A 56269-nucleotide genomic window follows, 5' to 3' on the forward strand; every position below is an offset into this window, starting at 1 on the left:
TCGCCACGCTGCGCCCGGCCGCCGCGCCCAGGCCCGCCGCGCGCCGCGACCAGGCCGCCGAGAACCGCTCGGCGCTGGAAGCCCGCACGCTGCTGGCCATGCCCTGGGAGCCGCTGCTGACGCGCGTCGAGACCGCCGGCGCCGACGCCAAGGCCATTGCCTGGCTGGGCCTGGACGCCAGCGCCGGCCGCGGCGAGCTGCGCCTGGAAGGCTTGACGCCCGACAAGCTGCTGGCGCTGCAACTCGCCGAGCAGCTTGGCACGACGCCGGGCTGGGGCCAGGTCGTGCTGTCGCGCTTCTCGGCGGCCGAGACGGGCCTCACGGGCCAGCGCTTCGAGATCAATGCCCGCGTGGCGAGCGGAGGCGGCTCGTGAATCTGCCCGCACTCTTCAGGAAGCTCGGCGGCCCGGGCCTCGCCGGCCTCGCAGCGCTGCTGCTGGCGGCCGTCGCCCTGGTGCTGGGCCAGCGTTGGGACACCCAATCCGCCGCCTTGCAGGCCGAGGCCCGTGCGCTGCGCGCCAAGGCCAGGCCGGTGGCTATGGCACCGGCTGTGCCGGTCAGCGTGCAGCAATGGCAGGCGAACCTGCCCGCGGCGGCGCAGCGCCAGCAGCGGCTGGCCGACCTGCTGGAACTCAGCATTCGCCTGGACCTGAACGGCGCCCGCACCGAACACCGCCTGGCCACCAGCGAAGGCCTGGAGCGCCTGCGCGTGACCATGCCCGTCACCGGCAGCTACGCGCAGGTGCGCCGCTTCATCGGCGCCGCGCTGGAACATGACCCGGCGCTGAGCCTGGACTCGATCAAGTTGCGGCGCCTCAGCCCGATGAGCGCCGAGGTCGACGCCGAGCTGCAGTGGTCGTTGCACGGGAGGGCGCCATGAGCCGTGCACGGCCGTCCGAAACGGCTCAGCTCCCGCTTGGCGGGACAGCGCGAAGCGCGAAGGGTGCCTCATTGAACTCGCGGCACCTCGCCCTGGGCGGCGCGTTGGCCGCGACGCTGGCCGCCACGGCCTGGGTTGCGACGCGGCCCGACGCAGACGGGTCTGCGCCCGTCGTGGCCGCGCTGCCTGCTCGAAAGGCTGCGGCGGCATCGCCCGGAGCGCCCGAGGCCCCCAAGCCATCCGAAGCACGCCAGCCCTGGGTCGAGGCCAGCCCGGCTCAGCTCGCGGCCTGGCAACCGCCGCCGCCACCGCCTCTTCCCCCCGCGCCGCCGCCCGCCGCTGCACCGCCACCCCCGCCGCCGATGGCGCCACCCGTGCCCTATCAAATGATCGGCCGCGTCGTCGAAGGCGCAGGCAGCCAGGCCATCGAGGTCGCGCTGCTGGCCGGGCCGAACAAGGCGCTCAGCGTCAGGCGCGGCGACGTCATCGACGGCCAGTGGCGCGTCGAGCAGGTGTCGACCAGCGGCGTCAGCCTGACCTGGTTGCCGGCCAAGCTCCCACAGAACATCGCTTTCAAGGTCGTGCCATGAAGCAGCTCCTTCTCCTCCTAAGCGCCCTGCTGCTGACGGCCTGCGCCAATCCCGCGTTGCGCCAGGCCGAAGACCTTGGCCGCACCAACCAGTGGCCGGCCGCGTTGCGCGTGCTGGACGACGCCCTCACCAAGGACCCGAACGACCCGCAGCTGCGCGCCGCCCAGGTGCGCGCCCGCGAGCAGGCCACGGCCCGTCTCATCCTGCAGATCGAAGCCCTGCGCGGCGCCGGTCGCTGGGATGAGGCGCAGGCCCTGCTGAGCCAGCTCGGCCTGGCCGACGCCAAGCACCCGCGCCTGACCGCGCTGAGCGTGGACATCGAGCGCGGCCGCCGCCACGAGGCCCAGCTCGCCGCCGGCCGCGCCGCGCTGAAGGAGGGCCGCGTCGAGCGCGCCGATGCGGTGGCGCGCGAGATCCTGGCCGAGGCGCCCCAGCACCCCGGCGCACGCCTGCTGGCCAGCCAGGTGGCCCAGTCGCGGCCGCTGGAGACGGCTGTGGGCGAGCTGGGCCCCAACTTCCAGAAGCCGGTGACGCTGGAGTTCCGCGACGCGCCGCTGCGCCAGGTCTTCGAGGCGCTGGCGCGTTCCAGCGGCGTCAACTTTGTCTTCGACAAGGACGTGCGCGCCGACGCCCGCGTGACCGTCTTCCTGCGCGGGGTGACGCTGGACGAAGCGATGCGCGTCATCCTCGGCACCCAGCAGCTGGACCGCAAGCTGCTCAACGACAGCTCGGTGCTCGTCTTCCCCAACACCGCCGCCAAGCAGCGCGAGCACCAGGAGCTGATCACCCGCACGCTGTACCTCACCAACGCCGACGTGAAGCAGGTGCAGGCCATGGTGCGCACCATCGCCAAGGTGCGCGACATCCACATCGACGAGCGCCTGAACCTGCTCATCGTGCGCGACACGCCCGAGGTGGTGCGGCTGGTGGAAAAGCTCATCGCCTCGGTCGACCTGCCTGAGCCTGAGGTCATGCTGGAGGTGGAGGTGATGGAGCTGGCCACCGACCAAGTCGAAGCGCTCGGCCTGGACTGGCCCGACACGGTGCAGTTCGGCATTCCCAATGCCACTGGCCAGGTGCTGCTCAGCGCGCGCAACCAGTTCCGCGCGAGCGTGGCCAACCCGGCCATCGTGGCCAATCTGCGTGGCACGTCCGGCAACAACAACATCCTGGCCAATCCCAAGATCCGCGTGCGCAACCGCGACAAGGCCAAGGTCCACATCGGCCAGAAGCTGCCCGTCTTCACGACGACGACCAACTTCACCGGCTCCACGTCGGTGGCCGCCTCGGTCAGCTACCTGGACATCGGCCTCAAGCTGGACGTCGAGCCCACCGTGCAGCTCGACAACGACGTCGTCATCAAGATCGCGCTGGAGGTCAGCAACCTGATCCGGCAGGTCACCGGCCCCGGCGGCACGACGGCCTACGAGATTGGCACGCGCAACACCGCCACCACGCTGCGCCTGGCCGACGGCGAGACGCAAGTGCTTGCAGGCCTCATCAATGACGAAGACCGCAAGGCCTCGGCCGGCTTGCCCGGCCTGTCGCGCATTCCGGTGCTGGGCCGCCTGTTCGGCACCCAGACCGACACGCGCAACAAGACCGAGGTGGTGTTGCTCATCACGCCGCGCGTGGTGCGCAACCTGGCCGTGCCGGATGCGTCCCTCACGCGCCTGGCCAGCGGCACCGACGCCAGCCCCGGCGCCTTCTCCAGCCTGCTGCGCCGCGAGGCCCGGGCGGGCGTGGGTCTGGCCAGTGGCACGGTCTCTACCGCAGCGCCGTCAGCCGCCGCTCCCGTCGCGCCGACGGAGGCCACGCTCAAGCTGGACGTGACGCCACAGGTCGCGGTCGGCGGCGCGGTCTCGGTCGCGCTGAAGAACGACAGCGGCCTGCAGGTCAAGGGCGAACTGGAGTACGACGCCAGCCGCCTGGTGCCGGCGCAGCCGTTGCAAGGTGCCTCGCCGGGGCGCTATCCCATCGAGATCCCGCCTCGCGGTGACCGTGTCGTCGTGCTCCGCGCGCTGCCGGCGGCGGCAGGTCAGGTGCTCAACATCGGCTTGAGCGGGCTGTCGGCCAGCGGGCTCAATGGCGAGTCGGCGTCGGTACGCGTCGATGGCACCGGGCTGCTGACCGTCGAGGCGGCGAGGTAGTCGGCGATGCGGGTCAGGGGTTTCACCTTGATCGAGATGCTGGTCGTGCTGGCCATGCTGGGCGTGCTTGCGTCAGCCGCGCGGCCGCTGCTGGAGCTGTCGGTGCAGCGCACGCGCGAGCATGAGCTGCGCCAGGCCCTGCGCACGCTGCGCGAGGCGCTGGATGCCTACAAGCGCGCCGTCGAGGCCGGCAGCATCATGCAAGGCCCCGAGGACAGTGGCTACCCGGCGAAGCTGCAGTTGCTTGTTGACGGCGTGACGGATGTCAAGTCACCCAATGGCCGCAAGGTCTACTTCCTGCGCCGCCTGCCGCGCGACCCCTTCGCGCCAGCCGACTTGGCCGCCGCCGAGACCTGGGGCCTGCGCGCCTACGACAGCCCGCCCGATGAGCCACGCGCCGGCAAGGACGTGTTCGACGTGTTCTCGCGGTCGGACCGAAAAGCGCTGGACGGCTCCAAGCTGAAGGACTGGTGATGAAGCCCGGGATGTCAGCCCCCCGCCTGCGGGTACGCAACCGGCCCCCCGAGGGGGCGCGAGCCGGCCTTGGGACGGCCCGGCGCTCGGCTCGTCACGGCTTCACCCTCATCGAGCTCATCGTCGTCATGGCCATCGTCGCTCTGCTGGCTTCCATCGCCGCGCCGCGCTACTTCAACTCCCTGCAGAAGAGCAAGGAGACCGCGCTGCTGCAGTCGCTGACAACGATGCGTGACGCCATCGACCAGTACGCCGCCGACAAGGGCCGCTACCCCGAGTCGCTGCAGGAACTGGCCACGGCGCGCTACATCCGCGACGTGCCCGAGGACCCGCTCACCGCCAGCCGCGAGACCTGGGTGGAGCTGGCACCGCCCACCGACATGCAGGCCAGCGGCCACGTCTGGGACGTGCGCAGCGGCGCCTCCGGGCGCAGCGCCGATGGGCGCTTGTATGCAGACTGGTAGGGGCGTTCGCCGCCAAGGTGGCTACAGCTACCTCGCCGTCCTCTTCCTCGTCGCGCTGACCGCCGCCGCCCTGGCGTCGCTGGGCCAGGCCTGGAGCACCGCCGCCCAGCGAGAGAAGGAACGCGAGCTGGAATTCCGCGGTGGCGAGATCGCCCGCGCCATCGCGGCCTATGCCCGCGCCACGCCCAACCCGCCCCAGCAATACCCCAGGCGCCTGGAAGACCTGCTCGTCGACGGGCGCAGCTTCAAGCCCCGGCATCACCTGCGCCGCCTCTATGTCGACCCGTTCACCGGCGCGGCGGACTGGGAGCTGATGCCCGAGCCCGGCCAGCCCGATGCCTTCAGCGCGGTGCGCAGCCGGTCGGAACAGACGCTGCTGCGCGAGTTCGCGGCCGACGGCACGGCTGTGCGCATGGCCCATGACCTGGTTTTCTCGGCGCACGCCCAGGGCACGACTGCGGCTCAGGCGGGCGCCTCGGCACCGATGACTTTGCCGCCCGCATCCGCGGCGTCGCGTTAGCACGTTTTCCCTAGTTCAGGTTGCGCAGTGGCAAGGCGTCACAGAACCTGTCCCGCGTATAGAGGGTGGGCAAGTGTGTATTTAGTCACGCGGACCCCTCCAACAGAATCGGGTTCCCCGCAGGCCTCGCCTGCACAGGGGCTCGCCATTTTTCAACCCTTTGGCGGGCCACGTGRCCGCCCACCAGGCGCCGCGCTCCTGCGTTGCAAGATCAATTTGGCAAAGAAAGAGGGTATTTCGATGAAGAAGTTTGTGACCTCCCTGGCGCTCGCCGTATCGGCGCTGGCCCTGTCGGCAGGCGCCCACGCGGGCGTGCTGCGCACCACGATCACATTCGATCCGGTGGACACGTCGACGCTCTTTTTCCCGCCTCTCCTCGTGAACGGCGACGAGTTCTATCAAGATGGTCTGGCGGGCCACACGATGTGGTTCGACCCGTTCTCGAACTCTGCTGGTGCGATAGTCGGTGACCTCGTCGGTTCCATCCTGGACGGCGCCTGCTCCGACCTGCTGTGCCCGTCCAACAACCCAACCAACTACGTTGCGCTGCTCGACGATGCCGCCCTCGTATTCGGCGCGCTCGACGGCTTCACTTTCTCGGTGAAGAGCCTCAACGCCAGCTTCATCGGCAGCGGCGACCCGCTGCAGATCACTCCCGGCTTTGTGCGCCTGCAAGGTGTGCGAAAAGGCCTGTCGACGATTGCCACGTTCGCGCTCACCGGCCTGGATGGCGCCGGCCATCTGAACTTCGGCGCCATCAACACCGGCGCCTTCGGCAACTTGGAGTTTGACTACGTCTACGCCTATGGCTACGCGTGCCCTGCGCCGGGTGCCGGCAACACCTGCTCGGCCTTCTCGACCAACCGCGCCCAGTTCGCGCTGGACGACATCGTCATCGAGCATGTGCCCGAGCCGGCCAGCCTGACCCTGGTCGGCGTCGCCGGCCTCGCCCTGCTGGGTGCCCGCCGCCGCCGCGCCGCCTGACCCGACATCATCGAAAGGAATCACTCCATGAAGATGAAACTCACGCCCGCCGCTCTGGCGACGCTGATCCTCGCCTCGGGCCTGGCCACAGGCGCCTTTGCACAGGATCGCAAGACCTACATCGTCCAGCTGAAGGATGAACCTGCGGCCTCCTACCAGGGCGGCGTTGCCGGCTTGGCCGCCACGCAGCCTGCTGCGGGCGAGACCTTCAAGTACGGCGCTGCCGCCGTGCAGGCCTACGTCAACTACCTGGGCCAGCAGCAGAGCAATGTGATCTCGCTGGTGGGCAATGCGCCCGTGCTGGTGACCTACAAGGTCGTGTTCAACGGCTTTGCCGCGCGCCTCACCGAAGACGAAGCCCGCTCGCTGTCCGCCAACGGCCAGGTCGCGGGCCTGTGGCTTGACGAAGCCCGTCAGCTCGACACCATCTCCACCTCCAAATTCCTGAAGCTCAGCGAACCCGGCGGCCTGTGGTCCAAGACAGTGGGCGGCACTGCGGTGAAGGGCGAGAACCTGGTCATCGGCGTCGTCGACGGCGGCATCTGGCCCGAGAACCCGGCGTTCTTCGATCGCGTCGACGCCAATGGCGTGCCCACCAACAACCCGGGCGACACGCTGGCCTTCGGCCCGGTGCCTGCCAGCTTCACCGGCAGCTGCGAGACCAGCCCCGGCATCGACCCGGCCAAGCATTGCAACAACAAGCTCATCGGCATCAAGCACTTCGACGCCGGCTTCATCGCCAATGCACCGCCGCTGCACTGGACCGACTTCGCCGGCTCCGGCCGCGATTCGCTGTCCGGCGCCACGGGCCACGGCGGCCACGGTGACCACACTGCGTCCACGGCGGCCGGCAATGCCAATGTGCCCGTCACCATCAATCAGGCGCTGGTGGGCAGCGCTTCCGGCATGGCCCCGCGTGCCCGCGTGTCGGCGTACAAGGTCTGCTGGACCTACGTGAACGCCGCCGCCACCGACGGTACCGGCAGCCAGAACACCTGCTACACCTCGGACTCGGTGGCTGCCATCGACGCCGCCGTCGCCGACGGCGTCAACGTCATCAACTTCTCGATCAGCGGCTCGCAGACTACGGTCAACGACCCCGTCGAACAGGCCTTTTACCGCGCGTCGCTGGCCGGCGTGTTCGTTGCCGCGTCGGCCGGCAACAGCGGCCCTGCGCAGGCGGTTGCCCACATCAGCCCCTGGTTGACGACGGTCGCTGCCTCCACGCACGACCGTGCCTTTGCGGGCAGCGCCACCGTCGGCGCAACGACCTATACCGGCGGCTCCACAACCAAGACCGGCCTGAGCCCGACGAACATGATCCTGGCCGAGAACGCCGGCGTGGGCGGCGGCAATGCCAGCCTGTGCTTCAGCGCCGCGCCGCCCGCCGGCCAGGTGCTGCTGGACCCCGCCCTGGTGGCCGGCAAGCTGGTCGTCTGCACCCGCGGTACCAACGCCCGTGTCGACAAGGGCCTGGCCGTCAAGAACGCCGGCGGCGTGGGCATGATCCTGTCCAACGCTTCGGCCGGTCAGACCATCGACAGCGACTTCCAGCCTGTCCCCAGCCTCCAGGTCAGCAACACCGATGGCGCTGCCATCAAGGCCTATGTGAGCGGCAATGCCAATCCGAAGGGCTCGATCGCGCTCGCTGTCATGACCACCAAGCCGGCGCCGATCATGGCCGACTTCTCGTCACGCGGCCCCAACGCCGGCGACAGCAACGTGCTGAAGCCCGACCTGACCGCCCCGGGCGTGGACATCATTGCCCATGTCACGCCGGCGCAGACCGAAGCGCAAAAGGACCAGATCGTCGCCGGCACGCTGGTGCCGCCGCCCGCCTGGGACAGCTACCAGGGCACGTCGATGTCCAGCCCGCATGTGGCTGGCCTGGCGCTGCTGCTGAAGCAGGCCAACCCGACCTGGGGCCCTGCCGCCATCAAGTCGGCGCTGATGACCACGGCCTACTCGACGCTGGACGACGGTCTGCCCAGCCCGCAGAACGGTCTGCTGCCCTGGGCCCAGGGTGCCGGCCATGTCGACCCGCAGAAGGCGGCCGATCCGGGCCTGGTTTACGACGCTGGCAAGAACGACTGGATCAAGTACCAGTGCAAGGTCAACAAGTCCGCCGTCATCCCGGCCAGCGACTGCACCACCATCGGCACGCTGGACGAGACCTACAACCTGAATCTGCCGTCGATCACGGTTGGCGCGGTGACAGGTGCCGTCGTCGTGAGCCGCAAGGTCACCAACGTCGGCGCTTCTTCGGCGACCTACAACGCTGCCTTCACGACGCCGCCTGGCTTCACGATGACCGTGTCGCCTAATTCGATGACGCTGGCCTCGGGCGAAACCAAGACGTTCACGGTCTCGCTGGCTCCGGCCGGCGCTGCCGAAGGCGTCTGGCAGTTCGGGCAGCTGGTCTGGAGCGACGGTGTGCACTCGGTGCGTTCGCCCATCCAGGCGAAGGCGGGCAAGGCGATCTCGGCACCTGCGGAGTTCACCGACACCAAGGGTTCGGGCAGCAAGTTGTTCACCGTGCGCACCGGCTTCTCGGGCCGTATGGGCGTGCTCAAGGGCGGTCTGAAGGACGTCACGATGGGCGCGGAGACGACGTTGTCCGCATCGGCTGTCAGCGGAGCGACGTTGGCCTCGCGCTGCTACGGCAGCAACAACTATGCGTCGATTGCCAAGTACAACTTCACCGTGCCGGCAGGTGCCATCGTGGCCCGTTGGGCGTTGCGCCAGGCCGATGTGAGCGGTGCGGGGGATGACCATGATCTGGTCGTCGTCAACATGAACGCCGCCTCCTACATCTACTCGGGCAATGACGGGTCGGATGAAGTCGTACAGATGGTCGCGCCCGCTGCCGCCAACTACCGCGCCTGCGTGCTGGCGTACTCCGGCGCTGCGCCGATCAAGCACAAGCTGTCGAGCTGGATCGTGATGCCTGGCGATGCGGGTGGCCTGAACGCGCTGGTGCCGTCGCAGGTCTACGCGGGCAGCACGGCCACGGTCGGCTTCAGCTGGACGGGCCTCGCGGCCGGCAAGCGCACGGTGGGTGGTGCCCACTGGCTGGATGCCGCGGGCAAGGTGCAGGCAACCACCGTGCTGCGCGTGTCCACCGATGGCAGCGTGCCGGTGCAGAACGTGCCGAGCAACATGCCCAGCAAGCTGGTGGACGCGGCCGTCAACCAGTAAGCCGCAACCGACGTCGCCGGGGCCTTGGTGCCCCGGGGCTAACAGGCCGCATGCCGCAAAGGGTGCGGCCTTTTTCTTGGTCGGCGGCGACTATTGCGCGCTTCGCAACGACGGTGTCGCCAGCAATTGGCAACGCCCGGCCACGCAGGTGGCGCCGGGGTCCTGCGTCATCGCGCAGTTGGAGCGCATGCCGCTGGCCTCCACCTCGCGTCTGTGCGCCTCGGCCTGGCGTGCGGCGAGGGTCTTCAGGGCTTCAGCATCCGTGCCTTGGGCAGACCAGGCCCAGTAGCCCGCCGGTCCGCCGCAGGCCTTGGCGCCGACCGGCACCGTGCGGCATTGCGTGTCGGTGCTGCAGCTGGCCGGGCCTATCAGCGTGCGCAGTTCGCCGGCCAGGCGTGTGGACTCGGCCACGGGCGCGGTGGCGGGTGGGCTCTGCGCGCAGCTGGCGAGGGCGATGCCGGCGAGGGCGGAGGCGAGGAGGCGGGGGAGTTTCATGGCTGCCATCGTGGGCCGGTCGCCTCCACTTGGCAACAACTAGGATGCTTCCATGCGTATGTGGCCGCCCCTGTTGCTGAGCCTGGCTGCTGCGGCGCCCGCCGTGCCGGCCGCCGATTGCCAGCCCGATGCCGAGGTGGCCACCCGCGCGCTGAACGCGCTGCGCGCCCAGGCCCAGCGCTGCGGCGACCGCCTGTGGCCGGCTGCGTCGGCTTTGCGCTGGCAGACGGTGCTGGGCGAGTCCTCCCGGCGCTATGCCGCCGAACTGGCCACGCTGGATCGGCTGGACCACACCAGCGCCAGCGGCGCCACGCTGCGCACGCGGCTGCGCGAGGCCGGCTATGCGATGCGCGTTTCGGGCGAGAACCTGGCCGGCGGCCCGGAGACGCTGGACGAAGCGCTGGCTCAATGGCTGGCCAGCTCGGGCCATTGCGAGAACCTGATGGCGCCCGACTTCGAGGACTTCGGCCTGGCTTGCGTCTCCGGCCCGGGCCGCCTGCAGCGCTTCTGGGTCTTGCAGCTGGCCGCGCCAGCGGGGCCTAGACCTAAATCCAGCCCAGATCGATAGCGCGCAGCACCGCCTGCGTGCGGTCGCGCACGCCCATCTTGGAGAAGATGGCCGAGCAGTGGTTCTTGATGACGCCCTCGCTGTTGCCCAGCAGGCTGGCGATCTCGGTGTTGCTGCGGCCGCTGGCCACCAGGCGCAGCACCTGCAGCTCCTTGGGGCTCAGCGGGTCCGGGTGGTCGGCCGCCGTGAAGGCGCGCTCGCCGCCCTTGGCCTCCATGCGCGTGGTGAGCGACGGGCGAAGCGCGGTGCCGCCGCCGTGCACGTCGCGCAGGGCCTGCAGCAGCGTGTCGGTGCTGATGGCCTTGAGCAGAAAGCCCTTGGCGCCGGCGCGCGCGGCCTCGTCGAAGGCGACGGTGTCATCGAAGGTCGTCAGCAGGATGACCGGCAGGCGCAGTGCCCGCGCGGCCAGCGCGCGGATCAGGCCGACGCCGTCCAGCCGCGGCATGCGCATGTCGGACAGGATGACGTCGGGCATGCTCTCGGCCGAGGCCGCAGCCAGCCACTCCAGCGCCTCGGCACCGTCGCTCGCCTCGCCGACGACCTGCAGTTCATCGTCGTGGAGCGCGAGCAGCCCTTTGAGGCCTTCACGCACCAGTTGCTGGTCCTCGACCAGCAGGATCTTGATCACACCCATCGCGGACATCTCAGCTCGATTCGAAACCCAGGGCCGGTGCGCGTCACGCGCATCTGCCCACCCAGTTCAGCCATGCGCTCGGCCATGCCGGAGAGGCCGTTGCCGAGCCTTCCTTCGTGCCAGCCTGGCGCGCCCCGCCCATCATCGTCGATGCTGACAGCGACTTGATCGCCATCGCCTCTCAGTTCCACCTGCACGCGCCGCGCGCCGGCATGGCGCACGCTGTTGGTCACCCCTTCCTGCACGCAGCGCAGCAGCGCGTGGGCTGCGCGGGGCCCGAGGTCGCGGGTGGCGTCGTCCAGCGCCAGCTCGATGCGCGTGCTGGCAATGCCCTTCTCGATCCCGTCTCTCAGGGCCTGCAACGCGGCGGACAGGTCGATGCGCTGCGAGCTGCGCTGCTGCGACACGGATTCGCGCACGTCGGCCAGCAGTTGCGCCGCCACGCCCTGGGCGCGGCCCAGCGCCTGACCGGCGCCGCCGCTGTCGGCCCGCGCCAGCAGCGCGCCGCCGAGCTGCAGCTGCAGGTTGAGCGCCGTCAGGTGGTGGCCCATCAGGTCGTGCAGCTCGCGGGCGATCTGCATGCGTTCGTTGTAGCGCATCTGCTCGGCCAGCAGGTGCTCGCCAGACAACTGCTCGGCCAGCACGGCCTGCAGCCAGCGGCGCTTCTCGGCCTCGGACGCCGCCATGCGCCCCAGGCCGAAGGCCAGGCCGTGCAGGCCCAGCATGGCGAACAGCATGCCGAACTGGTCCAGCCAGGCGGTCGTCGACGCGTAGACATAGATGCCGGTGTTCAGCAGCACCTGGGCCGCCGCAAAGCCCAGTGCCAGGCGGGCCGGCAGCACCACCGCGCCCAGCGCCGTGACGAGGAAGGGCAGGCCGGGCGTCACGCCGAAGGCCAGCAGGTCCACCAGCAGCAGCCAGGCCAGGCGCTGGTTCACCGGCAGGGCCGTCTGGCCCAGGCGCGCCAGGCGGAAGATCAGCGCGACGAAGGCCACCAGCAGCAGCACGCAGACGACCACCAGGCCGCGGTCGTTGACGTCGCCACCCAGCTGGCGCCAGACCCAGGCGGCCAGGCCGTCGTAGGGCTCCGTGCGCACGCCCAGCAGCGCGGAGCCGGCGCTGACCAGCTCCATCGCGCAGACCACCAGCGCCGCCAGCCGCAGCACGGTGCCGGGCTCGGCGAGCCGCGCAAGCAGCCTGTCGAACTTCGTCATTCGGCCAGCGCTGCGGAGATGACGCCGCCGCCCAGACACACGTCGCCGTCGTAGACCACGGCGCTCTGCCCCGGCGTGACGGCCCATTGCGGGTCAGGGAAGCGCAGCGTCAGCTGGCCGGCCGCGTCGAAAGCGATGCTGCAGGGCGCGTCCGCCTGGCGATAGCGCGTCTTGGCCGCGGCCGTGCCGGTGGCGGGCGCGCGGCCGGCAATCCAGCTCAGGTCGTCGGCCACGAGGGCCGGGCTCAGCAGCAGCGGGTGGTCGTGGCCCTGCACGGCGATCAGCGTGTTGCGCGCCATGTCCTTGGCGGCGACGAACCAGGGCTCGTGATGGCCGCCGCCCTTCGACGCCTGGCCGGGCGTCGCCGCCGATCCCTGCGCGCCTTTCTCCTTGACCCCGCCAATGCCCAGGCCCTGGCGCTGGCCCAGCGTGTAGAAGCTCAGGCCGACATGCTCGCCCAGCTTGYGGCCGCGCTCGTCCTTGATGGGCCCGGGCTGGTGCGACAGGTATTTGTTCAGGAACTCGCGGAAGGGCCGCTCGCCGATGAAGCAGATACCGGTCGAGTCCTTCTTCTTCGCGTTCGGCAGCGCGATCTCGGCGGCGATGCGGCGCACCTCGGTCTTGGGCAGGTCGCCGACCGGGAACATCGTCTTGCTGAGCTGGGCCTGGCTGAGCCGGTGCAGGAAGTAGCTCTGGTCCTTCAGCGGGTCCAGGCCCTTGAGCAACTGGAACTCGCCATCGACTTCGCGAACGCGTGCGTAGTGACCGGTCGCGATCTTCTCGGCGCCCAGCCGCATCGCATGGTCCAGGAAGGCCTTGAACTTGATCTCGGCATTGCACAGCACGTCGGGGTTGGGCGTGCGGCCGGCCTGGTACTCGCGCAGAAAGCTCTCGAAGACGCGGTCCTTGTACTCGGCCGCGAAGTTGACGTGCTCGAGGTCGATGCCCAGCACGTCGGCCACGGAGGCGGCGTCCAGGAAGTCCTGGCGCGTCGAGCAGTACTCGTCGTCGTCATCGTCTTCCCAGTTCTTCATGAAGATGCCGATGACCTCGTGGCCTTGTTGCTTCAGCAGGTGGGCGGTTACGGCCGAGTCGACGCCGCCGGACAGGCCGACCACGACACGGTGCTTCTTGTTGGAGCTCATCCGCGCGATTGTCCCAAACGAGCCTTCATCCGTGACTCGACCGGTTTTTGCACCCGCATCCTGTCAACGACCGCCGGCGGCCCGGCGGTCCTCGCGCGCTGGACGCTCAGCCAAAAAAAAGGGCGCTCATTGAGCGCCCTTCTCGGTGCCGGACAAAGTCAGGCGTGGCACACGCTCAGGGCGTGCAGCGGTACAGCGTCACGTCATCCAGATACCAGCCGAAGGTGCCGCCGCAACCGTCATTGCCCAGTTCGAAGCGCAGCTTGACCTTGTCGTTGGGCTGCGCATACGGCGCGAGGTTGATGATGGAGCGACCCCAGGACCCGTTGACGGAGCCGTCGTCCGAACCCGAAAAGCCGGGCTGGCCTGCTAGCGGGTTGGTACTGCCTGCTGCGGCCGAGGCCAGCGTCGTGTTGTACGGGTTGTAGATGAAGTCGGTCGGCTTGACGACCTGCCATGCGCCGCCGTTCACGCTGATCTTCACGTTGCCACCGTCGAAGCCGGCTTCCGTGCTGACCCAGTGATCGAATGCCAGACGCAGTGTGGTCGCGCCAGCCGGGATGGTGATCTCCGGGCTTTCCAGGCGTTGCAGGCCGCTTTCGTCGCCACCGGGAGAACAGGTTCCGCCGGCGATGTCAGCAGCGTAGATGGCATAGCCCGCGCGCTTGCTGGGCAGGTTCGTCACGACTCCCCAGTCCCGCGCGGTGAAGTTGCCGCCCGTGACGCCGACGTGGGCGATGGACCATTTCACGCCGCTGCGCTTGCCGCCTTCGAAGCTGTCCGACATCAAGGCCGTCGGGGCACCGGTGGGGCACAGCGCCGGCGGCGCCTTGGCCAGCAACGGCTGGAAGCTGCACTGGCTCGGCGGTGAGCGCAGTTCCACGGCGGCGACCATCTTGGTCACCTGCGCACAGTCGTTCGCGTTGATCACCTCTCCCGAGATGGCGCCGGTCTTGAGATCGTTCAGCGCCGTGCCGGTCAGGTCGCGGCAGGACTGCTCCAGCGCGTCCGCGTGATCCGCAAAGCCGCTGGCCGGGCCTTGGTAGACGCTCTGTGCACGGTAGTACAGGTGCGCCGCCTTGGTCAGGCCGATGCTGGTGATGTTCTGGCCGTTGTAGCTGCCACCGTCGACCAGCAGCGCGTAGCCGTGGTTGGGCACGCCGGAGTTGCCATGCACACCGCCGCTGTCGCCCGCTTCAGTGTTCGGGCCGCAGCTGTACTGTCGGTCGGACACCTTGCCGGGGTTGCCGTAGCAGGTGGGGTTGTACATGTCGCGCAGGGCGCCGGTGAGCCCGGGCGCCGTGGAGTCTTCGCCCAACAGCCAGCGGACCGAACTGTCCGAACCGGTGCCGCCTCGCACCATCGACGCGGTCACGGTGCTCACCTGAGCCTTGATTGCCGTGCCGTCGCTCTGCGTCACCGACAGTGCCGGGATGGTGACGGTGGCGTCGACCCCACTCATGCCGGGCGGCACCGTGCCCGCCGCGTTGTTGCCGATGATGACGCCGATGGCGCCGTTCAACTGGGCGTTCTTGGTCTTCACCGCGAAGCCGCAGGCGCCACGGTCCATGTAGGCGATCTTGCCGCTCACGGATGCTGCATTGGCAAAGGGCGTTTCGCAGCCGTCGTTCCCGGTGCCGACGCCGTCGTTGACCACCACCACGTTGCTCGCGACGGAGAAGATCTGCGGCCCGAACGCCGCGGTGCCGCCGCTCTTCACGCCGGCGATGGCAGCCGGTGCGGTGATATTGATGGACGGGCTGTTGGGCGTGTAGACGGTGCAGGCGCCGGGCGTGCGCATCGCGTCAGGCGTGTCACCACCCCGGCCGTTGAGGCGGTCGACCGTCTCGCCCCAGATGTCCGAGTAGGCCTCGTTCAGTGCGCCGGGTTGCCAGGCATAGATCAGGCCGTGGGTGTACTCGGTGTAGGCATGGCCCCACTCGTGCGCAGTGACGTCGTCGGTCGTGAGGCCCGGGCAGAAAGAGATGAACGTACCGTTCCACGACGCGTTGGGGCAGCGGTTGCCGCGGTTGAAGATCGAGTCCATCGTCGCGCCCTTGCCGTCGTAGGAGTCGCGACCGAAAGCGTTCTTGAACAGGTCGTAGATATCAGACGACGCGGCGATCATGTTGTCCGCCTCCACAGTGCCGGTGGGGAAGGCCTGGCCTTCGACCCAGAACGGCGTGTTCGGATAGTTGGGGCCGGGTGCAGTGGCGCCCTGGGCATTGAAGGCGCGACGGTTCTTGGCGTCGTGGATGCCAGCGATCTGGTCGATCACCTTGCCGGTGTGCGCATCGACGTAGACGAAGCTGCGCACGTCCACGCCGTTGCCGACGACGACCTCCCAGGCCAGGTGGTTGGCGCCCTCGACGCCCTTGGCCAGGCCTGCGCGGTAGATCATCAGCGTCGGCTTCGCGGCTGTCAGCTTGGCAGGGCGGTCCAGATCGGCCGTGACACGCGTGACGGCGACCTTGGCCGCATCGTCGGCCGAGCGGTTGGGCGTGGTGTCGACCGTGATGCCGGGCACGAACGTGCCGTTCGCCACCACCAGGTTGTCCGACGCGTCGTAGTGCGTCTTCAGTTCGGCGCCGAACACCGGCAGGCCGCGATAGAACTGCTTGTGGCTGATGTGTGTGCCGCCCTGGCGATCCTTGGTGATGCGGGCAGCACCGAGCTCCTCGTCGACGTTGCTGATGCCGAAGAGCCCGCCGTAGCTGCGCAGGAACTCGACGGAGCCGGCGTTCCGGGCGGCATCGTTCATCGGCCGACCGCGGCTCTGTTCGGCCATCTTGGCAGCACCGCTGCTGCGGGGCAGCCGCACGAAACGGGCAGCACCCGTGCTGTCATGCAGGGCCACCTCCGGCGTGGTGCCGGTGTCGGCGGCGACGCGCGCAAGGGCGGCGCGCTGGCCGGACAGGCCGGGGCGCTCCTGCGCCTGGGCAGCAAACGCCAGGCCCATCGACAGGGCCAGCAAGGAAAGGCGCATTGAATTCCGGGTCATACACACTCCTGTGCGCGGCGGTCGGCCGCTCAACGGTGACAAAGGGGCAGCTTGCCGAGGGATCGCCTCGGCGCAGCAGGCCGGTGGGTTGGGTCAGGCGCCGTGGCGGCGACGGGCGACGGCAAGGCCGGCGAGGGCCAGGCCGACGAGGGCCGCGCTGGCGGGTTCCGGCAGAGCGCCGCGGGTGCCGACAGTCCCGACAGTCAGGTTGTCCAGGCTGGCGTAGAGCGATGTGCCGGGGCCGCTGATGACCAGACTGGTGATGAAGGCGTCCGAGATGAAGCCGCGGTAGCTGTCCGACTGCATCGTGGGCGTGAAGCTTTCGGTGGTGCCGTCGCTCAGCAAGAGGCTGATCGAGACCGACTGGAAGTCGTCAGAAAGATCGGTGGCGAAGAAGTTCGCGCCGATCGCCTTCACGTTGCCGCTGGTGAAGTTGATGGTCAGGGCATCGTCCTCCTGGCTGGCGCTCACGAACTCGCCCGAACCGTAGATGCCCTGGGGGGAAGAGAAGCTGTACGAGTAGACGCCGTTGCTGAAGTCCGGCGACGGGGCCTGGTCGAGGCCATCGAAGTTTTCTGTGTAGGCCCCCGGCATCAACTGCCCGAGAAAGGCTGCAGAAGTGCTGTAGATCGCTGGGGCTGCCGACGCGGTGGCCGACACGGCCGCTAATGCCAACGCAGAAAAGAGGTGGGAAATGGACTTCATTCGAGTTCCTGGATGAGGGTGGGTGCATGCCGATGGGCGCGGGCGATGGTTCCATGCCCCGCGAGACATGCGCACCCTTAAAAGTCGGCAAGCATCCCCCCTAAGCTCGTGAGGTCCGCCCTCTGTCAGGTCGCTGCTGCATCGCTGCAGCTCAGCCGCCCGGCTCAGCGATCGGCTGCGACAGGCGCCCCTTGATCCAGCACGAAGGTGGCGAGGTAGGCTGCCTTGTCGACCGGCTTGCCAGAGATCAGTGGCGGCTCAATGGCGGTCAGCGCCAGTTCGAAATCGCCGATGCGTGCTGCCCGCGGTCCGCCCATGGCGGAGTGGAGTTCCAGCTGCTCCTTGGCGCCGCCGGCGCGTCGCCACCAGACCCGCGCCACCGCACGGCCTGCCACGATGCATTGCTCCCCTTTGGCGCAACGGGAATCGGCCACGACACCGTCGAATCCCACCTGCACCGCCAGGCCCGTCAGCTGCGCGGTGCCGCCAACAGGCAACGTGAAGGGCTTGCCCGGCTCGATGTTCAAGGGCTGCCTGTTATCGACGGCAGCGCATGCGGTCCACATCAGCGAGGCGGCGATCATCAGGGCGGCTGGTCTCATGCGTCGTTCCCGCGATGGCGATGGGCAGTTTCAGTATGGCAGGCAGCCGGACGCAGTCGGATCAGCGTGAGCGTTGGGATCCGTCCTCAGCCTTTCACGAGCGGCTGCTGCAGCGACTCATGCGCGAACACCGCATCCAGCGGCAGCCGCCGCCCGGCCGCGTGGTCGCGCACGCACTGCAGCACCAGCGGGCTGCGGTGGCGGTCCGTACAGGCGGCCAACTCGGCCTCGCTCAGCCACAGCGTGCGCTTGATGCCCTCATCCAGCGCGCGGCCGGCAATCTCTTCGCCGACCGTCCCGCTGAAGGCCAGCCGCACATAGGTCACATCCTCTAATCGCGCCGGCCGCAGGAAGCGGGCGAGGTAGACGCCGAGAAAGGCCTCCGGCTGGAATGCCCGAGCCGTCTCCTCGAGCACCTCGCGCACGACCGCCTCCATGGGGCTTTCGCCCAGCTCCAGATGGCCTGCCGGGTTGTTCAGCATCAGGCCTTCGGGGGTTTCTTCCTCGACCAGCAGATAGCGCCCCTCGCGTTCAATCACCGCCGCGACCGTGACGCTGGGGCGGAACCTGTCTGTGGCAAGCATGCTTCTTCCTCTCGCAATCCCGCTCCGGGCGGACCCGGGCATTGTGTAAGCTGCCACGCAACCCCTGCCCCCGGAGGAGATCCATGCAGATTGGCATCCCGCGCGAACGCGCGGCCGGAGAGACCCGCGTGGCCGTCACACCTGAGACGGCCAAGAAGTTGAAGGCCCAAGGCCACACGTTGCGCGTCGAGAGCGGCGCCGGCGTCGCCGCCAGCGTCACCGATGCGGCCTATGAGGCGGTCGGCTGCGAGATCGTCGACCAGGCTGCGGCGCTGGCCAGCGAACTGGTGCTGAAGGTGCGTGCACCCGGTGCCGACGAGCTGGCGCTGATGAAGCCCGGCACGGCCTTGGTCGGCATGCTCAACCCCTTCGACCGCGAGGGCCTCACGGCGATGGCTGCGGCGGGCCTGACCAGCTTCGCCCTCGAAGCCGCGCCGCGCACGACGCGCGCCCAGAGCATGGACGTGCTGTCCAGCCAGGCCAACATCGCCGGCTACAAGGCCGTGATGATCGCGGCCGACAAGTACCAGCGCTTCTTCCCCATGCTGATGACTGCGGCCGGCACCGTGAAGGCGGCGCGCGTCGTCATCCTGGGCGTCGGCGTGGCGGGCCTGCAGGCGATTGCGACTGCCAAGCGCCTGGGCGCCGTCATCGAGGCCAGCGACGTGCGGCCCTCGGTGAAGGAGCAGGTCGAGTCCCTCGGCGGCAAGTTCATCGACGTGCCTTACGAAACCGCCGAGGAGAAGGAAGCGGCCGAGGGAGTGGGCGGCTATGCACGCCCCATGCCGCAGAGCTGGCTGGACCGGCAGAAAGCCGAGGTCGCCAAGCGCGTCGCGGCGGCGGACATCGTCATCACGACGGCGCTGATCCCGGGCCGCGCCGCGCCGGTGCTGGTCACGGAGGAAATGGTCAAGGCCATGAAGCCGGGTTCGGTGCTGGTCGACATCGCCGCTCCTGCGGGAGGCAACTGCCCGCTGACCGAAGCCGGCAAGACCGTCACCAAGCACGGCGTCGTCATCGTCGGCGAGACGAATTTGCCGGCGCTGGTCGCGGCCGATGCATCGGCGCTCTACGCCCGCAACGTGCTGGACTTCCTGAAGCTCGTCATCACCAAAGAGGGCACATTCAACGTGCCGCTGGATGACGACATCGTCGCGGCCTGCCGCGTGACCCAAGACGGTCAAGTGACCCGGAGCTGAAGATGGAAATCGTCGACCACACCATCATCAACCTGATCATCTTCGTGCTGGCCATCTACGTGGGCTACCACGTCGTCTGGACGGTGACGCCCGCGCTGCACACACCGCTGATGGCCGTCACCAACGCGATCTCGGCCATCGTCATCGTCGGCGCCATGATGGCCGCGGCGCTGACCGAGACGCCGTTTGCCAAGGGCATGGGCGTGCTGGCCGTCGCGCTGGCGGCGGTGAACATCTTTGGCGGCTTCCTCGTCACGAGGCGGATGTTGGAGATGTTCAAGAAGAAAGAGAAGAAGGCATCGGCGGCGGAGGTCAAGCCATGAGCATGAACCTCGTCACGCTGCTCTACCTCATCGCCAGCGTCTTCTTCATCCAGGCGCTGAAGGGCCTGTCGCATCCGACGACATCCATCCGCGGCAACCTCTTCGGCATGGTCGGCATGGCCATCGCGGCCTTCACGACAGCCGCGTTGATCGTGAAGCTCGCCGGTTCCGGCTTGGGCCTGGCATGGGTGCTACTGGGCCTGGTCGTTGGCGGTGGCTTTGGCGCCTGGAAGGCCAAGACGGTCGAGATGACCAAGATGCCCGAGCTGGTGGCCTTCTTCCACAGCATGATCGGTCTGGCGGCGGTGGCCATCGCGGCGGCGGCCGTTTACGAGCCATCGGCCTTTGGCATTGCGCCGGCACTGGACGCCGCGCTGGCCAGCATCGCGCCGGAGGACGGCTCGGCGCCGCGCCTGCTCGCCACCATCCCTGGTGGCAACCGCATCGAGCTGGCGCTTGGTGCATTCATCGGCGCGGTCACGTTCACCGGCTCCGTCATCGCCTGGGGCAAGCTGTCGGGCGGATCAAAGTTCCGCCTCTTCCAGGGGGCACCGGTGAGCTTCAAGGGCCAGCATGCGCTGAACGCGGCACTGGGCCTGGCGGCTGTGTTCTTCATCTTCGGCTTCTGGCACAGCCAGAGCGCGCTGGACTTCTGGCTCGTCGTGACCCTGGGCTTCGTGCTGGGCGTGACGCTCATCATCCCCATCGGTGGCGCCGATATGCCGGTCGTCGTCAGCATGCTGAACAGCTACTCCGGCTGGGCGGCGGCGGGCATCGGCTTCAGCCTGAACAACGCGATGCTGATCATTGCCGGCTCGCTGGTGGGCAGCTCGGGCGCGATCCTGAGCTACATCATGTGCAAGGCGATGAACCGCTCGTTCTTCAACGTCATCCTGGGTGGCTTTGGCGGCGAGGCCGGTACGGCCGCCGTGGGCGACGGCAAGGCCCGCCCGGTCAAGAGCGGCAGTGCCGACGACGCCGCCTTCGTGCTCGGCAACGCCGAGAGCGTCGTCATCGTGCCGGGCTACGGCCTGGCCGTGGCGCGCGCCCAGCACGCCGTGAAGGAACTGGCCGCCAAGCTCACCGAGAAGGGCATCACCGTCAAATACGCCATCCACCCGGTGGCCGGCCGCATGCCGGGCCACATGAACGTGCTGCTGGCCGAGGCCGARGTGCCGTAYGACCAGGTCTTCGAGATGGAAGACATCAACGGCGAGTTCGGCCAGGTCGACGTGGCCATCATCCTGGGCGCCAACGACGTCGTGAACCCGGCCGCGCATGTCAAGGGCAGCGCCATCTACGGCATGCCCATCCTGGAGGCCTACAAGGCCAAGACCATCATCGTCAACAAGCGCTCCATGGCCGCCGGCTACGCGGGCCTGGACAACGAGCTGTTCTACATGGACAAGACCATGATGGTGTTCGGCGATGCCAAGAAGGTGGTGGAGGACATGCTCAAGGCGGTGGAGTGAAATCAGGTGCTGTCCCCTAAAAGGCGCTATCGAATCCCCTGACCCGTCCGCTGTCAGCCTTCGGTCAGAATCGGCGCCAATCAAGAATGAAGGAGACAAGGCCATGGAGCCCATCTGGCTGAAGCAATACCCGGCCGAGGTGCCGCGTGACGTCAACGTCGCGCTCTATCCGAGCCTGGTCGACCTGCTCGACACCTCGTTCAAGAAGAACGCCGCCAAGCCGGCCTATCTGATGATGGGCAAGAGCCTCAGCTTCGCGCAGGTGGACGAAGCCTCGCGGGCGTTGGCCGCCTATCTGCAAAGCCTCGGCCTCGAGAAGGGCGACCGCGTCGCGCTGATGATGCCCAACATCTTCCAGTACCCGGTGGCCGTGGCCGCCGTGCTGCGGGCCGGCTACGTGGTCGTCAACGTGAACCCGCTGTACACGCCGCGTGAGCTGGAGCACCAGCTCAAGGACTCGGGCGCCAAGGCCATCGTCATCATCGAGAACTTCGCCTCGGTGCTGCAGCAGGTCATCAAGAGTGTTCCGACCAAGCACATCGTCCTGGCGGCCATGGGCGACATGCTGGGCCTGCTCAAGGGCAGCATCGTCAACTACGTCGTGCGCAAGGTGAAGAAGATGGTGCCGGCCTTCGAGCTGCCGGGCGCCGTGCGCTTCAACGACGCCCTCGCCAAGGGCCGCAGCCTCACCTACAAGGCGCCCAAGCTGGGGGCCGATGACATTGCCGTGCTGCAGTACACCGGTGGCACCACGGGCGTGTCCAAGGGCGCCGTGCTACTGCACCGCAACCTGGTCGCCAACATCCTGCAAAGCGAGGCTTGGTACCAGCCGGCCTTGAAGAAGCTGCCGCCCGGCGAGCAGGTCGTCACCATCTGCGCGCTGCCGATTTATCACATCTTCGGTTTCAACACGAACATGATGCTGTCCATGCACATGGGCGGCGCCAACGTGTTGATTCCGAACCCGCGCGATCTGCCGACCATGTTCAAGGAGCTGTCGCAGCACCGCTTCCACAGCTTTCCGGCCGTCAACACCCTCTTCATGGCCATGGCCAACCATGCCGACTTCGGCACGGTGGACTGGAGCAAGCTCGTCATCTCGGTGGGCGGCGGCATGGCCGTGCAGCAGGCCACGGCCAAGCTCTGGCTGGAGAAGACAGGCTGCCCCATCGTCGAGGGCTACGGCCTGTCCGAGACCTCGCCGTCGGCCACCTGCAACCCGACCGACAGCACCGCCTACAGCGGCACCATCGGCCTGCCCATGCCGCTGACCGAGCTCAAGCTGCTGGACGACGACGGCAACGAAGTGCCGCCAGGCCAGCCCGGCGAGATCGCCATCCGCGGCCCGCAGGTCATGGCCGGCTACTGGCAGCGGCCGGACGAGACGGCCAAGGTCATGACGGCGGACAACTTCTTCCGCACCGGCGACATCGGCACCGTCGACGAACGAGGTTATTTCAAGATCGTCGACCGCAAGAAGGACATGATCCTCGTCAGCGGTTTCAACGTGTATCCGAACGAGGTCGAAGACGTCCTCACGCAGATGCCCGGCGTGCTGGAGTGCGCCGCCGTCGGCGTGCCGGACGCCAAGGCCGGCGAGGCCGTGAAGGTCGTCATCGTGAAGAAAGACCCGAATATCACCGAGGCCGATGTACGGTCCTATTGCGAACTGAACCTGACCGGCTACAAACGTCCCAAGATCGTCGAGTTCCGCACCGACCTGCCCAAGACCCCCGTGGGCAAGATCCTGCGCCGCGAGCTGCGGGACAAGACCTGATCGCCGTTTCTTTGTGACGAGGCCTGCCGGCGGTGATCCCGTCGCGGGCGAGGCTCCCCAACGTGCTCGATTTGCTGCATTCCAAAACCGAGGCCGGGCGCGCTGAAATCCGCGCACGTGCCCTGCCTTTGTCGCGCGCCGCGCGCAACCTGCTGCTGGTGCTCGACGCGACCAAGCCCGCCGGCGAGTGGCTGCGCCTGGTCACCGGGGCGACCGAGGCCGATCTCGAAGCGCTGCGCCAGCAGGGCCTGATCGTGCCGCAGGCCGGTTGGGCGCCGCAGGGCGCGGCTCAGCCACCAGCGCCGGCCCAGCCACCCGTGGCAGCACCGGCGCCCAGCGTTGCAGCTCCGCCAACCGCGCCTGCGGCTGCTCCTGCAGCCGGTGGTTCGCCGCTGCTGGATCGCGCCGCGCTCTACACCTACATGAGCGGTCAGGCCACCAAGCTGCTCGGCCCCTTCAAGGGCTATGCCTTCGCGCTGGAGGTCGAGCGCTGCGACAGCCTGGGTGAATTGCAGGGCCTGGCGCTGCAACTCGTCGAGCGCGTGCAGAAGGCCAAGGGCGACGCCGCGGCCGCCGCTGTGCGCGACGCGCTGGGACTGCGCTAAGCCACTCGTTCAGCCCTGCCTGAAGCAGCGACCGCAGACCGAGCGGTAGCGCGCATTGCCGCCGATCTCCACCTGCGCGCCCTCGGTGACCTTGCGGTTGCCGGCGTCCACGCGCATGTTCATCGTCGCCTTGCGGCCGCAGTCGCAGATGGTCTTCATCTCGTCCATCTCGTCGGCCAGCGCCAGCAGCGCGGCCGAGCCGGGGAAGAGTTCGCCCTGGAAGTCCGTGCGCAGCCCGTAGCAGATGGCTGGCAGGTTGGTCAGATGCGCCATCTCGTGCAGTTGCTGCACCTGCTGCTTGGACAGGAACTGCGCCTCGTCGACGAGGATGCAGGCGATGCCCGGGCTGTCGGCCATCAGCGCCTGGAAGTCGGTGCCGGCGTCGAACTGCTCGGCCTCGCGCTTGGGGCCCAGGCGCGACGTGACGAAACCGTGGCCGTAGCGGTCGTCCAGGCGGGCCGTGAAGATGCGCACGCGGTGGCCACGCTCCTCGTAGTTGTGCGCCACCTGCAGCAGGGCGGTGGACTTGCCGGCATTCATTGCGGCATATCTGAAAAATAGCTTGGCCATGGGTCGTCGAAAGCAGGCTTGCATTGTCCTCGGCGGCCGACCCCATGCTTGCGGGTAGGGGAAGCCCGCGGTTTGCGGCCCAACCGCGGGCTTGCGAGGTGGCGTTGTCATGCGTGATGTGCATCAATGCATGCTTCGTTCTGAACCGTACGAAGATGAGCAAAGATTCCGTGACTTCGGTCCGTCAAGATGGCCTCCGTTATCAGTCGAAGGTGGGCGGTTCGCCCTTCCTCGGCAGTGGCCACACCCGCTCCTGCTTCAAATGCGGCAAGCACCGCGCCCCCGCCAGCCTGCAGTCCATCCGGCTGTTAGGGCGCAACGAGGTCGTCTGCAAGCCCAACTGCAAGACGCTCCCCTAGTTCACGATCTGTCGTTAGTCGGAAGGATGTGGCGGCCGAGGTCGCCCGCCTAAGCTGCGCCGGTCTCACCTGACCGGGAGCAGCAGATGCCGATTCCATTGATCGCGGCGGCGTTGTCGGCGATAGCGCCGCAGCTCGCCCAGAAGGGGCTGGACCTGCTCAGCGGCGTGTTCCGCGGCGCGGTCAACAAGGGCACGTCTGAGATCGCCAATCTCATCCAGGAAAAGACCGGCATCGACATCAATGATGTCGCCGACAACAAGCTCACCGAGACGCAGTGGGCCCAGCTCAAGCAGTTCGAGTTCGAGTACCAGGGCAAGCTGCTGGAATACCGCCAGAAGAGCGACGCCAACATGCTGGAGTACGAGCGCATCGCCGCGGCCGACCGCCTCAGCGCGCGCCACATGCAGGAAACGGCGATCGCCAGCAACGACCCCTGGGTGCGGCGCTTCATCTACATCTACGCCAGCGTGCTCACGCTGCTGACCTTCATCTTCATCTTCGTCGCGGCCTTCGGGCCCAAGTACGAGTCCAGCGACCCGCGCGCCCGTGTCATCGACACGGTGCTGGGCTTCCTGCTCGGCGTGACGCTGTCGGCCATCATGCAGTACTTCTTCGGCTCCAGCGCCGGCAGCAAGGCCAAGGACGAGAAGATCGGCCAGCTCGGTGACGCCATCCGCGCCCAGAGTTCAGCCATGCAGGCCGAGGCCGACCAGGACAACGACCACGGAGGCCGCAAATGAGCGACCTGGTGCGCGAGCAATCGGTCTTCCTGCTGCATGTCTGTGAGCTCGTCCGCAAGGCCGGCGAGCTGGGTTTCTCGGCCTCGGCCGGCGAGCTCTACCGCACGCCCGAGCAGCAGGCACTGCATGTGCGCAACGGCCGCAGCACGACGATGGCCAGCCAGCATCTGAAGCGCCTGGCCATCGACCTCAACTTCTTCCGCGACGGCGCCGACGGCCGGCCGATGCTGGTCTACGACGTCGAGACGCTGCGCCCGCTCGGCCAGTACTGGGAAGGCCTGGACAGCGCCAACCGCTGGGGCGGCAACTGGACGAGCTTCAAGGACACGCCGCACTTCGAGCGCCGCGAGGGCGCGTCCGCTGCGGTGAGCGCGCCAGTGGTGGCTGGTGGGGTTGTCACCGCGGCCGCCGGCACACGCGGCAAAGGCCTGACGACCGGGTCGGTGGGCGCCCAGTGCAGCAATGCGCGCGACGACGTCGAGAGCGTGCAGCAACTGCTCAACCTCTGCGGCACCGCGGGCCGCATCGTGCTGGCCGAGCCGTTGAAGGCGGACGGCGCCTTCGGCCAGAAGACCCTGGACGCCATCATGGCCTTCCAGCGCAGCGCCATGGGGCAGGGCGAGCCGGACGGCCGCATCGACGCCAATGGCGCCACGCTGGTCAAGCTGTGCGAATCGCTGCCCGATGCGCTGGCGCCGGCCTGGCTGAGCCTGCTCTATCTGCGCGCCAAGGACAGCGACGTGGCCGACTTCTCGCAGCGCCTGCTGCAAGTCATGGCCAACCGCCACATCGACACGCCGCTGCGCCAAGCGCACTTCCTGGCCCAGGTGGGCCACGAGTCGGGCGAGTTCCGCTTCCGCGCCGAGATTGCCAACGGCGAGGCCTACCAGGGCCGCGTCGACCTGGGCAACCTGCAGCCCGGCGACGGCCGCAAGTTCAAGGGCCGCGGCCTCATACAGCTGACCGGCCGTGCCAACTACGGCGAGTACGGCCGCGCCATCGGCCGCGAGGCCGAGCTGCTGGCCACGCCGGAGCTGGTCGAGACCGACCCCGAGCTGTGTGTGGACGTGGCCGGCTGGTTCTGGGCCAAGCGGAACCTGAACAACCTGGCCGACGTGGATGACCTGACGTCGCTGACCAAGCGCGTCAACGGCGGCCTCAACGGCATTGACGACCGCCGCCGGCTGCTGATGCGGGCCAAGGCGCTGCTGGGCGCCTGACACTTCGCCGGCCGTCGTTGACGGCGCGCAAACTAATGCATAGCATGATATGCATATCGGTTTGCAGGAGTCGCAGTGGTCGAGGACGTTGTCAGAGAGCTGGGCCATCTAAGCCTGGGCACGCGGCTCAAGCGCATCGGCGAGACGCTTCAGGCGCAGACGCAGGCGGTGCTGGCGGCCCATGGCTTCGAGCAGCCGGCGGCCTACTTTCCGCTGCTGGCTGCGCTGGATCGGCTGGGGCCGCTGAGTGTTGGTGAGCTGAGCCAAGCCATCGGCGTCAGCCAACCGGTCATCACGCGGTCACTGCGCGGGCTGGAGGACGACGGGCTTGTGGGTTCGGAAACCTCGGAAGAAGACCGCCGCGTGCGCTGCATCGCGCTCAGCCGCAAGGGCCGGGGCCTGGTGCAGCGTTCGCAGCGCGAGGCCTGGCCGGCCATCGAGGCGGCCGTGGCTGCGGCCTGCGCCGGGCTGAGCGGTGACTTGCTGGCCCAGCTGACGGCGCTGGAAGATGCGTTGATCGAAGCGCCGCTGCAGCAACGGGTGCCGGCATGAGCGCCGCGCCGGGCCGCCCCAAGCAAGCTCGCTCCCGCTTGGCGGGAGTGAGCCCGGACTTGGGATGCCCTGAGGGCATCTCAAGCCTGGCGAACGCCTGGCCGATCCGTCGGACAGGCAAGGCCGCAGGCCGAAGGGTGCACCAATGAGCGAACTCGACCGACCCGTCTGGGCGAGCTTGCGGTATCAGCCGCAATGGGGCATCGGCGATGAGCGCGCGCGTCGCTTCAAGGCGGACATCAATCGCTTTGCATCGACGCCCGATGAGAGTCCGGAAAACCTGGCTGCGCTGACCGAGCTCGTGCAGACGGGCGAGGACTTCGTCTATCTGCTGCAGGTGGCGAGCATCGTCGTGCCGCCGGGCCTGGAAGCCGTGAAGGAGGCACCGGGCGTGCAGATGCTGGCGACGCGCCAGCTCGCCGTTGATGATGAGTTGCAGTCGCTCGGCGATGAAGACGCAGTCGACATGTTGGCGCTGGCCACGCTGACCGAGCCGGGGCCTTTCCTGGTGCGCACGCACACGATGGGTCGCTTCATCGGCCTGCGCGTCGAGGGCCGACTGGTCGCGATGGCAGGCGAGCGCATGCGCTTCCCCGGCCATGTCGAGGTCAGCGGCGTCTGCACCCACCCGGGCTTTCGTGGCCAGGGTCTGGCGAGGCGGTTGTCAGCCGCCGTGACGGCCGAGATCCAGCGGCGTGGCGATCAGCCCTTTCTGCACGCCTGGACGACGAACACCGCCGCGATTGCGCTCTACGAAAGCCTGGGCTTCGTCCGGCGCGCGGCGGTGAACGTCGCGATGCTCAAGCGCCGTTAGCCCAGCCGCCTCCCAGCGCCCGGATCAGCCCGACCGTGGCCTGGTACTGCGCTGATCTCACCTGCAGCGCGGCGCGCTTGTTGGCGAGCTCGCTGCGGCGCGCGTCCAGCAGTTCGAGCTGGCTCACCAGGCCGTTGCGGTAGCGCGTGTCGGACAGCCTGAGGGCCTGGCTGGCGGCGCTGACGGCGCGTGAGTTGGCCTCGCCCTGGGCTTGCAGCAAGCTGAGCGCACCGAGCTGGTCTTCCACGTCCTTCAGCGCCAGCAGGAACTGCTCGCGGAAGGCGATTGCGGAGCCATCTAGCTGGGCCTTGGCCACGTTGACGCCGGCCTCGCGGCGGCCACCGTCGAAGATGGGCAGCGCCGCCAGCAGGCCGACGCCCCAGGTGCTGGCGCCGCTCCTCAGCAGGTTGGACAACTCGCTGGACACGCCACCGCCCTGCGCCGTCAGCGCCAGACTGGGCCACCAGGCGGCCTGGGCGGTGCCGACGCGAGCCTGCGCGGCCTGCAGCTGGCTTTGCGCGGCGGCGAGGTCGGGGCGGCGCTGCAGCAGCTCGCTCGGCAGGCCGGCGGGCACGGCCGGCAGCGCGGTGGACCAGGCGCTGGGCGCCAGGCGGAAGTTGGAGGCCGGCTCGCCCAGCAGCACGGCCAGCGCCGTTTCCAGCTCCAGGCGGCGGCGGTCCAGCGCGAAGGCCTCGGCCTCGTTGGCGGCCAGCTCGGCGCGCACACGGGCCACGTCGAGGTCGGCCACGTCGCCCGCCCGGGCGCGCTTCTCGGTCAGCGACAAGGTCTCGCCGTAGGCGGCGACGGTGCCTTTGACGATCTCGCGCTCGGCGTCCAGCGCGCGCAGCGCCAGATAGCCACGGGCGACATTCGCTTGAACCAGCAGGCGCGCATCGGCCAGCAGTTGCTCGCGCGCTTGCACGTCCAGCGCGCTGGCGTTGCGCTCGTGCAGCAGGCGGCCGCCCAGGTCCAGCTCATAGGCCAGGTTCAGGCCGGCGCTGAACTGCGTCGCGCCTCGCGCGCCGGGGTCGGCGGCGCGGCCGGCACCGGCCGATGCACCGAGCTGCGGCAGCCGTGAAGCCTCGGCGCCGCCCAGCACCGCGCGGGCCTGCGCCAGCCGGTTGGCTGCGGCCTGCACGCTGGTGTTGGCTGCCATCGCGCGGCCGACGAGGTCGTCCAGCACCGGGTCGGCAAACGGCTGCCACCAACCGGCGGTCAGTGCAGGTGCGTCGTTCGCAGCGGCGGCCTTGTAGGCGGCGGGCGCCTGCGGCAGCTGGGCCGGGTCGACGCTGCCGACCGAGGCGCAGCCCGCCAGCAGCAGCGCTGCAAAAAGTGGGGTCAGGTTCAATTTCATGATGATCACTTTCCTCGTTGCGGCAGGGCGTCGACCACGGGAGCGACGTGCTGCGTGGGAACTTCGGGAGCGGCCGGTGCGGCCACCTGGCCACCGTGGTGGCGCAGCGGCGAGTTGCCGGTCAGGCGGCGCAGGGTGACGTAGAACAGCGGCGTCAGGAACAGGCCGAACAGCGTCACGCCGATCATTCCGGCGAACACCGCGATGCCCATGGCCTGGCGCATCTCGGCGCCGGCGCCGGTGCTCAGCACCAGTGGCAGCACGCCCATGACGAAGGCCATCGACGTCATCAGGATGGGCCGCAACCTGAGGCGCGCGGCCTCCAGTGCCGCCTGCACCGGCGTGCGGCCGGCGAACTCCAGCTCGCGGGCGAACTCGACGATCAGGATGGCGTTCTTCGCGCTCAGGCCGACGAGCACGATGAGCCCGATCTGCGTGAACACGTTGTTGTCGCCATGGCTCAGGTACACGCCCGTCATCGCCGCCAGCAGGCCCATGGGCACGATCAGCAGGATGGCGATGGGCAGCGTCAGGCTTTCGTACTGCGCCGCGAGCACGAGGAAGACCAGCAGGATGGCCAGCGGGAAGACCCAGGCGCCCGAGTTGCCGGCGATCTTTTCCTGGTAGGTCAGGTCGGTCCACTCGAAGCCGACGCCTGGGGGCAGCGTCTCGGCGGCGATGCGCTCGACTGCTGCCTGTGCCTGGCCCGACGAGAAGCCGGGTGCGGCGCCGCCATTGATGTCGGCAGCCAGGAAGCCGTTGTAGCGCATGGCGCGCTCGGGGCCGAAGCTGGGCTTGACCTTCATCACCGCGGACAGCGGCACCATCTCGCCGGACGACGAACGCACCTTCAGCGAGCCGATGTCCTCGGCGCGCGCGCGGTAGGGCGCATCGGCCTGCACGCGGACGGAGTAGGTGCGGCCGAACTGGTTGAAATCGTTCACGTACAGGCTGCCGAGGTAGATCTGCATCGTGTCGAACACGTCCGTCACGGCCACGCCGAGCTGGCGGGCGCGGGTGCGGTCGAGGTCGGCAAACAGCTGCGGCACATTGACCTGGTAGCTGGAGAACAACCCGGCCAGCTCCGGCGTCTTGCCGGCCTTGGCCATGAAGGCTTTGACCGCTGCGTCCATCGCCTCGTAGCCCACGCCGCCGCGGTCCTGAAGCTGCAGCTTGAAGCCGCCGGTGGTGCCCAGGCCTTGCACGGGCGGCGGCGGGAACATGACGATGAAGGCGTCCTCGATGGCACCGTACTGCGCGTTCAGCGAGCCGGCAATCGCGCCGGCCGACAGCGCCTTGCCCTTGCGCTCGTCAAAGGGCTTGAGCGTCGCGAAGACGATGCCCGAGCTGGAGCTGTTGGTGAAGCCGTTGATGGACAGGCCGGGGAAGGCCACCGCGTGTTCGACGCCGGGCGTCTTCAGCGTGATGTCGGTCATGCGGCGGATGACGTCCTCGGTGCGGTCCAGCGTGGCGCCGTCAGGCAGCTGGGCGAAGCCGATCAGGTACTGCTTGTCCTGCCCCGGCACGAAACCGCCGGGCACGGCCTTGAAGAGACCGGCCGTGGCCGCCACCAGCGCGAGGTAGATGACCATCATCAGCGCCTTGCGCGACATCAGCGTCTTCACGCCGCTGCCGTACTTCGCGGAGCCGGTGGCGAACAGACGGTTGAAGCCGGCGAAGAAGCGGCCGAAGAGCTTGTCCATGCCGCGCGTCAGCGCGTCCTTGGGCGCGTCGTGGCCCTTCAGCAGCAGAGCGGCCAGGGCGGGTGACAGCGTCAGCGAGTTGATCGCTGAGATCACCGTCGAGATGGCGATGGTCAGCGCGAACTGCTTGTAGAACTGGCCCGTCAGGCCGGTGATGAAGGCCAGCGGCACGAACACCGAGATCAGCGTCAGTGCGATGGCGATGATGGGGCCGGAGACCTCACGCATCGCGCGGTAGGTGGCGTCGCGTGGCGACAGGCCCGAGGCAATGTTGCGCTCCACGTTCTCCACCACGACGATGGCGTCGTCCACGACGATGCCGATGGCCAGCACCAGGCCGAACAGGCTCAGCGCGTTGATCGAGAAGCCGAAGCCGTGCATGACGGCAAACGTGCCGACGATGGACACCGGCACGGCCAGCAGCGGGATGATGGACGCGCGCCAGGTCTGCAGGAACAGGATGACGACGAGCACCACCAGCGCGACGGCTTCGAGCAGCGTGTGGATGACGGACTCGATGGAGGCGCGCACGAACTGCGTCGGGTCGTAGACGATGGTGTAGTCCACGCCCTCGGGCATCGCGGCCTTCAGCTCGGCCATCGTGGCGCGCACGTTCTTCGAGATGTCCAGCGCGTTGCCGCCCGGCGCCTGGAAGACCGGCACCGCGACGGCGGGCTTGTTGTCGAGCAGCGAGCGCAGCGCGTATTCGCTGGCGCCCAGCTCAAGGCGGCCCAGGTCACGCAGCCGCGTCACGGCACCGTTGGCGCCGCTCTTGACGATGATGTCGCCGAACTCCTCGACCGACTGCAGCCGGCCCTGCGCATTGACCGACAGCTGCAGGTCTATGCCCTGCAGGCCGGGCGACGCGCCCACCACGCCGGCTGCCGCCTGCACGTTCTGGCTGCGGATGGCAGCCACCACATCGCTGGCCGACAGGCCGTGCTCGGCCACCTTCTGCGGGTCCAGCCAGATGCGCATGGAGTAGTCGCCCGAGCCGAACAACTGCACCTGCCCGACGCCCTGGATGCGCGCGAGGCGGTCCTTGACGTTGAGCAGCGCGTAGTTGCGCAGATAGGTCATGTCGTAGCGGTCGTTGGGCGAGGTCAGGTGCACGACCATGGTCAGGTCGGGGCTGCTCTTGACCGTCGTCACGCCCAGGCGCTTGACCTCCTCGGGCAGCCGCGCCTCCGCCTGCGAGACGCGGTTCTGTACCAGCTGCTGGGCCTTGTCCGGATCGGTGCCGAGCTTGAAGCTGACGGTCAGCGTCATCAGGCCGTCAGTGGTCGCCTGGCTGCTCATGTAGAGCATGTCCTCGGTGCCGTTGATGGCTTCTTCCAGCGGCGTGGCCACCGTCTCGGCAATGACCTTGGGGTTGGCGCCGGGGTACTGGGCGCGCACGACGACCGAGGGCGGCACGACGTCGGGGTATTCCGAGATCGGCAGCGCGCGTATCGACAGCAGGCCGCCGATGAAGATCAGCAGCGACAGCACGCCCGCAAAGATGGGGCGGTCGATGAAGAATTTGGAGAGATTCATGTTGTTCTTTCTTCCGAAGGCAAAGCCGCCCCCCTCGGGCCGCCATCACCGAAGTGACGAGCGGCCCGCTGACAGGGCTCGTGGAGGGGGGGGCTGCTTAGGTCAGGATGCGATCAGGACGTTTTGGCGGCGGCTTGTTGCGCGGCCAGCTCGGGCTTGGCGTCCATCGCCACGTCCTTGGGCGCGAGCACCGAGCCCGGTCTGACCCGCTGCACGCCGCCGACGACGACACGCTCGCCGGCCTTCAGCCCGCTGGTCACGACGCGCAGGCCGTTCACGTTGGCGCCCAGCGTCACCGGCCGCCATTCGGCCTGGTTGCCGGTGCCGACGACGATGACATAACGCTTGTCCTGGTCGGTGCCGACGGCGCGCTCGTTAACGAGCAGCGCCGCCTCGTTCTTGGCCTGGCCCAAGCGCAGCTTGGCGAACTGGCCCGGCATCAGGCCGCCGTCCTTGTTGTCGAACACGGCGCGCACGCGCAGCGTGCCGCTCCTGGCGTCGACCTGGTTGTCGATGAGCTGCAAGCGACCGGTGGTGGACGTGTCGCTCCCCGCCAGCATCTCGACCGGAATACGCTCGATGCCGCGCCGCTCGGCAGCACCGTTAGGCAATGACGCCAGCGCTTCACGCACGACCTTCTCGTCCGCATCGAAGCTGGCGTAGATCGGGCTCACCGACACCAGCGTCGTCAGCACCGGCGCGCCGGCACCGGCGGCGACGAGGTTGCCCTGCGTCACCTCGATCTTGCCCACGCGGCCGGCCACCGGGGCGCGCACCTGCGTGTAGCCCAGGCTCAACTGGGCCGACTGCAGCGCGGCCTGGGCAGCGCGCAGATTGGCGGCGGCCTCGCGGGCAGCGTTGTCCTTCTCGTCGAACTCGCGGCGGGCCACGGCGCGGTCTTCCCACAGCGACTTGGAGCGCTGGGCCTCGCTCTGCGAATAGGTCACGCGCGCCTGGGCCGCAGCCACCTGCGCTTCAAAGCGGGCCACCTCGGCCTGGTAGGGCGCGGGGTCGATGGTGACGAGCAGGTCGCCCGCCTTCACCAGGCTGCCCTCGCGGAAGTGCAGCTGCTGCACGGCGCCCGATACGCGGGCTCGCACGTCCACACGCTCGACGGCTTCGAGCCGGCCGGAGAACTCGTTCCAGGCGGCCACGTCCTGGCTGACGACTTGCGCGACCGAAACCGGTGTGGCTGGCGGCGCGGCGGGGCCGGAGTTGGCCAGGGCCGGCTGGCTGAACTGGCCGAAGCCGATGGCGCCGACGGCCACGAGGGCGACGGCACCGGCGATGAGCCCGACGCGGCGGTTGATGCGGGGGGTGGTGGACTGCATTTCGTTCTCTCCCAGGGGTTTCAAGCAGAAGGCGATGCGAGAGCCTGGCGCGTGGCCTGGCTCAGGAACTCGTGGATGGGCGCCAGCACATAGCCCGGCGCAATGGCCGGCAGCGTCAGCTCCCGGGCGGCGCCACCGTGCTCGCGCAGTGCGGCGGCGTAGCGGCGCGACTCATCGTTCAGCGGGTGGCCAGCGACGCTAAGGATCAACGCCGGCGCCAGACCCGACAGGCGGCTGGCGTTCAGCGGCGCGGCGTAGGGGTGGTCGGCGCGCGTGCAGTCGCCGAGATACGCCTGCCAGCCCTTGGCGTAGATGCACTCGCGGCCGCCGCATTCGCCGTCACGCATGGAGGCGCTGCCCAGCACTGGGTCCAGCATCGGCGAGATCAGCAGCTGGCCGGCCAGGTGCGGGGCGCGCTGGTCGCGGGCCATCAGCGCCAGGGCAGCGGCGATGTTGCCGCCGGCTTCTTCGCCAGCCACGAACAGCGCGGTCTGCGCGCTGCCGGTCAGCTTCGGCGCCTTGGCGGCCATGGCTTGCAGCGCCTCGAAAGCCGCAGCCAGGCCGGCGGGGAAGGGGTGCGCGGGGGCGAGCGGGTAGTCCAGCGCGACGACGTCGGCGCCGGCCTCTGCCAGCAGCCGGCTGCGCGCGGCGGCGGCCTCGGCGGCACATTCGGTGAACGCGCCGCCGTGCAGGAACAGCACCAACGCGCGCCCGCCGTCGTCCAGCGGGCGTTGCGCCGCGTAGACCTGGGCCGTCAGGCCGGGGGCGGGGCCCAGGCGCAGCGGGGAAGGGATGACGATCTTGTCCATGACCCGAAAGATAGAGATTGATGTCCCATAGATAAACGACCTTCAAAGGGACTCACTTTTCCCCTGCATGGAACAATCTTGCTTTCCGCATCCCTTTGGCAAGCCGATGGACCGACTCACTGCGATGCAAGCCTATGTCCGGGTCGTCGAGGCCGGCACCTTCACCAAGGCTGCCGACTCGCTGGACCTGCCCAAGGCCACGGTCACGCGCCTGATCCAGACGCTGGAATCGCACCTGCGCACCAAGCTGCTGAACCGCACGACGCGGCGCGTCACGGTCACGCCCGATGGCGCCGCCTACTACGAGCGCGCCATGCGCCTGCTGGGCGACCTGGAGGAGCTGGAAGGCAGCATGAGCCAGGCGCGCGTGACGCCGCGTGGCCGCATCCGCATCGACGTGCCGGGCGTGGTGGGGCGCGAGATGATCATTCCCCACCTGCCGGATTTCTACGCCAAGTACCCGGACATCCAGATCGAGCTGGGCGTCAGCGACCGCACGGTGGACCTGATCAGCGACAACATTGACTGCGTCATCCGTGGCGGCGAGCTGACCGACCAGAGCCTGGTGGCGCGGCGCATTTCGGAGTTCCGCTTCATCACCTGCGCGACGCCCGAATATCTGCGCCGCCACGGCATGCCCGCGCACCCGCGCGAGCTGGGCGAGACGCCGCACCGCATGGTGGGCTACTTCTCGGCGCGCAGCGGCAAGGTCATGTCAGACACCTTTCGCCGTGGTGAAGAGAGCGTGGAGGTGGTGGGCAACCATGTCCTCGCGGTCAATGACGCCAATGCCTATCTGAACGCCGGCCTCGCCCACCTGGGCGTGGTGCAGGTGACCTGCTTCATGGCCGCGCCGCTGATCAAGAGCGGCGAGCTGGTGCGGATCCTGGAGGACTGGGACGCCGAGCCGGTGCCGGTCTACGTGGTCTACCCGCCCAACCGCCACCTCAGCAGCAAGCTGCGGGTGTTCGTCGACTGGGTCGTCGAGCTGCTCGGTCGCGAGGCGCTGGGCGGGATGAATCTGCGCTGTACGAACTGATCGCCAGCTGGCGCGGGCTCAGGCCTGCTCGGGCTCGGCAGCGGCCACCAGGGCCGGGGCGAAATCGTCCGTCGCCGGCGCTGGTGCGCTGATGGCCAGCAACATGCCGGCCGCCAACGCCACGACAGCCGTCGCGGCGGTGATGAGCGTGAAGAGGGATCGGGTGTTGTTGTTCATGGTGACTCTCCTGGGCCGGCCACCCTCGTCAGGGATGAGGTGTGCCGACAGGTTGTCACTTTAGGAATTGCGAGCCGCGAGAAAAAGCGGCTGCGCAAGAACGGCGAGTTGCTGGGAGCGGAACAATCCCGGCTCTCAGAAGAGGGTGTTGTTGCCCACGTTGCCGCCCATGCTTTGCGGCATGAACTGGCTGGTCGGGTTGCTGTTGCCCTGGAGCACAGTGGCCCGCATTGCGTCGAACGGCGGCGGCGCATTGCCCATGACGTGGCTGTAGCCGTAGCCGCGGTTGTGCGACAGCACGTTCTCGAAGAGGTTGTTGTAGCCCTGGCTGAACAGGCCCGAGCCGAAGTTCTGTGACAGCGAGCTGTTCTCTATGGTCATGCCATAGCCAAAGACGCCATGGCTGCCGTTGCGCACGGCCATCACCCGGCGCAGCACGGCGGGCATGGTGTCGGTCTTGAGATTGGCGGGCAGGCTGTGGCGGTAGATGCCGGCCTGGAAGTTCTCGGAGACGTTCAGGTCTTCAAGCGTGGTCTGGAAGTTGGCGAAGAACACGCCGGCGTAGTCGAAGCCGCGCACCGTGCCATTGCGCACCGTCACGTTGCCGGCGTTGATCCAGATGCCGCTGGCCAGGCCCGCTGCCGGGCAGTAGGTGCCGCAGAAGCCGGGCCCCTTCACCTCGAAACCGTTCAGGTCCAGCACGACGTTCGATGCTGTGATCTTGATGCCATGCGTCTGCGCCGGCACGGCCAGGGAGGCGCTGAGCTTGTAGTGGCCGGGCTGGTCGATGACGATGGGGAAGGCGCGCGGCGAGATCATCGTCTGCGCCTGGGCGGCCGTGGCGGTCAGGGTCAGGGCGGCCAGCAGCAGGTGGGTGCGGTTCATCGGGGTGTCTCCGTGTTGAAGCCACCAGTGTCAAAACCTGCTGTTTCAGCGCCGCTGCGGCGCCGGTTTCATTTGTTGTTGTGCTCGTCGTCGGCGCGGCGGGGTGCGCCCCGCCCACGCTCTTCCAGCCAGGCCTTGGCCGTCGAGAAGTGCCCGCAGCCGATGAAGGGCCGAGGCGGCTTGAGCGCCGACAGCGGCGACGGGTGGTTCGCCTTGAGCACGAGGTGGTCCTGCCGGGCCGCCTCGATCAACGGCGCCTTCGCCTGGGCGTAGGCGCCCCACAGCATGAAGACCTTGGGTGCCGGGTCTTGCGCCGCGGCCTTGATGAGGGCGTCGGTCAGCACCTCCCAGCCTTGGCCCGCGTGGCTGGCGGGCTGGCCGTCCTCCACCGTCAGCACGGCGTTCAGCAGCAGCGTGCCGCCTTCGGCCCAGCGCACCAGGCTGCCATTGGGCGGGAAGGGCTTGCCCAGGTCGCGCTGGATCTCTTTGAAGATGTTGCGCAGGCTGGGCGGCAGCGGCACGCCGGGCGGCACACTGAAGCTCAGGCCCTCGGCCTGGCCGGGGCCGTGGTACGGGTCCTGGCCGAGGATGACGACGCGGGTGGCACTGAGCGGCGTCAGCGTCAATGCGCGCAGCGGCTCGGGCGGGTAGATGGTGGCGCCGGCGGCGGCGCGTTCTTCCAGGAAGGCCTCCAGCCGTTGGCCCGCAGGCGAGGCTGCCCAGGCTTCGACGACGGGAAGCCAGTCGGTCTGGGGCAGGGCAAGCGGGAGCTTCATCCGAACAAGTTTGCCAGGGCGGCACCCGGGTCCGGCGCGCGCATGAAGGCCTCGCCGACGAGGAAGGCGTTCACGTTGGCGTCGCGCATGCGCTTCACATCCGCCGCGCCGAGGATGCCGCTCTCGGTCACCAGCAGCCGGTCCGCCGGCACGCGCGGCAGCAGGCCCAGCGTCGTGTCCAGCGTCACGTCGAAGGTGCGCAGGTTACGGTTGTTGATGCCCACCAGCGGCGTCTTCAGCTTCAGCGCGCGGTCCAGTTCGTCGCCGTCGTGCACTTCCACCAGCACGTCCAGGCCAATGGCATGGGCGGTGGCTTCGAGGTCGGCCATCTGCGAGTCTTCGAGGCACGCGGCGATCAGCAGGATGCAGTCCGCACCCATGGCGCCGGCTTCCATGACCTGGTACTCGTCGACCATGAAGTCCTTGCGCAGCACGGGCAGCTCGCAGGCCAAGCGGGCTTGCTTCAGGTAGGCGACGGAACCCTGGAAAAAGCGCTCGTCGGTCAGCACGCTCAGGCACGCGGCGCCGTTGCGGGCGTAGGTCTCGGCGATTTCTGCGGGGCGGAAGTCCTCGCGCAGCACGCCCTTGCTGGGGCTGGCCTTCTTGATCTCGGCGATGACGGCCGCGTGGCCTGCGGCGATGGTGGCGCGCAGCGAGCGCTCGAAACCAAGCTGCTCGCCGCGGCGGGCCTCTGCTTCCTCGCGCTGCGAGGCCAGTGAGCGCTTGGCCTTGGCCACCGCGATCTCTTCCCACTTGACCGCAACGATCTTGTTCAGGATATCGCTCATGGGTTCCTCCCCAGGCTCTGCGTCACATTGACGAAGGTGTCCAGCTTGGCGCGCGCCGCGCCGCTGTCCAGCGCCTGGCGGGCGCGGGCGATGCCTTCGGCCAGTGTCGGAGCCACGTTGGCCGCGTACAGCGTCGCACCGGCGTTCAGTAGCACGATGTCGCGCGCCGGGCCGGGCTGGCCGTCGAGCACGCCGATCAGCATCTGGCGCGACTGCTCCGGCCCGTCGACCTTGAGGCTGCGGTTGCTGGCCATCGCGAAGCCGAAGTCCTCGGGATGGATCTCGTACTCGCGCACCGCGCCGTTGCGCAGCTCGCCCACCAGCGTCGTCGCGCCCAGCGAGATCTCGTCCATGCCGTCCTTGCCGTAGACCACCAGCGCATGTTCGGCGCCCAGGCGCTGCAGCACGCGCACCTGGATGCCGACCAGGTCCGCGTGGAACACGCCCATCAGGATGTTGGGCGCTCCGGCCGGGTTGGTCAGCGGGCCCAGGATGTTGAAGATGGTCCGCACGCCGAGCTCGCGGCGCACCGGCGCGATGTTCTTCATCGCCGGGTGGTGGTTGGGCGCGAACATGAAGCCGATGTCGCACTCGGCGACGCTTGCGGCTACCTGGCGCGGCGACAGCTGGATGTTGGCGCCCAGCGCCTCCAGCACGTCGGCGCTGCCGGTCTTGCTGCTGACGCTGCGGTTGCCATGCTTGGCCACCTGGGCGCCGCCGGCCGCGGCGACGAACATCGAGCAGGTCGAGATGTTGAAGCTGTGCGCGCCGTCGCCGCCCGTGCCGACGACGTCGACCAGATGGGGCTGCGGGCCTAACGGCACCTTGTTGCTCAGCTCGCGCATGACCTGTGCAGCAGCGGTGATCTCGCCGATGGTTTCCTTCTTCACGCGCAGGCCGGTCAGCAGCGCTGCCGCGATGACGGGCGACATCTCGCCGGCCATGATGCGGTGCATCAGCGTCAGCATCTCGTCGTGGAAGATCTCGCGGTGCTCGATGACGCGGGTCAGGGCTTCGTTGTCGGTGATGGGCATGTCGGACCTCAGACGGAGCGGCGCTCGGGTTCTTGTTGGTGAAGATAGCGCGTGAACAGATCACGCGGAGGCGCTTGGTCGACCTGCTTCATCAGCATGCCGACATTGCCCCGGTGGTGGCTGGCGTGATGGATGACATGGGCCAGGATTTCCTCGCGGCTCATGCGGCCGGCGTCGCCGTCGGTGAAGCGAAAGCTCAACACTTCCTCGAACTGCTCAGGCGCCAACGCGCGCACGTAGTCGACGTACCAGTCGTCGACCTGCTGGACCGACGCGCGCAGCTCGTCCAGCGTCGGCGTGTCCTTGGTGTTGCTGGCCGTGAAGCCGTGCGGCTCGCCGCGCAGGTGGGCGGCAAAGATGCGGTCCACCGTGTGGATGTGGTTCAGCGTGCGGATAGCGATGTGGCGGTTGTCGGGGGACAACGGCGCGCCGGCCAGCGCCGCGAAGAACTCGCGGTCGATGGCAGCCTTCTGCTCGTACAGCGAGATCAGCAGCGTGGATGTCGACATGGTCAGGCCTCCAGGAATTCGCGGGCCGCCGCGATGGCGTGGTCGACGCCGGCCGCATCGACATCGAGGTGCGTGACGAAGCGCAGGCCGATCAGGCCGGTGGCCAGCACGCCGCGCGACTTCAGGTGTTCCAGCAGCGCCGGTGTGCGGCCGTCGCTGACCTGGGCGAAGACGATATTCGTCTGCGGTGGCGTGACTGTGACACCCGGCAGGGTGGCCAAGCCTTCTGCGAGCCGCCTGGCCAGCGCGTGGTCATCGGCCAGGCGTTCGACGTGATGCGTCAGTGCATGGTCCGCCGCCGCCGCCAGCAGGCCCACCTGGCGCAGGCCGCCGCCCACCATCTTGCGCACGCGGTAGGCCTTGGCGATCAGCTCTTTGCTACCCACCAGCATCGAACCGATGGGCGCGCCCAGGCCCTTGCTGAAGCAGATGGACACCGAGTCGAACGGCCGCGCCAGGTCGCCCACGCTGCGGCCGGAAGCCACGGCAGCGTTGAACAGGCGCGCGCCGTCCAGATGCGTGGCCAAGCCGCGCGCATGGGCCAGCTCGCAGGCGGCATTCGTGTACTGCGTGGACAGCACCTGGCCGCCCCAGGTGTTCTCCAGCGCCAGCAGCCGCGTGCGTGCGAAATGCGGGTCATCGGGCTTGATGGCGGCGGCGATGTCTTCGAGCTTGAGCGTGCCGTCGGGCTGGTTGTTGAGCGGCTGCGGCTGTATGCCGCCCAGCACGGCCGCGCCACCGCCCTCGTAGCGATAGGTGTGGGCGAGCTGGCCGACGATGTATTCGTCACCCCGGCCGCAGTGGGCCAGCAGCGCGCAGAGGTTGCTCTGCGTGCCGCTGCTCATGAAGAGGGCCGCCTCCTTGCCGAGCAGTGCGGCGACACGCTCCTGGAGTGCGTTGACGGTCGGGTCGTCACCGAACACGTCGTCGCCCACCTGCGCCGCAGCCATGGCGGCCAGCATGGCCGGCGTCGGCTTGGTGACCGTGTCGCTGCGCAGATCGACAGTGGCTGGCCCGCCACCGCCAGAAGACGGGGCGTAGTCACTCACGGCCGCAGCTCCAGGAAGTTGCGCAGCATCGCGTGCCCATGCTCGCTGAGGATGGACTCGGGGTGGAACTGCACGCCCTCCAGCGGCGTGGCCGTGCCGGCCAGCTCGCGGTGGCGCACGCCCATGATCTCGCCGTCGTCGCTGCGCGACGTGATCTCCAGCACCGCCGGGCAGGTCGCTTCCTCGATGACGAGGGAGTGGTAGCGGATGACGCTGAAGTCCTTGGGCAGGCCGGTGTAGACGCCGCGCTGATCCGTCGAGATCGTGCTGGCCTTGCCGTGCATCTGGCGCTGCGCGCGGATGATCCGGCCGCCCAGCGCCTGGCCCATGGCCTGGTGGCCCAGGCACACGCCCAAGAGCGGTTTCTTGCCGATGAAATGCTGGATGGCTTCGACGCACACGCCCGCCTCGTTGGGCGTGCAGGGGCCGGGCGAGAAGACGATGTGGTCGGCGTTCAGCGCGGCCATCTCGGCCACGGTGATCTCGTCGTTGCGGACCACCTTCACGTCGGCGCCCAGCTCGCCGAAGTACTGGACCAGGTTGAAGGTGAAGCTGTCGTAGTTGTCGATCATCAAGAGCATTTAGAAGCCCTCCTCAACCAGTTCGGCGGCGCGCAGCAAGGCGCGCGCTTTGGCCTCTGTTTCCTGCCATTCCAGCTCAGGCACCGAATCGGCCACCACCCCGGCCGCCGCCTGCACGTACAGCATGCCGTTCTTGATGATGCCGGTCCGAATTGCTATTGCCAGGTCCATGTCGCCGGCAAAGCTGAGATAGCCGCAGGCGCCGCCGTAGATGCCGCGCTGCACAGGCTCCAGCTCATCGATCAGCTCCATCGCCCGCACCTTGGGCGCGCCCGTCAGCGTGCCGGCGGGGAAGGTGGCCTTCAGCACGTCGAGCTGGCCGACCTCGGGGCGCAACACGCCCTCGACGTTGCTGACGATGTGCATGACGTGCGAGTAGCGCTCCACCGCGAAGGACTGCGTCACCTTGACGCTGCCGACGCGGGCGATGCGGCCGATGTCATTGCGTGCCAGGTCGATCAGCATCAGGTGCTCGGCGCGTTCCTTGGGGTCGGCTTGCAGCTCCGCTTCCAGTTCCAGGTCGCGCTCGGGCGTTGCGCCGCGCGGGCGGGTGCCGGCCAGCGGGCGGATGGTGACCTTGCGGCTGCCGTCGCTGGCGTGCTCCTCGCGCACCAGGATCTCGGGGCTGGCGCCGACGATCTGGAAGTCGCCCAGGTCGTAGAAGTACATATAGGGGCTGGGGTTCAGCGCCCGCAGCGCGCGGTACAGCGCGATGGGCTCGGCCTTGTAGGGCTTGGCGATGCGCTGGCCCACCTGCACCTGCATCAGGTCGCCGGCGGCGATGTACTCCTTGGCTTTGGCCACGGCGGCCAAGTAGTCGGCCTTGGCGAAGCCGCGCGTCACGGCATGCGCCTCGCTGCGCTGCACGCGCGGCACGCTCACCGAATAGGTCAGCTTGTCGCGCAGCAGCGAGAGCTTCTTCTTGGCGCGGAAGAATGCCTCGGGCTGGCGCGGGTCGGCCCAGACGATGAGGTACAGGCGCCCGGAAAGGTTGTCGATGACGGCGACCTCTTCAGACAGCAGCAGCACGATGTCGGGCGTGCCCAGGCTGTCGCCCTTGTGGTCGCGGTCCAGGCGCTTCTCGATGGCGCGCACGGCCTCGTAGCCGAAGTAGCCGGCCAGGCCGCCGCAGAAGCGCGGCAGGCCGGTCGGGATCTTGGGCTTGATGCGCTCCTGGTAGGCGGCGATGAAGTCCAGCGGGTTGCCTTCGTGCGTCTCGACGATCTGGCCGTCGGTCAGCACCTCGCAGTGCTGGCCCGTCGCGCGGATCAGCGTGCGCGCCGGCAGGCCGATGAAGGAGTAGCGCCCGAAGCGCTCGCCGCCGACGACCGACTCCAGCAAAAAGCTGTTGCGGCCATGGCCGGCACCGGCGCAGAGCTTGAGGTACAGGGACAGCGGGGTTTCGAGATCCGCAAAGGCCTCGCTGATCAGCGGGATGCGGTTGTAGCCCTCGGCGGCGAGGCTCTGGAATTCGAGTTCAGTGATCACGGCGTCAAACCTTGAATGGACAGCTTCAGGGCTTGGCGTGCAGCCCGAACGGGCAACGCGGGAACGAGCGCGTCAGGGCGCGCCAAGCGGCATCAAACGGCGGTGGCCCAGGGACGCCAGGGCCAGGCTCCCCGGTCGCTAGACCCCGTGATGTGCTTGCGCGTGATGAACATGATGCGGCCGAGTGTATTTCAAGCCGAGCCATACTTCAGCCCGCGAAGGCGCCGTTATCGCGCCACGAACACGGAGACAGACATGCGTGCATTCATCGTCGCGGCCCTGTTGGCTGCGGGCAGTTTGAGCGGAGTGAGTGCCTGGGCCCAGACGGTCGAGGTGGCCAATGTGAAGTACGAGACCGCCGTCGACTTGGCCGGCCAGAAGCTGCAGCTCAACGGCGCCGGCGTGCGCTACAAGTTCGTCGTCAAGGTCTACGCGGCGGGGCTGTACCTGACGCACAAGGCTGGCACGACGGCCGAGGTGCTGGCGGCCCCCGGCCCCAAGCGCATCCACATCCACATGCTGCGCGACATCGACGGCAACGAACTGGGCAAGCTCTTCACCAAGGGCATTGAGGCCAACGTCTCTCGCGAGGAGTTCACCAAGGCCATCAACGGCGTGCTCAAGCTCAGCGAAATCTTCGCGAGCCGCAAGCAGCTGAACAGCGGCGACAGCTTCTTTGTCGACTATGTGCCGGGCGTCGGCTCCACCGTGCTCGTCAACGGCAAGCCCGTGGGCGAGACCATCAAGGAGCCCGAGTTCTTCTCGTCCCTGCTGCGCATCTGGCTGGGCGACAAGCCCGCCGACGATGCGCTGAAGGACGCGCTGCTGGGCATCAAGAAGGAACGCAAGCAGCGCTGAACTGGTCCAGCCGGTCGACGTGCTGCCGCGCAGACACGGCGCGAATGTCCTCGCCGTGGTTGTAGCCGTAGGTCACCAGCACCAGCGGGCAGCCGGCCGCGTGGGCTGCCTCGGCGTCGTTGCGGGAGTCGCCCACCATCCAGGTCGCCGAAGGCGGCGTGCCTAAAGCAGCACAGGTCTTGATGAGCGGCAGCGGGTCGGGCTTCTTGCGCGCGAACTCGTCGCCGCCGAAGACGTGCTGGAAGTAGCCGTCCAGCCCCTTGCGCTTGAGCAGCTCGCGGGCCGGCGCGCCCGGCTTGTTCGTCAGCACGGCCAGTGGGATGCCCAGCGCGCGCAGCGCCTCCAGCCCTTCGATGACGCCCGGGTAGATGGCCGCATGCTCGCCGTTCACGGCCGCGTAGTGCTGTTGGTACAGCGGCCAGGCGCGCTCGAACAGCTCGGGGGCGCCACCCACGTGGGCCAGCGTTGCGCGCACCAGGTGCTCGCTGCCCCGGCCGATGGTGTGCTCGATGAAGTCGCGCGTGACGGGCGGCAGGCCGAGGTCGGACAGCACGCGGCCAAGCACGGCGACGAAGTCGCCCAGGGTGTCGATCAATGTGCCATCGAGGTCGAGGATGCAGGCCAGGGGCGGGAGGGGGGCGTCGTGTCTCAAAATCTTTCCTGTCGGCGCACGCTGCGGAGAACCAGCGGCGCATTGTGAAACGCGAATGGGGCGGCCCAGGGAGGGCGGATGAGAGCAATCCGATCAGCGGCTTGGCTGGCGCTGCTGTTGTGTGCATCAGCGCATGCCACCGATCTTGCGTTGTCGCTCGGTGGTCGCGAATGGACGGTGCATAGGTCGGCCGATGTGCGGGAGGTGACGGTGCGCGACGCGAACTCGCCGGGCCTGTGGGTCGAGAACTCGACGCTCGAACTGGTCCAGCCTCTGGAGGCCTCGGGGCGTGACGACGCCTTCATCCTCGCGGCCACGTTCACGGCGGAAGGCGGGAGCTGCGTCAGCCTGGAGATTGGCTTCCCTTCACTCGGCGGCGGTGATTTGGTGGACCGCGTTGAGACGGACTGCGCGACTTCTTCGGGCCGCTGGAAGCAACTCGCCCAGGTGGCGCGTGGGTTCAGCCTAGCCAAGGCCGTGCGCTACCGCATCCTCGTTCGCGGAGGCGCTCGCTTTCGAGAGGCTGAGCTGCTCGTTGGCTCAGTCGGTGCCAACACCAGAGCGCTGCGCGCCTGGGTGGCGCCGCCCACCATCGATGCCATCGACATGAGCATCCGCGAGGTCAAGGCGCGGGCACGGCGCGCCTCGCAGGTCGACTGGCCGTTGGCGACGGCGCAGGCCCTGGCCGCCGTCATCGACGGCAGCACCCGCCGTGACGCCCTGCCAGGCGTCCAGCTTATCCTCAGAGCCCTCGGCGACAAGCACAGCTGGGCCACCGTACTTGATGACCAGGGGCGGCTGACGGCCAACGGCCAGGTGGTGCCTTATCGCGCGCCACAGTCGAGGCTGCAGGTACTGGACGACCGCCGTGTGATCGGCTGGCTCACCATCCCCCTGCTGGCGGCTACCGGTGGCTCGGAGGCGCAGACCTATGCAGACACGATCCGCGGCGGGCTGGTGCAAGCCGTCGATGCGGGCGCCTGTGGCTTCGTCGTGGACCTGTCTGCGCATTCCGGCGGCAACATGTGGCCCGGCCTGGCGGGCCTGGGGCCGCTGTTCGGCGCGGATGCGGTGGTGGGCGCCTTCAAGCCGGGCTCGCGCTGGCGGATCGACAAGACGGGTGACGACAAGATCTGGCGCGACGAGGTGGCGCAAATGCCGGTGGCCGTCCTGCTGGGGCCGGGGACCATGAGCTCCGGCGAGGCCATCGCCGTCGCCTTCGCGGGGCGGCCGCAGACGGAGTTCTTTGGCAAGAAGACGCGCGGCCTCGCCACATCCAACCAGATGGTGCCGCTGGGCGACGGCCTGGTGGCCTTCGTGATGACGTCCGAGATGGCCGACCGCAATGGCAGGACATTCCCGAACGGCATCGCCCCGCCCACCGAGGACGGGAGCGACGAAGAGGCCGGCCTTCGCGCGCTGGACTGGCTGCGTGCGCAGGCCGGCTGTCGTTAGGCCTTCAGCACCCCGTCCGCCTTGAACATCGCCTTGATCCCCCGCACCGCCTGGCGGATGCGCGCCTCGTTTTCGATCAGCGCGAAGCGCACATGGCCGTCGCCGTGGTCGCCGAAGCCGATGCCGGGGGACACGCAGACCTTGGCCTTCTCCAGCAGCTGCTTCGCGAACTCCAGCGAGCCCAGCTCGCGATAGGCCTCGGGGATCGGCGCCCAGATGTACATGCTGGCCTTGGGGCAGTCGACCGCCCAGCCGGCTTCGATCAGGCCCTTGTAGAGCACGTCGCGGCGGCGCTGGTAGCTGGCGCAGATGTCCAGCACGCATTGCTGGTCGCCCTCCAGCGCGGCGATGGCCGCGACCTGCAGCGGTGTGAAGGTGCCGTAGTCGTGATAGCTCTTGATGCGCGCCAGCGCTGCCACGAGGTCGGGGTTGCCGACCATGAAGCCGATGCGCCAGCCGGCCATGTTGTAGCTCTTGCTGAGCGTGAAGAACTCGACCGCCACGTCCTTGGCGCCGGGCACCTGCATGATGGACGGCGCGACATAGCCGTCGTAGACGATGTCGGCGTAGGCCAGGTCGTGCACGACGAGGATGTCGTGCTTCTTGGCCAGCGCCACGACGCGCTCGAAGAAGCTCAGCTCCACGCATTGCGCCGTCGGGTTGGACGGGAAGCCGAACACCATCATCTTGGGCTTGGGGTAGCTGCCGCGAATGGTCTTCTCCAGCTCGGCGAAGAAGTCGATCTCGCTGCTGACCGGAATGGCGCGGATATCGGCGCCGGCAATGACCGCACCGTAGATGTGGATGGGGTAGCTGGGGTCGGGCACCAGCACGGTGTCGCCGCGGTCCAGCGTGGCCAGCATCAGGTGGGCCAGGCCCTCCTTCGAGCCGATGGTGACGATGGCCTCGTGGTCGGGGTCGATGGCGACGCCGTAGCGGCGCTGGTACCAGTGCGAGATCGCGCGGCGCAGGCGCGGGATGCCTTTGCTGGCCGAGTAGCCGTGGGTGTCGGGCCGCTGCGAGACCTCGTTGAGCTTGGCGACGATGTGGGCCGGCGTGGCCCCGTCGGGGTTGCCCATACTCATGTCGATGATGTCTTCGCCGCGCCTGCGGGCCGCCAGCTTGAGCTCGGCGGTGATGTTGAAGACGTAGGGCGGGAGGCGGTCGATGCGCGCGAAACGGCGCTTGCCGCCGGAGGCGGAAGAGGAGGAAGTCATTGGCTGTGTACGTAAGCGCCCGGAACCGTCCGAGCGACGTGGCCCGACGAGGTCAGGCCGATCCCATCGTAAATGACGGGCCTGCCGAGGCATCCCACCGATGACGGAAGGACGCCGCGCGTTCCTGCCGATACCCATCCAGAATCCTCTGCCCCTCAATCTGGCCGGCCGCGCTTGCATCGTTGACGATGTCTGCCACCGCGTGCCGTCGCGCTCATCTGAAAGCGATCACGTCATGAAGCAAAGCCTCTTGCGCCGACTGGCGCACCAAACGGCCCTGCTGGCCGCAGGCCTCGGGTTTGCGGCCATGGCCCAGGCCCTGCCGTACTCCAACCTGTTCGTGTTTGGCGACAGTCTCTCAGACGTCGGCAATGACCTCGACGTCACCGGCGGCGCACTGCCCAGCACGCTTTACTACACCAATGGCACAGCCACGGGGCGGTTCACAAACGGGTTGAGCTACGCGGACTACCTGGCCGCCGGGCTGGGCCTGACCCTGACGCCCTCCGTGCAGAACGGCAACAACTACGCGTTTGGCGGTGCCCGCACGAACTCCGTCTCCGTGGGTTTGCCGCCCACCGCGCTGAGCTTCAACCAGCAGATCAGCTCGTTCACGAGCAGCCATGCGCATGCTGACGCCGGGGCGCTGTACGTGCTGTGGATCGGTGCGAACGACATGTCCGATGCCATCACCACCGCCGCCACCACAGGCAACCCCGGAGCGATCGGCGCAGCGGTCGGCAGTTCGATGCAGTCGATCAGCGCCGCGATCCAGACGCTCGCCGGCCTGGGCGCGACGCATTTCCTGATTCCCAACCTGCCAGACTTGGCGCTGATTCCTGCCATCAATTCGCGCGGCTCCGCGGGCTTGTCCTTCCTCGCCCATGGCGCGAGCACGGCGTTCAACGACGCGCTCGCGGACACGCTGGCGCTGCCCGCCTTCTCGGCACTCGACATCCGGCCGTTCGACGTCTACGCCGCGCATGCCGACATCACGGCGAACCCCTCGGCCTATGACTTCGCCAACGTGACTGATGCCTGCTACACCGGCAGCGTGAGCGGCCAGGCGCTGCCGGGCGGCCCGGCACCGAGCGTCTGCAGCTCGCCTGCCGACTATCTTTACTGGGACTACGAACATCCCACCCAGGCGTTGCACGCCGTGCTGGGTGCGCAGGCGCTGGCTGCCGCGGTACCGGAGCCGTCGCAGTGGCTGCTGATGGCGCTCGGCGTGGCCGTATTGGTCGGGATGCGGGCCCGTCGCCGGGGTTGACCTTCGGCGAGGGGCGGACCAGCGGGCGTGTCCCCGCGTAAGCTGGCGAGCCCGCAGCCCCTCGCAACCCGGCATGACCTCCCCCGAGCCCCTCACGCTGAGGGTCGACGACCACACCACCGTGTCCGCGCTCTGGCTGCAGCCGCCGAAGCCGCGTGCCAGCTATGTGTTCGCCCACGGCGCGGGCGCCGGCATGCAGCACAGCTTCATGGAAGCGCTGTCGCAAGCCTTGTTCGAGCAGTCGGTGGCGACCTTGCGCTACCAGTTTCCCTACATGGAGCGTGGCTCCAAGCGGCCCGACGCGCCCGCGCTCGCCCAGGCCACGGTGCGCGCCGCAGTCGCCGCCGCGCGGGAGCGCCTGTCCGACACGCTGCTGCTGGCCGGCGGCAAATCCTTTGGCGGCCGCATGACGTCCCAGGCGCAGGCCGCCGCGCCGATGGCCGGTGTGCGCGGGCTGGTCTTCGTCGGCTTCCCGCTGCATCCAACCGGCAAGCCGGGCATTGATCGCGCGGCGCATCTGGCCGAGGTGAAGGTGCCCATGCTCTTCCTGCAGGGCACGCGCGAYGARCTGGCCGACCTGGCCTTGCTGCGCGGCGTTGTGCAAGGCCTGGGCGACCCGGCGACCTTGCACCTCGAGGACGATGCGGACCACGCCTTCCACGTCCGGGCGCGCAGCGGACGTAGCGATGCGCAGGTTGTGCAGGCACTGGCGCAGGTCGTGGCGGCGTGGCTTCCTAGAATCCAGCGATGAATCCCTCAGCCGCCCCCATCGTCTGCATCGGCGGTTTCAACATCGACCGCAAGCTGCGCCTGCTGGCCGATCCGCTGGCAGGCTCGTCCAACCCCTGCGAGGCGCATGAGACGCCGGGTGGCGTGGTGCGCAACGTGGCCGAGAACCTGGCGCGCCTGGGCGTGCCGGTGGCGCTGATCGCCGCAGTGGGCGACGACGCCGGTGGCCGCATGCTGATGGAGCAGGCGGCGCGCGTGGGCATCAACACCGAGGCCGTGCTGAAGCTGCGTCGGCAGGTGAGCGACAGCTACACGGCGGTGCTGTCGCCCGATGGCGATCTGTGCCTGGGCCTGGCCGCCATGCCGCTGGTGGAGCGGCTCAACCCGTGGGCGCTGGAGTCCAGCAAGGCCTTGCGCGCCAGCGCGGCGCTGGTGGTGGCCGACGGCAACCTGCCGACCGACGCCTGGCCGCTGCTGCTGGGCGAGGCGCAGGCCAGCGGCATTCCGCTGGTGGTTGTGGCGGTGTCCGAGGCCAAGATGGGCCGACTGCCCGTGGATTTGCGCGGCATGCATCTGCTGATCCTCAACGTCGGCGAGTTGTCCACGGTGGCCGAGGAGCCTGGCGAGGCGCTCGCGCAACTGCACGCGCGCGGCTTGGGCTGCGTGCTGGTGTCACACGGCGACGCCGGCCTGCTGCTGAGCCAGGTCGGCAGCGAGTCGCGTCACTGGGCCGCGCCGCAAGTCCCTGTCGTCGACGTGACCGGTGCGGGTGATGCGCTGGCGGCGGGCGTCTGCGCCGCGCTGCGGAGCGACCCCGACAACGCCGACGCCGCCGCCCGCCTGGGCCTGGACCTGGCCGCGCTGACGCTGCAGACCGAGGACAGCGTCCATCCCGAACTGAACCCGAGTTTTCTCAGCGACCGCTGAACCACCGATGAATGACCTGATCCAGCTTTCTCCCGAAGTCGCCGCTGCCCGTGAGCGGGGCCGGCCCGTCGTGGCGCTTGAGTCCACCATCATTGCCCACGGCATGCCCTGGCCGCAGAACCTGGAGACCGCCCGCGAGGTGGAGGACGTCATCCGCGCCGAGGGCGCCGTGCCGGCCACCATCGCCGTCATCGCCGGGCGCATCCGCGTCGGCCTGACCAACGACGAGCTGACGCAGCTGGCCCAGGCGCCCGACGCGATGAAGCTCAGCCGGCGCGACCTGCCCTATGCCATCGCCACCGGGCAGCTGGGTGCCACGACCGTGGCCGCGACGATGATCTGTGCCCACCTGGCCGGCATCGAGGTCTTCGTCACCGGCGGCATCGGCGGCGTGCACCGCGGCGGGCATGAGAGCTTCGACATCTCGGCCGACCTGCAGGAGCTGGCGCGCACGCCGGTGGCCGTGGTCTGCGCCGGCGCCAAGTCCATCCTTGACCTGGGCCTGACGCTGGAGTACCTGGAGACGCATGGCGTGCCGGTGCTCTCCATCGGCCAGGACAACTTCGCCGCCTTCTTCACACCCGACAGCGGCCTCAAGGCCGACTTCCGCCTGGACGATGCCGAGGCCCAGGCGCGCTTCATCCGCGCCAAGTGGGCGCTGGGCTTGGTCGGCGGCGTCGTCGTCAGCAACCCGGTGCCGGCCGCCGACGCGATGCCGCGCGACCAGATCGACGCGATCACAGCCCAGGCCTTGGCGGAGGCTGAACAGCAGGGCGTGCAGGGCAAGGCCATCACGCCCTTCCTGCTGGCGCGCATCAAGGCGCTGACGGGCGGCCGCAGCCTGGCCACCAACATCGCCCTCGTGAAGAACAACGCGGTGGCCGGCGCGCGGCTGGCGCGCGCACTGCAGAGCTGAGGACGAAAAACGCCTCGGCCAGCAACGTCCGAGCAAAACGCGCCGGGTAAGCTGACTGGTCATTACAGTCAATCCCCTTTACCTTTCGGCAGGCTTGCATGCGCGCGACCCCTTCCTTGATCCTCTGCGCCGTGCTGGTCGCCGGCCTGACTGGCTGTGGAAAAAAAGATGCCGGTGGCGCATCGTCGCCGGCCGGCGCTGCCAGTGGCCCGCAGGCGCAGAACGTCAGCGTCATGCAGGTGAAGCAGGCCGACGTGCCCATCACCGTCGAGGCCAGCGGTACCGTCACCGCACTGCAGAGCGTGGACCTGCGCGCGCAGACGACTTCGATCGTGGCGCAGGTGCTGGTCAAGGACGGCCAGAACGTGAAGAAGGGCGACCTGCTGTTCCGCTTTGACGACCGAGGCGACCGCGCCGCCATGGAGAAGGCGCGCGCCCAGATCGCCCGCGACCGCGCCAGCCTGACCGACCTGGAGCGCCAGCTCAACCGCGCCAAGGAGCTCAAGGCCCAGAACTTCATCGCCCAGAACGCCGTCGACACGGCGCAAGCCAATTTCGACGCCGGCCAGGCCTTGCTGCGCAGCGATGAGGCGGCTCTACAGGCGACCCAGGTCACGCTGGGCTACAACGAGCTGCGCGCGCCCATCAGCGGCCGCGTCGGCATCGTCAGCGTCTACCCCGGCAGCCTGGTGCAGGCCAATGCCACGGCGCTGCCGCTGGTCAACATCGCTCAGCTGGACCCCATCGCCATCAGCTTCACGGTCCCCGAGTCGCAGCTCGCCTCGCTGCTCAGCGCCACGCGCGCCGGTGAGCTGGATGTGGAAGCACTGCCGCCACCGGGCTCGGCGCGTGGGGCCATTTCGATCAAGGGCCGCGTCACGGCGGTGGACAACCTCGTCGACGCGGCCACCGGCACCATCAAGGTCAAGGCCGAGTTCGACAACAAGGCCCAGGCGTTATGGCCGGGCCAGTACCTGCGCGTGCGCGTCACGCTGCGCACCCTCAAGGGCGTGACGGTGGTGCCGCAGGCGGCCATCATCCTGCGCGGCAACGAGCGCTCGGTCTATGTCGTCGGGCCCGACAACACGGCCAAGCTCGTGCCGGTGCAGATGCGCCAGGCCATGGGTGAACAGGCCGTGGTGGAGGGCCTGGAGGCCACCGCCCAGGTCGTCATGGACGGCAAGCAGAACCTGCGGCCGGGCACGCCGCTGCGCATTCAGGCTGCGGGTGCTGCGGGCGCGGCGTCCAGGCCGGCGTCGGGTGCCAGCAAATGACGCGGGCCGAGCGTAGGGCCGCCCCAAGCCGGCACGCCATCCCCTCGGGGGCTGAGGCCGGACGCGGCAAGTCCTGTGGACTTGCCGTGCCTGCCGAAGAGCAGCAGCTCTGCCTGCTGCGCGGCCTGCAAGGCCGACCGATGTACCCAGCGGGCGAGGGGCAGGCATGAGGCTGACTGAGCTGTTCATCCGGCGGCCGGTCATGACCGTGCTGCTGAACCTGGCGCTGGTCATCGCCGGCCTGGCCGCCTGGAGCAAGATCCCGGTCGCCGCGCTGCCCTCGTACAACACGCCCATCATCAACGTCAGCGCCTCGCTGCCGGGGGCGTCGCCGGAGACGATGGCGTCGTCCGTCGCGCTGCCGCTGGAGAAGCAGTTCTCCACGATTGCCGGCCTGCAGACCATCTCGTCGACCAACACGCTCGGCAGCACCTCGCTGACGCTGGAGTTCGACCCCTCGCGCAACATCGACGTGGCCGCCGTGGACGTGCAGGCCGCGTTGTTCCGCGCGCTGCGGGCCCTGCCCACGGAGATGACCTCGCCGCCCAACTACCGCAAGGTCAACCCGGCCGATGCGCCGGTGCTGTTGGTGGCGCTGACATCACCGTCCATGGACCTGACGGAGCTGAACGACTACGCCGAGAACCTGCTCTCGCCCGGCCTGTCCACCGTCGACGGCGTGGCCCAGGTGTCCATCTTTGGCCAGAAGCGCTACGCGGTGCGCGTCAAGGTGCGCACCGATCTGCTGAACCAGCGCAACATCACGCTGGACGAGCTGCAGACGGCCATCCGCACCGCCAACGCCAACACGCCCGTCGGCGTGCTCGACGGCTCGCGCCAGACGCTCACCATCCAGGCCAACAAGCAGCTGCGCAACGCCGCCGAGTTCGGCCGCATCGTCGTCGCCTCGCGCGAGGGCGCGCCGGTCTTCCTGCGCGACGTGGCCGATGTGATGGACAGTGTCGAGACCGCCAAGACCTACTCCACCTACCAGGGCGAGCGCTCCATCGTTCTGGCCATCCAGCGCCAGCCCGACGCCAACACCGTGCAGGTCGTCGACAAGGTCAAGGCGCTGCTGCCGCGCTATGCGGCGCAGATGCCGGCGTCCGTCCAGATGTCGACGCTGAACGACCGCTCGGTGTCCATCCGCGAGTCGCTGCACGACGTCTACCTGACGCTGGCGCTGACGGTCGGCCTGGTCGTGCTGGTCATCTTCATCTTCCTGCGCCGCGCGGTGGCCACGCTGATCCCCACCGCCTCGCTGCCCATCTCGCTGATCGGCGCGCTCACGCTGCTGTTCGCGCTCGGCTATTCGCTCGACAACATCTCGCTGCTGGGCATCACGCTGGCCGTGGGCCTGGTGGTGGACGACGCCATCGTCATGCTGGAGAACATCGTCCGCCACGTCGAGGACGGCATGAAGCCCTTCGACGCGGCCGTGCGCGGCGCGCGCGAGATGGCCTTCACCATCGTCTCCATCTCGGTGTCGCTGGTGGCGGTGCTCATCCCCATCTTCTTCATGCCGGGCGTCATCGGCCTGCTCTTTCACGAGTTCGCCGTCGTGGTGGGTCTGTCCATCGTTGTCTCGGCCGTCGTGTCGCTGACGCTCGTGCCCATGCTGTGCAGCCGCCTGCTCAAGGCGGACGAGCACCATGAGGACGGCCCGATGGGGCGGCTCTTCGAGCGCGGCTTCACGGCCACGCTGAACTTCTACACGCGCACGCTGGACCTGGCGCTGCGCCACCGCCCCTGGGTGCTGGGCGTGGCGGCCCTGAGCTTCGTGGCGACGATCTGGTTCTACATGGCCATCCCCAAGGGCTTCTTCCCCGAGGAGGACATCGGCCAGATGCGGGCCAGCACGGAAGCGCCGGAGGACACGTCCTTCGCCGCGATGACCGTGCTGCAGGAGCGCGTGGCGGCCATCGTCCGCGACGACCCCAACGTGGTGGCGGTCAGCTCGTCCGTCGGCGGCGGCGGCCAGAACCAGCCCGTCAACAACGGCCGCATGTTCATCAACCTCAAGCCCCGCAGCGACCGCGCGGCGATGCCGCAAGTGCTGGAGGGCTTGCGCAAGAAGCTGCGCGCCGTGCCGGGCATCCAGGTCTACCTGAGCCCCGTCCAGAACCTGCAGCTCGGCGGCCGCCAGAGCAAAAGCCGCTACCAGTACACGCTGCAGTCCGTGTCGGCCGGCGAGCTGAGCAGCTGGGCCACCAAGCTGCAGGAGAAGCTGCGCACCGACGAGCGCTTCCGCGACATCACCAGCGACTCGCAGATGCGCGGCCTGCAGGCCAGCCTCATCATCGACCGCGAGCGCGCCGCCATCCTGGGCGTGCAGATGCAGGACCTGCGCAACGCGCTCTACGGTGCCTTCGGCGAGCGCCAGGTCTCCAGCATCTATGCCGAGAGCAACACCTACCAGGTCATCATGGAGGCGGGCGACGACGACCGCAGCAGCGAGACCGCCTTCGACAAGATCTATCTGCGCGGCAAGAACGGCGCCCAGGTGCCGCTGACCGCCTTTGCCACCGTGCAGCGCACGCTGGGCCCCACGGCCGTCAACCACCAGGGCCAGCTGCAGGCCATCACCATCAGCTTCAACCTCGCCCAAGGCGTGCCGCTGGGCGACGCCACCAAGCAGATCGAGGCCTTCACGCAGGAGATCAAGCTGCCGCCCAGCGTCATCACGAGCTACGGTGGCGACGCGGCCGTGTTCCAGGATTCGCAAAGCGGCCAGCTGCTGCTGATCGGCCTGGCCGTGGCTGTCATCTACGTGCTGCTGGGCGTGCTTTACGAGAGCTACATCCACCCGCTCACCATCCTGGCCGGCCTGCCCTCGGCGGCGGTGGGCGCACTGGTCACGCTGCAGCTCTTCGGCATGGAGCTGACCATCATCGCCACCATCGGCATCGTCATGCTGATCGGCATCGTCAAGAAGAACGCGATCATGATGATCGACTTCGCGCTGGACGTGCAGCGCAGCCAGGGTCTGCCGCCCGCCGAGGCCATCCGCCAGGCCTGCATCCTGCGCTTTCGGCCCATCATGATGACGACGCTGGCCGCGCTGATGGGCGCACTGCCCATCGCGCTGGGCCTGGGTGCCGGCGCCGAGCTGCGCCAGCCGCTGGGCCTGGCCGTGGTGGGCGGGTTGATCCTGTCGCAGGCCGTGACGCTCTACATCACGCCGGTCATCTACCTGGCGCTGGACCGCTTCAGCGGCAACGGGCCGGATGTGCGTGAGGTGGCGGAGTTCGGCAGCAAGGCGGCCTGATTCAGCCGAGCCGGAGGCGACCTTCGCGGCTCTCGGTCAGCAGCCGCTGGGCCGCGCGCTCGATCATGGCGATGACCGCGTCGAAGCCAGCGACCGGGCCGAAGTAGGGGTCGGGCACGTCCTGGCCGGCCAGTTCGGGCACGAAATCGGTCAGCAGCAGGATCCTGGCGTGGTGCTCTGGCGCCGTCTTGGCGCGCAGCGCGTCGGCGTGCTCGGCCTCCATGACCAGCACCAGGTCGTATTGGCCTAGGTCCTCGGGCTGCACGCGGCGCGAGCGCCACTTGCGGTCCAGGCTGTACTTGTGGCGCGTCAGCGCCGCAGCGGCGCGCGCGTCCACCGGGCCGCCGCGCGGGTCGGCATGCACGCCGGCCGAGACGATGGTCTTGAACACATCACCCAGCCTGGCCTTGAAGATGGCCTCGGCCATCGGTGAGCGGCAGATGTTGGCGGTGCAGACGAGGAGGATGGCGGCCATGGTTCAGACCCGTGCAAGTTCCGTGCGCATGGCGTCGATGACGGCCTTGTAGTCCGGCTTGCCGAAGATGGCCGAGCCGGCGACGAAGGTGTCGGCGCCCGCTGCGGCGATCTCGCGGATGTTGTCTACCTTGACGCCGCCGTCGATCTCCAGGCGGATGTCGCGGCCGCTCTTGTTGATGAGTTCGCGCACCTTCTTCAGCTTGGCCAGCGCGCTGGGGATGAAGCTCTGCCCGCCAAAGCCCGGGTTCACGCTCATCAGCATGACCAGGTCCACCTTGTCGATGACCCACTCCAGCACGTCCAGCGGCGTGGCGGGGTTGAAGAC

54 protein-coding genes (1 of these 54 cut by a window edge) are annotated in these 56269 nt (G+C 68.5%); 28 read left to right on the forward strand and 26 right to left on the reverse strand.

Annotated features, from left to right (window positions below; all coding sequences use genetic code 11):
- The 9 genes from ACXRVZ_RS06485 to ACXRVZ_RS06525 all read left to right on the forward strand — a co-directional run.
- On the forward strand, positions 1–374 hold a 374-nt coding region (locus tag ACXRVZ_RS06485; RefSeq protein WP_458232266.1), incomplete at its 5' end, for a hypothetical protein.
- On the forward strand, positions 371–880 hold the full coding sequence (locus ACXRVZ_RS06490; RefSeq protein ID WP_457420185.1) for a hypothetical protein: 510 nt from the start codon (positions 371–373) through the stop codon (positions 878–880). The genes ACXRVZ_RS06485 and ACXRVZ_RS06490, both read left to right, overlap by 4 nt.
- A gap of 71 nt (positions 881–951) precedes the next feature.
- The gene (locus ACXRVZ_RS06495; RefSeq protein ID WP_457420187.1) at positions 952–1470 is read left to right on the forward strand and encodes a hypothetical protein; all 519 of its coding nucleotides are present in this window, start codon (positions 952–954) and stop codon (positions 1468–1470) included.
- On the forward strand, positions 1467–3620 hold the full coding sequence (locus ACXRVZ_RS06500) for a secretin N-terminal domain-containing protein (RefSeq protein WP_457420189.1): 2154 nt from the start codon (positions 1467–1469) through the stop codon (positions 3618–3620). The genes ACXRVZ_RS06495 and ACXRVZ_RS06500 overlap by 4 nt, the downstream gene beginning before the upstream one ends.
- A 6-nt stretch (positions 3621–3626) precedes the next feature.
- Positions 3627–4094 (forward strand): type II secretion system protein, encoded by a 468-nt coding sequence (locus ACXRVZ_RS06505; protein ID WP_457420191.1) that lies wholly within the window; start codon positions 3627–3629, stop codon positions 4092–4094.
- Between the two features lie 11 nt (positions 4095–4105).
- Positions 4106–4558: a type II secretion system protein gene (locus ACXRVZ_RS06510; protein ID WP_457420193.1), complete on the forward strand. Its 453-nt coding sequence runs from the start codon at positions 4106–4108 to the stop codon at positions 4556–4558.
- Entirely contained in the window at positions 4545–5078 is a 534-nt protein-coding gene (locus ACXRVZ_RS06515; RefSeq protein ID WP_457420195.1) for a hypothetical protein, read from the forward strand. Before ACXRVZ_RS06510 ends, ACXRVZ_RS06515 begins: the two co-directional genes overlap by 14 nt.
- Positions 5079–5318: 240 nt before the next feature.
- On the forward strand, positions 5319–6062 hold the full coding sequence (locus ACXRVZ_RS06520) for an NF038120 family PEP-CTERM protein (protein ID WP_457420197.1): 744 nt from the start codon (positions 5319–5321) through the stop codon (positions 6060–6062).
- A gap of 27 nt (positions 6063–6089) precedes the next feature.
- Positions 6090–9260 (forward strand): S8 family serine peptidase, encoded by a 3171-nt coding sequence (locus ACXRVZ_RS06525; RefSeq protein WP_457420199.1) that lies wholly within the window; start codon positions 6090–6092, stop codon positions 9258–9260.
- 90 nt (positions 9261–9350) lie between these two features.
- Here the strand turns inward: ACXRVZ_RS06525 and ACXRVZ_RS06530 are convergent, their stop codons facing one another.
- Positions 9351–9755: a hypothetical protein gene (locus tag ACXRVZ_RS06530; RefSeq protein WP_457420201.1), complete on the reverse strand. Its 405-nt coding sequence runs from the start codon at positions 9753–9755 to the stop codon at positions 9351–9353.
- Positions 9756–9807: 52 nt separating this feature from the next.
- Between ACXRVZ_RS06530 and ACXRVZ_RS06535 the strand changes: the two genes are divergently transcribed.
- Positions 9808–10323 carry a CAP domain-containing protein gene (locus tag ACXRVZ_RS06535; RefSeq protein WP_457420203.1) on the forward strand — a complete coding sequence of 172 codons (516 nt, stop codon included), beginning with the start codon at positions 9808–9810 and terminating at the stop codon, positions 10321–10323.
- On the opposite strand, the gene ACXRVZ_RS06540 is transcribed toward ACXRVZ_RS06535, so the two are convergent.
- The 7 genes from ACXRVZ_RS06540 to ACXRVZ_RS06570 all read right to left on the reverse strand — a co-directional run bounded on the left by ACXRVZ_RS06540 (position 10301) and on the right by ACXRVZ_RS06570 (position 18208).
- Positions 10301–10957 carry a response regulator gene (locus tag ACXRVZ_RS06540; protein ID WP_457420205.1) on the reverse strand — a complete coding sequence of 219 codons (657 nt, stop codon included), beginning with the start codon at positions 10955–10957 and terminating at the stop codon, positions 10301–10303. The genes ACXRVZ_RS06535 and ACXRVZ_RS06540 overlap by 23 nt on opposite strands.
- Positions 10948–12171 carry a sensor histidine kinase gene (locus ACXRVZ_RS06545; protein WP_457420207.1) on the reverse strand — a complete coding sequence of 408 codons (1224 nt, stop codon included), beginning with the start codon at positions 12169–12171 and terminating at the stop codon, positions 10948–10950. Before ACXRVZ_RS06545 ends, ACXRVZ_RS06540 begins: the two co-directional genes overlap by 10 nt.
- A complete protein-coding gene (gene mnmA / locus ACXRVZ_RS06550) occupies positions 12168–13316 on the reverse strand; it encodes a tRNA 2-thiouridine(34) synthase MnmA (protein ID WP_458232267.1) in 1149 nt (382 codons plus the stop codon). The genes ACXRVZ_RS06545 and mnmA overlap by 4 nt, the downstream gene beginning before the upstream one ends.
- Positions 13317–13491: 175 nt before the next feature.
- The gene (locus tag ACXRVZ_RS06555; protein WP_457420211.1) at positions 13492–16317 is read right to left on the reverse strand and encodes a M4 family metallopeptidase; all 2826 of its coding nucleotides are present in this window, start codon (positions 16315–16317) and stop codon (positions 13492–13494) included.
- Between the two features lie 93 nt (positions 16318–16410).
- Complete coding sequence (locus ACXRVZ_RS06560; RefSeq protein ID WP_457420213.1) at positions 16411–17022, reverse strand: PEP-CTERM sorting domain-containing protein; 612 nt, start codon at positions 17020–17022, stop codon at positions 16411–16413.
- A 164-nt stretch (positions 17023–17186) separates the two neighbouring features.
- A complete protein-coding gene (locus ACXRVZ_RS06565) occupies positions 17187–17624 on the reverse strand; it encodes a hypothetical protein (protein WP_457420215.1) in 438 nt (145 codons plus the stop codon).
- Positions 17625–17710: 86 nt separating this feature from the next.
- Positions 17711–18208 carry an NUDIX hydrolase gene (locus ACXRVZ_RS06570; protein WP_457420217.1) on the reverse strand — a complete coding sequence of 166 codons (498 nt, stop codon included), beginning with the start codon at positions 18206–18208 and terminating at the stop codon, positions 17711–17713.
- A gap of 83 nt (positions 18209–18291) precedes the next feature.
- Between ACXRVZ_RS06570 and ACXRVZ_RS06575 the strand changes: the two genes are divergently transcribed.
- The 5 genes from ACXRVZ_RS06575 (at position 18292) to ACXRVZ_RS06595 (ending at position 23584) form a co-directional block, all read left to right on the forward strand.
- Positions 18292–19407 carry a Re/Si-specific NAD(P)(+) transhydrogenase subunit alpha gene (locus tag ACXRVZ_RS06575; protein WP_457420219.1) on the forward strand — a complete coding sequence of 372 codons (1116 nt, stop codon included), beginning with the start codon at positions 18292–18294 and terminating at the stop codon, positions 19405–19407.
- Positions 19408–19409: 2 nt separating this feature from the next.
- Entirely contained in the window at positions 19410–19730 is a 321-nt protein-coding gene (locus tag ACXRVZ_RS06580; protein WP_457420221.1) for an NAD(P) transhydrogenase subunit alpha, read from the forward strand.
- On the forward strand, positions 19727–21202 hold the full coding sequence (locus tag ACXRVZ_RS06585) for an NAD(P)(+) transhydrogenase (Re/Si-specific) subunit beta (RefSeq protein WP_457420223.1): 1476 nt from the start codon (positions 19727–19729) through the stop codon (positions 21200–21202). Before ACXRVZ_RS06580 ends, ACXRVZ_RS06585 begins: the two co-directional genes overlap by 4 nt.
- Before the next feature lie 103 nt (positions 21203–21305).
- Positions 21306–22979 (forward strand): long-chain-fatty-acid--CoA ligase, encoded by a 1674-nt coding sequence (locus ACXRVZ_RS06590; protein WP_457420225.1) that lies wholly within the window; start codon positions 21306–21308, stop codon positions 22977–22979.
- 71 nt (positions 22980–23050) lie between these two features.
- Positions 23051–23584: a hypothetical protein gene (locus tag ACXRVZ_RS06595; protein ID WP_458232268.1), complete on the forward strand. Its 534-nt coding sequence runs from the start codon at positions 23051–23053 to the stop codon at positions 23582–23584.
- A gap of 9 nt (positions 23585–23593) precedes the next feature.
- Here the strand turns inward: ACXRVZ_RS06595 and ACXRVZ_RS06600 are convergent, their stop codons facing one another.
- Positions 23594–24154, reverse strand: coding sequence for a thymidine kinase (locus ACXRVZ_RS06600; RefSeq protein WP_457420229.1), 561 nt, complete (start codon positions 24152–24154; stop codon positions 23594–23596).
- A gap of 445 nt (positions 24155–24599) precedes the next feature.
- On the opposite strand from ACXRVZ_RS06600, the gene ACXRVZ_RS06605 reads away from it, so the two are divergent.
- The 4 genes from ACXRVZ_RS06605 to ACXRVZ_RS06620 all read left to right on the forward strand — a co-directional run bounded on the left by ACXRVZ_RS06605 (position 24600) and on the right by ACXRVZ_RS06620 (position 27842).
- On the forward strand, positions 24600–25256 hold the full coding sequence (locus ACXRVZ_RS06605; protein ID WP_457420231.1) for a hypothetical protein: 657 nt from the start codon (positions 24600–24602) through the stop codon (positions 25254–25256).
- Entirely contained in the window at positions 25253–26476 is a 1224-nt protein-coding gene (locus ACXRVZ_RS06610; protein ID WP_457420233.1) for a glycoside hydrolase family 19 protein, read from the forward strand. Before ACXRVZ_RS06605 ends, ACXRVZ_RS06610 begins: the two co-directional genes overlap by 4 nt.
- A 75-nt stretch (positions 26477–26551) precedes the next feature.
- Positions 26552–27028, forward strand: coding sequence for a MarR family winged helix-turn-helix transcriptional regulator (locus ACXRVZ_RS06615; RefSeq protein ID WP_457420235.1), 477 nt, complete (start codon positions 26552–26554; stop codon positions 27026–27028).
- Between the two features lie 145 nt (positions 27029–27173).
- Positions 27174–27842 (forward strand): GNAT family N-acetyltransferase, encoded by a 669-nt coding sequence (locus ACXRVZ_RS06620; protein ID WP_457420237.1) that lies wholly within the window; start codon positions 27174–27176, stop codon positions 27840–27842.
- Here ACXRVZ_RS06620 and ACXRVZ_RS06625 read toward each other — a convergent pair.
- From ACXRVZ_RS06625 to ACXRVZ_RS06640, 4 genes are all read right to left on the reverse strand, one after another.
- A complete protein-coding gene (locus ACXRVZ_RS06625; protein ID WP_457420239.1) occupies positions 27829–29196 on the reverse strand; it encodes an efflux transporter outer membrane subunit in 1368 nt (455 codons plus the stop codon). The two genes, ACXRVZ_RS06620 and ACXRVZ_RS06625, sit on opposite strands and share 14 nt — an antisense overlap.
- A 5-nt stretch (positions 29197–29201) precedes the next feature.
- Positions 29202–32435: an efflux RND transporter permease subunit gene (locus ACXRVZ_RS06630; protein ID WP_457420241.1), complete on the reverse strand. Its 3234-nt coding sequence runs from the start codon at positions 32433–32435 to the stop codon at positions 29202–29204.
- Between the two features lie 113 nt (positions 32436–32548).
- A complete protein-coding gene (locus tag ACXRVZ_RS06635; RefSeq protein WP_457420243.1) occupies positions 32549–33766 on the reverse strand; it encodes an efflux RND transporter periplasmic adaptor subunit in 1218 nt (405 codons plus the stop codon).
- Positions 33767–33786: 20 nt separating this feature from the next.
- Entirely contained in the window at positions 33787–34575 is a 789-nt protein-coding gene (locus tag ACXRVZ_RS06640) for an alpha/beta hydrolase fold domain-containing protein (RefSeq protein WP_457420245.1), read from the reverse strand.
- 106 nt (positions 34576–34681) lie between these two features.
- Here ACXRVZ_RS06640 and ACXRVZ_RS06645 point away from each other — a divergent pair, with 106 nt between their 5' ends.
- On the forward strand, positions 34682–35614 hold the full coding sequence (locus ACXRVZ_RS06645) for a LysR family transcriptional regulator (RefSeq protein ID WP_457420247.1): 933 nt from the start codon (positions 34682–34684) through the stop codon (positions 35612–35614).
- 18 nt (positions 35615–35632) lie between these two features.
- Here ACXRVZ_RS06645 and ACXRVZ_RS06650 read toward each other — a convergent pair whose 3' ends face one another.
- From ACXRVZ_RS06650 to trpE, 9 genes are all read right to left on the reverse strand, one after another.
- Positions 35633–35791 carry a hypothetical protein gene (locus ACXRVZ_RS06650; RefSeq protein ID WP_457420249.1) on the reverse strand — a complete coding sequence of 53 codons (159 nt, stop codon included), beginning with the start codon at positions 35789–35791 and terminating at the stop codon, positions 35633–35635.
- A gap of 135 nt (positions 35792–35926) precedes the next feature.
- Positions 35927–36676: a hypothetical protein gene (locus tag ACXRVZ_RS06655; protein ID WP_457420251.1), complete on the reverse strand. Its 750-nt coding sequence runs from the start codon at positions 36674–36676 to the stop codon at positions 35927–35929.
- Positions 36677–36744: 68 nt separating this feature from the next.
- On the reverse strand, positions 36745–37452 hold the full coding sequence (locus tag ACXRVZ_RS06660) for a uracil-DNA glycosylase (protein ID WP_457420253.1): 708 nt from the start codon (positions 37450–37452) through the stop codon (positions 36745–36747).
- Positions 37449–38240, reverse strand: coding sequence for an indole-3-glycerol phosphate synthase TrpC (gene trpC / locus ACXRVZ_RS06665; protein WP_457420255.1), 792 nt, complete (start codon positions 38238–38240; stop codon positions 37449–37451). Before trpC ends, ACXRVZ_RS06660 begins: the two co-directional genes overlap by 4 nt.
- Positions 38237–39274 (reverse strand): anthranilate phosphoribosyltransferase, encoded by a 1038-nt coding sequence (gene trpD / locus ACXRVZ_RS06670; protein WP_457420257.1) that lies wholly within the window; start codon positions 39272–39274, stop codon positions 38237–38239. Before trpD ends, trpC begins: the two co-directional genes overlap by 4 nt.
- An 8-nt stretch (positions 39275–39282) precedes the next feature.
- Entirely contained in the window at positions 39283–39783 is a 501-nt protein-coding gene (locus ACXRVZ_RS06675) for a DinB family protein (RefSeq protein WP_457420259.1), read from the reverse strand.
- Positions 39784–39785: 2 nt separating this feature from the next.
- The gene (gene ltaE / locus ACXRVZ_RS06680; RefSeq protein ID WP_457420261.1) at positions 39786–40832 is read right to left on the reverse strand and encodes a low-specificity L-threonine aldolase; all 1047 of its coding nucleotides are present in this window, start codon (positions 40830–40832) and stop codon (positions 39786–39788) included.
- Positions 40829–41413, reverse strand: coding sequence for an anthranilate synthase component II (locus ACXRVZ_RS06685; RefSeq protein WP_457420263.1), 585 nt, complete (start codon positions 41411–41413; stop codon positions 40829–40831). The genes ltaE and ACXRVZ_RS06685 overlap by 4 nt, the downstream gene beginning before the upstream one ends.
- Positions 41414–42901, reverse strand: coding sequence for an anthranilate synthase component I (gene trpE / locus ACXRVZ_RS06690; protein ID WP_457420265.1), 1488 nt, complete (start codon positions 42899–42901; stop codon positions 41414–41416).
- A gap of 255 nt (positions 42902–43156) precedes the next feature.
- Here trpE and ACXRVZ_RS06695 point away from each other — a divergent pair, with 255 nt between their 5' ends.
- On the forward strand, positions 43157–43759 hold the full coding sequence (locus tag ACXRVZ_RS06695) for a chalcone isomerase family protein (protein ID WP_457420267.1): 603 nt from the start codon (positions 43157–43159) through the stop codon (positions 43757–43759).
- Here ACXRVZ_RS06695 and gph read toward each other — a convergent pair.
- Entirely contained in the window at positions 43734–44411 is a 678-nt protein-coding gene (gph, locus tag ACXRVZ_RS06700) for a phosphoglycolate phosphatase (protein WP_457420269.1), read from the reverse strand. The two genes, ACXRVZ_RS06695 and gph, sit on opposite strands and share 26 nt — an antisense overlap.
- Before the next feature lie 78 nt (positions 44412–44489).
- Between gph and ACXRVZ_RS06705 the strand changes: the two genes are divergently transcribed.
- Positions 44490–45866, forward strand: a complete 1377-nt coding sequence (locus ACXRVZ_RS06705; protein ID WP_457420271.1) for a S41 family peptidase — start codon at positions 44490–44492, stop codon at positions 45864–45866.
- Here ACXRVZ_RS06705 and alaC read toward each other — a convergent pair.
- Entirely contained in the window at positions 45863–47083 is a 1221-nt protein-coding gene (gene alaC / locus ACXRVZ_RS06710) for an alanine transaminase (protein ID WP_457420273.1), read from the reverse strand. The two genes, ACXRVZ_RS06705 and alaC, sit on opposite strands and share 4 nt — an antisense overlap.
- A 100-nt stretch (positions 47084–47183) precedes the next feature.
- Between alaC and ACXRVZ_RS06715 the strand changes: the two genes are divergently transcribed.
- The 6 genes from ACXRVZ_RS06715 to ACXRVZ_RS06740 all read left to right on the forward strand — a co-directional run bounded on the left by ACXRVZ_RS06715 (position 47184) and on the right by ACXRVZ_RS06740 (position 55467).
- A complete protein-coding gene (locus tag ACXRVZ_RS06715) occupies positions 47184–48353 on the forward strand; it encodes an SGNH/GDSL hydrolase family protein (protein WP_457420275.1) in 1170 nt (389 codons plus the stop codon).
- A 73-nt stretch (positions 48354–48426) separates the two neighbouring features.
- Positions 48427–49104 (forward strand): alpha/beta hydrolase family protein, encoded by a 678-nt coding sequence (locus tag ACXRVZ_RS06720; RefSeq protein ID WP_457420277.1) that lies wholly within the window; start codon positions 48427–48429, stop codon positions 49102–49104.
- The gene (locus ACXRVZ_RS06725) at positions 49101–50009 is read left to right on the forward strand and encodes a carbohydrate kinase family protein (protein WP_457420279.1); all 909 of its coding nucleotides are present in this window, start codon (positions 49101–49103) and stop codon (positions 50007–50009) included. The genes ACXRVZ_RS06720 and ACXRVZ_RS06725 overlap by 4 nt, the downstream gene beginning before the upstream one ends.
- A gap of 7 nt (positions 50010–50016) precedes the next feature.
- Positions 50017–50925: a pseudouridine-5'-phosphate glycosidase gene (locus ACXRVZ_RS06730; protein ID WP_457420281.1), complete on the forward strand. Its 909-nt coding sequence runs from the start codon at positions 50017–50019 to the stop codon at positions 50923–50925.
- Positions 50926–51023: 98 nt separating this feature from the next.
- Entirely contained in the window at positions 51024–52199 is a 1176-nt protein-coding gene (locus tag ACXRVZ_RS06735; protein WP_457420283.1) for an efflux RND transporter periplasmic adaptor subunit, read from the forward strand.
- A gap of 166 nt (positions 52200–52365) precedes the next feature.
- Complete coding sequence (locus ACXRVZ_RS06740; protein WP_457420285.1) at positions 52366–55467, forward strand: efflux RND transporter permease subunit; 3102 nt, start codon at positions 52366–52368, stop codon at positions 55465–55467.
- A 1-nt stretch (position 55468) separates the two neighbouring features.
- Here ACXRVZ_RS06740 and ACXRVZ_RS06745 read toward each other — a convergent pair whose 3' ends face one another.
- Both ACXRVZ_RS06745 and rpe read right to left on the reverse strand, forming a co-directional pair.
- Complete coding sequence (locus ACXRVZ_RS06745) at positions 55469–55942, reverse strand: low molecular weight protein-tyrosine-phosphatase (protein ID WP_457420287.1); 474 nt, start codon at positions 55940–55942, stop codon at positions 55469–55471.
- A gap of 3 nt (positions 55943–55945) precedes the next feature.
- A protein-coding gene (rpe, locus tag ACXRVZ_RS06750; protein WP_457420289.1) for a ribulose-phosphate 3-epimerase crosses the window boundary here: on the reverse strand, positions 55946–56269 show its final stretch. 369 nt of this gene lie beyond the right edge of the window; only the last 324 of its 693 coding nucleotides appear in the window; its start codon lies beyond the right edge, outside the window; its stop codon occupies positions 55946–55948.

The sequence above is a fragment of the Roseateles sp. P5_E8 genome (assembly GCF_054177665.1).

Coding starts and splice junctions, on each gene's coding strand:
- ACXRVZ_RS06510 (WP_457420193.1), top strand. CDS start 4,106: ATGTCAGCCCCCCGCCTGCGGGTACGCAACCGGCCCCCCGAGGGGGCG.
- ACXRVZ_RS06540 (WP_457420205.1), bottom strand. CDS start 10,957: ATGGGTGTGATCAAGATCCTGCTGGTCGAGGACCAGCAACTGGTGCGT.
- ACXRVZ_RS06660 (WP_457420253.1), bottom strand. CDS start 37,452: ATGAAGCTCCCGCTTGCCCTGCCCCAGACCGACTGGCTTCCCGTCGTC.
- ACXRVZ_RS06625 (WP_457420239.1), bottom strand. CDS start 29,196: ATGAAATTGAACCTGACCCCACTTTTTGCAGCGCTGCTGCTGGCGGGC.
- ACXRVZ_RS06575 (WP_457420219.1), top strand. CDS start 18,292: ATGCAGATTGGCATCCCGCGCGAACGCGCGGCCGGAGAGACCCGCGTG.
- ACXRVZ_RS06515 (WP_457420195.1), top strand. CDS start 4,545: ATGCAGACTGGTAGGGGCGTTCGCCGCCAAGGTGGCTACAGCTACCTC.
- ACXRVZ_RS06655 (WP_457420251.1), bottom strand. CDS start 36,676: ATGAACCGCACCCACCTGCTGCTGGCCGCCCTGACCCTGACCGCCACG.
- ACXRVZ_RS06520 (WP_457420197.1), top strand. CDS start 5,319: ATGAAGAAGTTTGTGACCTCCCTGGCGCTCGCCGTATCGGCGCTGGCC.
- ACXRVZ_RS06535 (WP_457420203.1), top strand. CDS start 9,808: ATGCGTATGTGGCCGCCCCTGTTGCTGAGCCTGGCTGCTGCGGCGCCC.
- ACXRVZ_RS06745 (WP_457420287.1), bottom strand. CDS start 55,942: ATGGCCGCCATCCTCCTCGTCTGCACCGCCAACATCTGCCGCTCACCG.
- ACXRVZ_RS06610 (WP_457420233.1), top strand. CDS start 25,253: ATGAGCGACCTGGTGCGCGAGCAATCGGTCTTCCTGCTGCATGTCTGT.
- ACXRVZ_RS06605 (WP_457420231.1), top strand. CDS start 24,600: ATGCCGATTCCATTGATCGCGGCGGCGTTGTCGGCGATAGCGCCGCAG.
- ACXRVZ_RS06570 (WP_457420217.1), bottom strand. CDS start 18,208: ATGCTTGCCACAGACAGGTTCCGCCCCAGCGTCACGGTCGCGGCGGTG.
- ACXRVZ_RS06705 (WP_457420271.1), top strand. CDS start 44,490: ATGAGAGCAATCCGATCAGCGGCTTGGCTGGCGCTGCTGTTGTGTGCA.
- ACXRVZ_RS06650 (WP_457420249.1), bottom strand. CDS start 35,791: ATGAACAACAACACCCGATCCCTCTTCACGCTCATCACCGCCGCGACG.
- ACXRVZ_RS06620 (WP_457420237.1), top strand. CDS start 27,174: ATGAGCGAACTCGACCGACCCGTCTGGGCGAGCTTGCGGTATCAGCCG.
- trpC (WP_457420255.1), bottom strand. CDS start 38,240: ATGAGCGATATCCTGAACAAGATCGTTGCGGTCAAGTGGGAAGAGATC.
- ACXRVZ_RS06685 (WP_457420263.1), bottom strand. CDS start 41,413: ATGCTCTTGATGATCGACAACTACGACAGCTTCACCTTCAACCTGGTC.
- ACXRVZ_RS06630 (WP_457420241.1), bottom strand. CDS start 32,435: ATGAATCTCTCCAAATTCTTCATCGACCGCCCCATCTTTGCGGGCGTG.
- ACXRVZ_RS06725 (WP_457420279.1), top strand. CDS start 49,101: ATGAATCCCTCAGCCGCCCCCATCGTCTGCATCGGCGGTTTCAACATC.
- ACXRVZ_RS06530 (WP_457420201.1), bottom strand. CDS start 9,755: ATGAAACTCCCCCGCCTCCTCGCCTCCGCCCTCGCCGGCATCGCCCTC.
- ACXRVZ_RS06505 (WP_457420191.1), top strand. CDS start 3,627: ATGCGGGTCAGGGGTTTCACCTTGATCGAGATGCTGGTCGTGCTGGCC.
- ACXRVZ_RS06645 (WP_457420247.1), top strand. CDS start 34,682: ATGGACCGACTCACTGCGATGCAAGCCTATGTCCGGGTCGTCGAGGCC.
- ACXRVZ_RS06580 (WP_457420221.1), top strand. CDS start 19,410: ATGGAAATCGTCGACCACACCATCATCAACCTGATCATCTTCGTGCTG.
- ACXRVZ_RS06730 (WP_457420281.1), top strand. CDS start 50,017: ATGAATGACCTGATCCAGCTTTCTCCCGAAGTCGCCGCTGCCCGTGAG.
- trpD (WP_457420257.1), bottom strand. CDS start 39,274: ATGCCCATCACCGACAACGAAGCCCTGACCCGCGTCATCGAGCACCGC.
- ACXRVZ_RS06545 (WP_457420207.1), bottom strand. CDS start 12,171: ATGACGAAGTTCGACAGGCTGCTTGCGCGGCTCGCCGAGCCCGGCACC.
- ACXRVZ_RS06635 (WP_457420243.1), bottom strand. CDS start 33,766: ATGCAGTCCACCACCCCCCGCATCAACCGCCGCGTCGGGCTCATCGCC.
- ACXRVZ_RS06555 (WP_457420211.1), bottom strand. CDS start 16,317: ATGACCCGGAATTCAATGCGCCTTTCCTTGCTGGCCCTGTCGATGGGC.
- ACXRVZ_RS06735 (WP_457420283.1), top strand. CDS start 51,024: ATGCGCGCGACCCCTTCCTTGATCCTCTGCGCCGTGCTGGTCGCCGGC.
- ACXRVZ_RS06560 (WP_457420213.1), bottom strand. CDS start 17,022: ATGAAGTCCATTTCCCACCTCTTTTCTGCGTTGGCATTAGCGGCCGTG.
- ACXRVZ_RS06565 (WP_457420215.1), bottom strand. CDS start 17,624: ATGAGACCAGCCGCCCTGATGATCGCCGCCTCGCTGATGTGGACCGCA.
- alaC (WP_457420273.1), bottom strand. CDS start 47,083: ATGACTTCCTCCTCTTCCGCCTCCGGCGGCAAGCGCCGTTTCGCGCGC.
- ACXRVZ_RS06525 (WP_457420199.1), top strand. CDS start 6,090: ATGAAGATGAAACTCACGCCCGCCGCTCTGGCGACGCTGATCCTCGCC.
- ACXRVZ_RS06675 (WP_457420259.1), bottom strand. CDS start 39,783: ATGTCGACATCCACGCTGCTGATCTCGCTGTACGAGCAGAAGGCTGCC.
- ACXRVZ_RS06715 (WP_457420275.1), top strand. CDS start 47,184: ATGACGGAAGGACGCCGCGCGTTCCTGCCGATACCCATCCAGAATCCT.
- ACXRVZ_RS06590 (WP_457420225.1), top strand. CDS start 21,306: ATGGAGCCCATCTGGCTGAAGCAATACCCGGCCGAGGTGCCGCGTGAC.
- ACXRVZ_RS06695 (WP_457420267.1), top strand. CDS start 43,157: ATGCGTGCATTCATCGTCGCGGCCCTGTTGGCTGCGGGCAGTTTGAGC.
- ACXRVZ_RS06640 (WP_457420245.1), bottom strand. CDS start 34,575: ATGGACAAGATCGTCATCCCTTCCCCGCTGCGCCTGGGCCCCGCCCCC.
- ACXRVZ_RS06740 (WP_457420285.1), top strand. CDS start 52,366: ATGAGGCTGACTGAGCTGTTCATCCGGCGGCCGGTCATGACCGTGCTG.
- ACXRVZ_RS06500 (WP_457420189.1), top strand. CDS start 1,467: ATGAAGCAGCTCCTTCTCCTCCTAAGCGCCCTGCTGCTGACGGCCTGC.
- ACXRVZ_RS06600 (WP_457420229.1), bottom strand. CDS start 24,154: ATGGCCAAGCTATTTTTCAGATATGCCGCAATGAATGCCGGCAAGTCC.